Source organism: Streptomyces sp. P9(2023), from assembly GCF_032436795.1.
In the GTDB taxonomy this organism is placed as follows: Bacteria; Actinomycetota; Actinomycetes; order Streptomycetales; family Streptomycetaceae; genus Streptomyces.
Genome location: NZ_JAUPWM010000012.1, coordinates 112,198 through 161,298, shown reverse-complemented (window position 1 = coordinate 161,298; position 49,101 = coordinate 112,198). Strand labels below are relative to the sequence as shown.

Here is a 49,101-nt window from a genome sequence, read left to right as displayed (position 1 = left end):
TCGACCGGAGCCTCCTCGACCACGGCGGGGGTCTCGACGACCTCGGTCTCCACGACCGGCTCTGCGACCGGCTCGGGTGCGGTGGCCTTACGGGTCGCACGGCGACGCGTACGAGCGGGGGCGGCGGGCTCCTCGACCGGAGCCTCCTCGACCACGGCGGGAGTCTCGACGGTCTCGGCGACCGGCTCGGGGGCGGTGGCCTTCCGCGTGGCACGGCGACGCGTGCGGGCGGGGGCGGCCGGCTCCTCCACGGGCTCCGGCGCGGCGGCCGGGGTGGTGGCCGGCGTCTCCACGACGACCTCGGCCACGGTCTCGGTGACCTCCGCCGCGACCGGCGGACCGGCGGGGCGGGAAGCGGCGCGGCGCCTGCGGCGCGGCGGCAGCTTGTCACCAGGTGCGTTGTTGTTCTCGTTGCTTTCTTCGTGCTGCTCGAGCATGCGGGCGGTTCTCCCGTCACGCCCCCGGGCGCCGCGCCTTGGTCCGGTCCGGCGGCACGATCGCGCACGATGCGCGGTGCCGCCGTCCGGGGCGCGGGCGCCGCACGGGAGCTGATGTCTGGCTCGCCGGTTCCGTACGCGTTCTGCGGACGGCCTGGCGAAAGTCTCCTGGTCAGTGCGCGGCCCGACCCAGGTGGCTCCCGAGTGCCAGGGCTGCGCTACAACGACCGCTCCCTACGCGGAACCGGTACCCGGCGCCGTCGCTGAGGCGGTCGCGGCGGCCGTGGGTGAAGCGGCCGTGACTGCCTCGCGGTCGGGCGCGAGCGGGTCGGTCACCGTGCCGGACTCCTCGTCGAAGAGCCCCTGCGCCAGCCTGGTCACCGCTGCGGGGACCGGCGGCGCCAGGTCGGCCACAGCTCGGAGACCGGACAGGACGTCGTCGGGTCGCACGGCAGGTGTCACGTGCCGAACAACCAGCCGCAGTATCGCACAGGCATTGTCCAGGGGCCTATCAGGCTGTGGACGCGCCTGTGGACGGTCGGCGACGAGGTCGGCGACGGCGGAGCGGGCGTCGAAGGTGCGGATGCCGTTCTTGGTCTTGCGCTGTACTTCCACGGTCTCGGCGGCGAGGAAGGCCTCGACGGCCTTCTCGGCGTCCTCGAAGGTGACGCCGTCGAGCCGGAGCTCCCACACGGAGGCGGTGAGCCGGTCGGCGAGTCCCGACGTACGGGCCTCGACGGCGTCGGTGATGTCGAGGCCTGCGGGGAGCGACTCGTCGAGCAGCACCCGCAGAGTCTCCGGGTCCCGCGCCTCGGTGAGGGCGATCTCCAGGTACTCGGCCTCGGAGCCCGTACCCGTGGGGGCGGCGTTGGCGTACGACACCTTGGGGTGCGGGGTGAAGCCGGCCGAGTACGCCATGGGCACCTCGGCGCGGCGCAGCGCGCGCTCGAAGGCGCGCTGGAAGTCACGGTGGCTGGTGAACCGGAGGCGGCCGCGCTTGGTGTAGCGCAGTCGGATGCGCTGCACCGCCGGTGCGGGCGGCGGGCCTTCGGGCTGTCGCTTGCCCAGTGGTTCTTCTCCTCGGTGCGGGGCGGGCGCGGGTGCCGCGCCGCCCTCGAACAGACGGGTGGCCTCTGGGGGGCCCGACCGGCTCACCCCGGCTTTCGCAGGGAGGTCTCGGGGGTGGGCGCCGCGCCGGAGGCGGTTGTTGTACTACCCAGAGTACGCGTAGCGGCCACCACCGGTTCCCGGGGCTCGGGCATCCGGGGTGCGCCGACGAGCGCGCGCCACGCGTCCTTGCGCGTCTGCCGTACGGTCGCGCGCGCCGAGGCGAGCGCCTCCCGCGCGACCCGGCCGGCGCCGACGGCGGCCTTCCTGGCGGGGGCCCAGACCTGGTCACGGACCCAGTGCCCGAGGGGTGTGCAGACGCTTCGGTAGACCCAGGCGGTGGGCCGGCCCACGAGATTCCAGGCGGCCCACTTGAGGGCGCGCCCGACGGCCCGGGAGATGAATCCGGCGACACGCCAGCAGACCCGGAGCGCGTCGAGAACCTCCCGCCCGACCGGCACGAGCACCCGCCGCCAGAGCCACCCGAGGGGCACGACGACCCCGTACCGAACGCCAGGCACGACGACGTACCGCCACACGGCCACCCACGGCCACACGAACACCGCCATCCCAACCCACCGAAGCACCCGCCCAATCCCGGTGAACGCCCAGGCCAGACCGTGGCCGAGGCCGGTGAAGACCCAGGCCAGGCCGTGGCCGAGTGGCGTAAGGACCTGGCGGTACAGCCAGATCGTCGGCAGCGCGACTCCGTACCGGGCCACCGGGACGACGACGTACCGCCACAGCCCCAGAGCCAGGAAGGCGAGTCCCGCGCCGATCGGGGTGAGGATCCACCGGTACATCCAGGCGGCGGGGACACCGATCCCGTACCGCGCGACCGGCACGACGACGTACCGCCACAGCCCCACCCACGGCCACACGAACAACACCATGCCGAGGCCCCAGCCCAGCCGGGTGAGGAACCAGACCAGCGCGTGGCCCAGCGGGGTGAGGAGTTCGCGGTACAGCCAGACGGCGGGCACGGCGAACCCGTACCGGGCCACGGGCACGACCACGTACCGCCACAGCCCCACCCACGGCCACACGAACAACACCATGCCCAGCCGGCGGGCGGTGGTGGCGAGGGCTCGGCCCAGGGGGGTCAGGACGTGGCCGTACAGCCAGACGGCGGGGATCACCAGCCCGTAGTGGACGGCCGGGAGCACCAGCTGACGCCACAGCCAGACCCACGGCCGGACGAAGAGGGCCTTGCCCAGCCAGGTCAGCGCGCGGCCCGTCGGGCGGAGGACCGTTCGGTCGAGGGCGCGGGCGGCGACCACCAGGACGTCCCAGACCATCCGGACGGGGACGACGATCACCAGCACCACGATCCGGATCGGGATCCTGATCGCCACCGTCAGGCAGCCCTCCGGTTCGGGTCGGGGACCGGCTTTCTCCATGTTCATGCTGGGAATGACGCGACGGCCCGGCCGAGGGTTTCCCCTCGCGCCGGGCCGTCGCCGGAGTGTTACGCGGCTACTTGACGACCGTCAGCGGCAGCAGCTTCTTGCCCGTGGGGCCGATCTGGATCTGCGTGTCCATCTGCGGGCACACGCCACAGTCGAAGCACGGCGTCCAGCGGCAGTCCTCGACCTCGGTCTCGTCGAGCGAGTCCTGCCAGTCCTCCCAGAGCCAGTCCTTGTCGAGGCCCGAGTCCAGGTGGTCCCAGGGCAGGACCTCCTCGTAGGTGCGCTCGCGCGTGGTGTACCAGTCGACGTCGACGCCCATGTCCGGCAGCGTCTTCTCGGCGCAGGCCATCCAGCGGTCGTACGAGAAGTGCTCGCGCCAGCCGTCGAAGCGGCCGCCGTCCTCGTACACCGCGCGGATGACCGCGCCGATCCGGCGGTCACCGCGCGAGAGCAGGCCCTCGACGATGCCGGGCTTGCCGTCGTGGTAGCGGAAGCCGATCGAGCGGCCGTACTTCTTGTCGCCGCGGATCTTGTCCCGGAGCTTCTGCAGCCGCGCGTCCGTCTCCTCCGCCGAGAGCTGCGGGGCCCACTGGAACGGGGTGTGGGGCTTCGGGACGAAGCCGCCGATGGAGACGGTGCAGCGGATGTCGTTCTGCCCGGAGACCTCGCGGCCCTTGGCGATCACGTTGACCGCCATGTCGCCGATCTGGAGCACGTCCTCGTCGGTCTCGGTGGGCAGGCCGCACATGAAGTACAGCTTCACCTGGCGCCAGCCGTTGCCGTACGCGGTGGAGACCGTACGGATCAGGTCCTCCTCCGAGACCATCTTGTTGATGACCTTGCGCATGCGCTCGGAGCCGCCCTCGGGGGCGAAGGTGAGACCGGAGCGACGGCCGTTGCGGGTCAGCTCGTTTGCCAGGTCGACGTTGAAGGCGTCGACGCGGGTCGACGGCAGCGACAGGCCGATCTTGTCGTCCGTGTACCGGTCCGCGAGGCCCTTCGCGATGTCACCGATCTCGGTGTGGTCCGCGGAGGAGAGCGAGAGGAGGCCGACCTCCTCGAAGCCGGTCGCCTTGAGGCCCTTCTCGACCATCTCGCCGATGCCGGTGATGCTTCGCTCCCGCACGGGGCGCGTGATCATGCCGGCCTGGCAGAAACGGCAGCCGCGGGTGCAGCCGCGGAAGATTTCGACGGACATGCGCTCGTGGACGGTCTCGGCGAGCGGGACCAGCGGCTGCTTGGGGTACGGCCACTCGTCGAGGTCCATGACGGTGTGCTTGGACACCCGCCACGGCACGCCCGAGCGGTTCGGCACGACGCGGGCGATCCGGCCGTCGGGCAGGTACTCGACGTCGTAGAAGCCCGGGATGTAGACCGAGCCGGTCTTGGCGAGCCGGAGGAGGACCTCCTCGCGCCCGCCCGGGCGGCCCTCGGCCTTCCAGGCGCGGATGATCTCGGTCATGTCGAGGACGGCCTGCTCGCCGTCGCCGATGATCGCCGCGTCGATGAAGTCCGCGATCGGCTCGGGGTTGAAGGCGGCGTGGCCGCCGGCGAGCACGATCGGGTGGTCGACGGTGCGGTCCTTGGACTCCAGCGGGATGCCCGCCAGGTCGAGGGCCGTGAGCATGTTGGTGTAGCCGAGCTCGGTGGAGAAGCTCAGGCCGAAGACGTCGAACGCGCCGACCGGTCGGTGGCTGTCGACGGTGAACTGCGGGACGTCGTGCTCCCGCATCAGCTCTTCGAGGTCCGGCCAGACGCTGTACGTGCGCTCGGCCAGGACGCCCTCGCGCTCGTTCAGTACCTCGTAGAGGATCATGACGCCCTGGTTGGGCAGACCGACCTCGTACGCGTCCGGGTACATGAGTGCCCAGCGGACGTCGGCGGACTCCCACGGCTTGACCGTGGAGTTCAGCTCTCCACCGACGTACTGAATCGGCTTCTGCACGTGCGGGAGCAGAGCTTCGAGCTGCGGGAAGACAGACTCGGCAGCAGACATCTCGAACCTTCGTGAGCTGGCAGGGGGCGACTCTCAAGCGTACCCGTTGCTCAGTGGGTGAGTGGCGCCCTCAGTTTCGGGGCCGAGGCCTTGGCCCAGACCTCGGGGAACTCGCGTTCGCCGGCCGCGCCGGCGGCCTCCTCCTGGCCGTGCAGGAGCCCCCAGGTGAAGGCGGACTCGCCGGCCGCGTGGGCCTGGATGGCGAGGTCGCGCAGGGCGTCGCGGGCGACGACGCTGTCCTGGTGGTCGCCGAGGACGGTCTGGACGGCCTTCATCCGCTTGGCGAAGCGCTTGGCGGGCTTGCCGAGGGCGGGCCGGGCGGCCTCGGCGGCGTAGCGGGCGCGCTTGGCGGCCTTGCGGGCCTCGTGCATCGCGAGGTCGCGGTCGTGGCCCGCGGGCAGGGCGAGGGCGTGGTCGGCCCGGGTGGCGAGGCGGTCGTAGTCCTTGAGTACGGCGCGGGCGAGGACGGACTCGGCGTCGTCGTGGGCGGCCTTGCGGAGCGGCGGGTCGGCGAGGAGCGTGTCGAGGGCGTCGAGGAGTGCGAGGTGGCGGGCGGAGTCGAGGGCGGCGAGGGTCTTGCGGCGGGCGCCGCCGCCGTGGGCGTTGTTCCAGATCCGCAGCCGGGCGCGGACGGGGCCGAGAGCGAGGGTGCGCGGGAGTTCGTCGAGGCGGGCGCGGAGGCGTTCGTTGAGGACCTCCTGGTCGCGGGCGAACCCGAGTTCGCCCGCGAGCCATTTGAGCTCGTCGCCGAGGGGGTCGGTGACGGTGCGGTCCAGGACCTTGCGGTAGCTCTTGAAGGCGCTGCGGAGGCGTCGGCAGGCGACGCGCATCTGGTGCACGGAGTCGGGGAGGTCGCGCCGGACTGCGGGGTCGAGCGCGACGATCGCGTCGACCTGCTCCCGTACGTACGCGAGGACGCGGGCACCTGCGGTGTCGGTCTCCCCCACCACGGGCTCGGCTCGGACTGCCGCCTCCCCCGTCTCCTCCAGCGCCCTTGCCAGCTTCGACGACGACGTCGACGGGCTGATGCCCGCCTTCTTCAGACGTTTTTCGACCGCGTCGAGGATCTCGGGGTCCGCGTCGTCCGCGACTTCGACCTCGATCTCGGTCCAGGAGGTGTCGGGGCCGGCGGGGAGGCGGTCGGCCCGGACCGTGTCGATGGAGACCTCCGCCAGCAGCGTGCCCTCCTCGTCCACGAGGTGACGGACCGCGCGGGAGGAGCGGAGGCGGACGACGGGGACGACGGACTCGGCGCGGGTGCGGGAGCGGATCAGGGCCGCCAGCGACTTGGGGAGGTTCTCCGAGAGCGGGGCCCTGATCTCGTCGCGGATCCCGGACGCGACCGGGAACTTGAGGTGCCAGCCCTCGTCCTCGCCGCCCGTGCGGCGGCGCAGGGTGAGCGAGTCCGCCGCCAGGCGTAGGCCCGGCGTGTCGTAGTACGTCGCGTCGAGCTCCGTGTCGCCCCGGTCCACGACCGAGGCGACCCCCGCCGCCCGCGTCAGGTCGGGCAGCTCCGTCCGGGCCGTGGCTTCGTACTTCCGCTCGATCTCGCGCTTCGTCTCCGCCATGAATCGAATCTAGACGGGAAGTGAACGGAAGGGGAGTCCGCGTCGGTCCCGGATCAGGCGGTCATCGGCCGCTGCACCCTGATGGACTGGAGCAGCCCGATCGCCACCCACACCGCGAACATCGACGAGCCGCCGTACGAGACGAACGGCAGTGGCAGGCCCGCCACCGGCATGATGCCGAGCGCCATGCCGATGTTCTCGAAGGACTGGAAGGCGAACCAGGCGATGATGCCGGCCGCGACGATCGTGCCGTAGAGCTCCGTCGTCTCGCGGGCGATCCGGCAGGCCCGCCAGAGGATGACGCCGAGCAGCACGATGATGAGTCCGCCGCCGAGGAAGCCGAGCTCCTCACCCGCGACGCTGAAGATGAAGTCGGTCTGCTGTTCGGGCACGAACTGGCCGCTGGTCTGGTGGCCGTTGAAGAGCCCGGCGCCGTACAGGCCTCCGGAGCCGATCGCGATGCGCGCCTGGTTGGTGTTGTAGCCGACGCCCGCCGGGTCGAGCTCGGGGTTGGCGAAGGCGGCGAAGCGGTTGATCTGGTACTCGTCGAGCAGACCGAGCGCTGTGACGGCGACCGCGCCGGCGACTCCGGTGCCGATGAGGCCGAGGACCCAGCGGTTGGAGGCGCCGGAGGCGAGCAGCACGCCGAGCACGATCACGGCCATGACCATGACCGAGCCGAGGTCCGGCATCAGCATGACGATCGCCATCGGCAGCGCGGCGAGCAGCAGGGCCTTGGCGACGGTGCGGTGGTCCGGGTGCACCTGGTCACCGGCGTCGACCTTGGCGGCCAGCAGCATCGCCATGCCCAGGATGATCGTGATCTTCACGAACTCGCTGGGCTGGAGCGAGAGGCCGCCGATCACGAGCCAGGCGTGCGCGCCGTTGATGGTCGCGCCGAGCGGGGTGAGGACGGCGAGGATCAGCAGGATCGAGATGCCGTAGAGGATCGGGACCGCGCCGCGCAGGGTGCGGTGGCCGAGCCAGATCGTGCCGATCATCAGGACGAGCCCGATGCCGGTGTTGAGCGAGTGCCGGAACAGGAAGGCGTACGGGTCGCCCGCGTTCAGCTCGGTGCGGCCGCGGGTGGCGGACCAGACGAGCAGCGCGCCGATGAAGGACAGGGTGAGCGCGGAGAGCAGGATCGGCCAGTCGAGCCGGCGCACCACCGAGTCGCGGGCGGTGAGCTTCGCCAGTGTGCCGCGCTCGGGGGCGTACCGGGAGACGGAGAAGCCGTGAGGTGCGGTCATCGGTTCAGTCTCCAGTCCTGGAGGGCGGGCCCGCGAGCGGCTGCTCTCCGTCGGCCTTCTTCTCCGGGTCGACCAGCTGGGACTTGGGGTCGTACGCCTTGACGTCCGGGGCGTCGATGGAGCCGTCGGGCTGGACCTTCGGCAGCGTCGACTGCGGCTTGGGCAGCAGGGCGCGCTTGAGGTCCTGGTTGCCCTCGTCGTCGAGGCCGTAGAGGGCGTCGTAGATGTTGCGCACGGCGGGGCCGGAGGCGCCGGAGCCCGTACCACCCTGGGAGATCGTCATGACGATCGTGAAGTCGTCGGTGTACGTCGCGAACCAGGAGGTCGTCTGCTTGCCGTAGACCTGGGCCGTACCGGTCTTGGCCCGCATCGGGATCTTGTCCTGCGGCCAGCCGCCGAACCGCCAGGCGGCGGTGCCGCCGGGCTCGACGACCGAGCGCAGGCCCTTGTCGAGGTCCCGGATCGTCTGGGCGTCGACCGGCAGCTTGCCGTGGGGCTTGGGCGCGATCTCCTCGATCCGCTTGCCGTCGGGGCTGATCACGGCCTTGCCGATGGTGGGGTTGTTGAGGGTGCCGCCGTTGCTGATGGCGGCGTAGGCGGTGGCCAGCTGGATGGGGGTGATGAGGACGTCGCCCTGACCGATGGCGAAGTTGATGCTGTCGAAGGCCTTCAGCTGGTTGCCTTCGAGGCAGCTCTCGTAGGCGATCTGCTCGACGTACGTGCCCCCCTTCTTGCCCTGCTTGCACCAGGAGTCCTTGTTGGCCTCCCAGAAGCTCTGCTTCCACTGACGGTCCGGGATGCGGCCCTTGACCTCGTTCGGCACGTCGATGCCGGTCTCGGCGCCGAATCCGTAGTCGCGGGCGGTCCGGTAGAACCAGTCCTGGGCGTCCTTGTTCGGCTTGAGGCCGCCGTCGCGCTGCCACTCCTGGTGGCCGAGACGGTAGAAGACGGTGTTGCAGGAGAACTTGAGGGCGTCGCCGAGGGTGATGGGGCCCTGTCCCTTGGACTCGAAGTTCGCGAAGCTCCGGTTGCCCATGCTGTAGGAGCTGCTGCAGAGGTACTTGTCGTTGAAGTCGTAGCCCGCGCGCACGGCCGCGCTCGCCGAGACCACCTTGAAGACGGAGCCGGCGGGCGCCTGGCCCTGGATGGCCCGGTTGAGCAGCGGGTAGTTGGAGTCCTTGCTGGTGAGCTGCGCGTAGTCCTTGCCGGAGATGCCGCCGACCCAGGCGTTGGGGTCGTAGTCGGGCTGGGACGCCATCGCGACGACCCGGCCGGTCTTCGACTCCATGACGACGACGGCGCCGGAATCCGCCTCGTACTTACGGCCGGTGATCTTGTCCGTCTCGCCCCGGACGGTCTTCATCGCCTGGTGGAGCTCGTACTCGGCGACGGACTGGACCCGGGCGTCGATGCTGGTGACGAGGGTGGAGCCGGGCACGCCCGGCTCGGCCTCGGTCTGGCCCATGACCCGGCCGATCTTGTCGACCTCGTAGGACGTGACGCCCGCCTTGCCGCGCAGCTCCTTGTCGTAGGTGCGCTCCAGGCCGGAGCGGCCGACCTGGTCGGAGCGCAGGTGCGGCGAGTCGGTGTCCTTGGCCTTCTGGATCTCCTCGTCGGTGACGGGCGAGAGGTAGCCGAGGACCTGGGCGGTGCGGGCCTGACCGGGCGCGGTGTAGCGGCGTACGGCGGTGAGTTCGGCGGTGATGCCGGGGAAGTCCTCGGTGCTCTCCCGGATCCGCAGGGCCTGCTGCGTGGTGGCCTCGTCGGTGATCGGGATCGGCTGGTAGGGGGAACCGTTCCAGCAGGGCTTCGGGGTCTTGGAGTCGCAGAGCCGGACCTTGTCCATGACCTCCTTGGGCTGCATGCCCAGGACGCCCGCGAGTCGGGTGAGGACGGCCTTGCCGTCGTCCTTCATCTTCATCAGGTCGGTGCGGGACGCGGAGACCACGAGCCGGGTCTCGTTGTCGGCGAGCGGGACGCCCCGGGCGTCGAGGATGGCGCCGCGGACGGCGGGCTGGACGACCTGCTGGATGTTGTTGCTCCTGGCCTCGTCCGCGTACTCCTTGCCGTTGCGGATCTGGAGGTACCAGAGGCGTCCGCCGAGGGTGAGGAGAAGGGAGACGACGAGGATCTGGATGACGATCAGCCGGGTCTGGACCCTCGGGGTCCGCCCGGTCTCCGGGATGTTGCTCATGCTGCCGTTGCCCCCTCGGTCACGGTCGCTCGGTCACAGTCGCTTGACTCCCTTGATGCGTCCGGCCCGTGCGGCTCTGGTCCGGGCGGCCTTGACGCGCAGGCCACCGCGCTGGGTGCCGATCTGCAGGCCGGTGCCCGAGCTGAGCCAGCCGGAGGCGACATCCGTTCCGCCCGAGCTGTCGGCGGCGAGCGGGTCGTTCTCCGCGCGCCGGGCCAGGGCCATGATCAGCGGCACGGTGAAGGGCGCGAGCAGGAGGTCGTAGACGGCCGCGGTGAACAGCAGGAAGCCGAGGCCGACATGGCGGGCGGCGGTGTCACCGACGAGGGCGCCGACACCCGCGTACAGCAGCGTGGAGCCGAGCGCGGCGGCGACGACCACGGCCATCGGGCCGCTGGCGGACTTGAGCTTGCCGTTGTCGGGACGGGCAAGCCCGGCGACGTAACCGATGACGCAGAGGACCAGGGCGTAGCGGCCGGCGGCGTGGTCGGCGGGCGGGGCCAGGTCGGAGAGGAGGCCGGCCCCGAAGCCGATCAGGGAGCCGCTGACCGGGCCGTACACCAGGGCGAGGCCGAGGACGGTCAGCAGGACGAGGTCGGGTACCGCGCCGGGGAGCTGGAGGCGCGCGAGGACGGAGACCTGGACGACCAGGGCGACGACGACGAGCGCGGTGGAGAGCAGGATCCGGTTGAACTTCACGTCTCAGTCCCCCTGCTGCTCGTTCTCGGGCTTCTGCCCCTGCTGTTGCTGCCATCCCGGCGGCTGCTGCTGCCCTGGCTGCTGCTGCCCTGGTTGCTGCTCCCCCTGCACCTGGCCTTGCACCTGGCCCTGCGGCTGCTCGCCCTGCTGCTCACCCTCCGGTGGCGGCGGGGTGACCGTGACGGTGACGGTCGGCGCGGGCTTCGGCTTGGGCGGCAGGACCGTGTCGCGCGGGTTGGTGCGCGGGGCCTGGACCACGACGCCGATGATGTCGAGCTTGGAGAAGCCGACGTACGGGCGTACGTAGACGTTGCGCGTGAGGCCGCCGCCGAGCGGGTCGACGCGGACGACCTCGCCGACCGGGACGCCGGGCACGAAGGGCTTGTTCGCCTGCGAGCCAAACGTGACGAGCCGGTCGCCGTTCTTCACCTTCGCCTTGCCGTTGAGCAGCTGGACCAGGAGCGGTCCGTTGCCCTGGCCGGTGGCGAAGCCGAGTTCGTCCGACTTCTCCATGCGGGTGCCGACGGTGAAGTCGGGGTCGCTGGCGAGGAGCACGGTCGCGGTGGAGGGGCCGACGGTGGTGACGCGGCCGACCAGACCGGAGCCGTTGAGTACGGTCATGTCCCGCTCGATGCCGTCGTCGGCGCCGGCGTCGATGGTGACGGTCCAGGAGAAGCCCTGGGCCGCTCCTATGGCGATGACCTCGGCGCCCTTGATGCCGTACTGGCCGGCGCCGGCCGTCTTGAGCAGCGTGTCGAGCTCGCGCAGGCGGCTGCGGTTACGGTCGTCGCTGCCGAGTTTGGCCTTGAGGGCGGCGTTCTCGCGCTCCAGGGTGGCGATGCGATCGTGCCGCTCGCCCGAGTCACGTACCGCCCCTATGGCATTGCCGATGGGATCGACGGCCGCCGCGACGCCGTTCTCGACAGGTCCGAAGACCGCGGCGGCTGCCTGCCGGGCACCGTCGACCGGTGACTCCGCGCCGCCGCGGATGTCCACCGTGATCAGTGCGAACGCGATGGCGATCAGCAGCACCAGGAGCAGCCGGCTCTCTCGTGTGTCCCTCACGTGCGGCGGCCGTGCCTTTCCTCTGGGTTCGGTTGTTCCGTGCGGTTTGTGGCGCTATATCAACGATCGGCTGTACGGGGGGCCTTGCCACCCGTACAGCCGAATCGAAGTGAAGTGCTGCGCACTTGTTATCGACCTAGCGGCGGGGCTGGGCGTCCAGGACCTGCTGGAGGGCTTCGAACTCCTCCACGCACTTGCCCGAGCCCAGCGCCACCGAGTCCAGCGGGTCCTCGGCGATGTGGATCGGCATCCCGGTCTCGCGGCGCAGCCGCTCGTCCAGGCCGCGCAGCAGTGCGCCGCCACCCGTGAGAACGATGCCGCGGTCCATCACGTCACCGGAGAGCTCGGGCGGGCACTTGTCGAGCGTCGTCTTCACGGCGTCGACGATCGCGTTGACCGGCTCCTCGATGGCCTTGCGGACCTCGGCGGCCGAGATGACCACGGTCTTGGGCAGACCGGAGACGAGGTCACGGCCGCGGATCTCGGTGTGCTCGTCCTTGTCGAGGTCGTAGGCCGAGCCGATGGTGATCTTGATCTGCTCGGCGGTGCGCTCACCGAGGAGGAGCGAGTACTCCTTCTTGATGTGCTGGATGATCGCGTTGTCGAGCTCGTCGCCGGCCACCCGGATGGACTGTGCCGTGACGATTCCGCCGAGCGAGATCACGGCGACCTCGGTGGTGCCGCCGCCGATGTCGACGACCATGTTGCCGGTGGCCTCGTGGACCGGCAGGCCCGAGCCGATGGCCGCGGCCATGGGCTCCTCGATGATGTGCACCTGACGGGCGCCGGCCTGGGTGGAGGCCTCGATGACGGCGCGGCGCTCCACTCCGGTGATGCCGGAGGGCACGCAGACGACGACCCGTGGGCGGGCCAGGTAGCGGCGCTTGTGGATCTTGAGGATGAAGTAGCGGAGCATGCGCTCGGTGATCTCGAAGTCGGCGATCACGCCGTCCTTCAGCGGGCGGACGGCGACGATGTTGCCGGGTGTCCGGCCGATCATCTTCTTCGCCTCGGCGCCCACCGCGAGGATCCCGCCGGTGTTGGTGTTGATCGCGACGACGGACGGCTCGTTCAGGACGATGCCGCGACCCCTGACGTACACCAGCGTGTTGGCAGTACCTAGGTCGATAGCCATGTCACGGCCGATGAACGACATTGAGTTCCCCTTGTTTCCCATGAGGATGCGTCGAGCCTTCCCAATCGGAGCGTTGACGGCTTCTCAGGTAGGCGAGGTGGTAGGTGCTGCGGGGTGGTACGGCGTGGAGTTTTCCATCGTAGTGCCGCCCACTCGGCGCCGCGCGCGGTGGTCCACCTCTGTATAGGTGACGGTAGGACGCGGCGATCCGTTCCCGGAAGTGACGTTCATATGCCTGTGGGCGACCGAAATTCGTTCGGTCGCCCCAGGTGGTGGCGCTGTTCGGCTGACACCGGGTCAGCCGGGTGGGTCAGACGAGACCCGGGAAGAAGATCTTCAGCTCGCGCGCGGCGGACTCCTCGGAGTCCGAGGCGTGGATCAGGTTCTCCCGGACGATGGTGCCGTAGTCGCCACGGATGGAGCCGGGCGTGGCGGCGATCGGGTCGGTCGGGCCGGCGAGGGTCCGCAGACCCTCGATGACGCGCTCGCCGTCGACGACCAGGGCGACGACGGGGCCGGACTGCATGAAGCCCATCAGCGGCTCGTAGAAGGGCTTGCCCTTGTGCTCGCCGTAGTGCTGCTCCAGCGTCTCCTGGCTCAGCTCGCGCAGTTCGAGCGCGGAGATGGTCCAGCCGGCCTTGCGCTCGATACGACCGATGATCTCGCCGATCAGGCCACGGCGGACGGCGTCGGGCTTGAGCAGGACGAGCGTGCGCTGGCTCACGGTGGGGACTCCTTCAAATCCGGTGTGCGGGACTCAGAGGCTACAGGGCCCGGACCGCCGCCGATTACGCAGCGTCAAGCCCTCCGCAGCCGCGGGGCCGGCGTCCGGGCGCCCCGGCTGCCGGGGGGCCGACGTCCGGGCGCCCCGGCCTCCTAGCTCGCTTCCGGCTCGGGTCCCGCGGCGCCCGCGGCCTCCGCGGCCTCCGCCTGGGCGGCCCAGCGCGCCTTCACCTCGTCGATCTTCGCGCCGTAGTGGCAGGAGGCCCACCACAGGACGGCGAAGACCGCGCCGAGGAAGAACATCGTCGGCACGAAGAAACCGCTGGCGACCAGCCCGATCTGCAGCGCCCAGCCCAGCTGGACCCCGCCCGGGCGGGTGAGCATCCCGCACAGCAGCACCGTCAGCAGCATCGCGACGCCGCAGACCCACCAGACCGTGGACGTCGACAGGCTGTCGTCCTTCATGGCGACGAGCCCGGCGAAGCCGATCACGAAGAACTCGCCGATCAGCGTCGAGGCACAGAGCGTACGCATCGGATTCAGCGCCTTCCCAGCAGCAGCCGGGCGTCGCCGACCGTGAAGATCGAACCGGTCACGAGCACACCCGCGCCGGCGTACTCGCCCTCTTCCTCCGCGAGGGTGATCGCGGCCTCGATGGCATCGTCCAGACGGGGCTCGACGACCACCCGGTCCTCGCCGAAGACCTCGACGGCGATGGCCGCGAGCGCGTCCACGTCCGTGGCACGCGGGTTGGAGTTCGCCGTCACCACGACCTCGGCGAAGATCGGCTCGAAGGCTTCGAGCAGGCCCTTGGCGTCCTTGTCGGCGCTGGTGGAGACCACGCCGATGAGCCGGGAGAAGCCGAACGACTCGCTGACGCCGTCGGCCGTGGCGCGCGCGCCGTGCGGGTTGTGCGCGGCATCCAGGACGACCGTCGGGGACTTGCGGACGACCTCAAGGCGGCCCGGGGAGGACACCGAGGCGAAGGCGCGGCGGACGGTGTCGTTGTCCAGGGTGCGGGCGTGCTCCGCGCCGATCCCGAAGAAGGCCTCGACGGCCGCGAGGGCGACCGCCGCGTTGTGCGCCTGGTACGCGCCGTGCAGCGGCAGGAAGACCTCTTCGTACTCGCCGCCGAGCCCGCGCAGGGTGAGCAGCTGGCCGCCGACCGCGATCTCGCGGGCGACGACACCGAACTCCATGCCCTCACGGGCCACCGTCGCGTCGACCTCGACGGCCTTCTTCAGCATGACCTGGGCGGCGTCCACCGGCTGTTGGGCGAGGACGACCGTCGCGCCCTGCTTGATGATCCCCGCCTTCTCGCCCGCGATCTCGCCGGGGGTCCCACCGAGCCGGTCGGTGTGGTCCAGGTCGATCGGGGTGACGACGGCGACCTGCGCGTCGATCACGTTGGTCGCGTCCCAGGTGCCGCCCATGCCGACCTCGACGACCGCCACGTCCACCGGCGCGTCGGCGAAGGCCGCGTACGCCATTCCGGTGAGGACCTCGAAGAAGGAGAGCCGATACTCCTCGCGGGCGTCGACCAGCTCCACGTACGGCTTGGTGTCCTGGTACGTCTCGATGAACCGCTCGGCGGAGATCGGGGCGCCGTCCAGACTGATGCGCTCGGTGATCGTCTGCACATGCGGCGAGGTGTACCGGCCGGTGCGGAGCTCGAACCCGGCCAGCAGCGCCTCGATCATCCGGGCCGTGGACGTCTTGCCGTTCGTCCCGGTGATGTGGATGGAGGGGTACGCGCGCTGGGGCTCGCCGAGGACGTCCATGAGCGCCGCGATACGCGTGACCGAGGGCTCCAGCTTGGTCTCGCCCCAGCGGGTCGACAGCTCGGTCTCGACCTCACGGAGCGCCCTGTCCACCTCCGGGTCGGCGGGCCGGGCGGGCACGGGGTCACCCTGGGGCGAACCGGCCTGCGCGCGCAGGGTGCGGCTGCCGGCCTCGATCACCGCCAGGTCGGGGTCTCGGTCGGTCTCGGAGGCGACGATGTCGTCGAACGGGTCGGACTCGCCGAACTCGTCGGACTTGTCGGACGGCTCGGACTCGTCGAACTGGTCGCGGTGCTCACTCACGGGCCCAGTCTACGGAGGGGTACCGACAGGACCATGGACCCACCCCTTTCGGGACTTTCGCCCCACCGTCCCCTGCGCCGGTCGAAGGCTGCCTAGGTGCGGTCGAAGCCCGCCGGGAGGAGGGCCGTCACCGTGTACGTACCGCCGTGCGGGCCCGCCGAGAGGCTGCCGCCCATGCTGGTGACGCGCTCCCGCATGGAGAACAGGCCCGTGCCCGTCGAGACCGGGGCGCGGTCCGGCGGGGTCTCGGGGAGCGGGTTGCGGACCTCGACGCGCAGGTCGCGGCCGGTCACCGAGATCACGACGGTCACCGGAAGGCCCGGCGCGTGCTTGGCCGCGTTCGTCAGGCACTCCTGGACGACCCGGTGGACGGCCGCCTGGCGCAGCGGCGAGAGCGCCTTGGCCTCGTCGGCGACCGTGAGCTCGACCGGGCTGCCCATCCGCTCGCTCTCCTCCGCGAGCGCGGCGAGCCCTTCGAGGCCCGGGGTCACCGTGCCCCGGTCCGCCCGCCGCACGATCGTCTCGTTCAGCATGTGGTGGGCCCGCCGCGCGGTGTCCGACAGCTCCTCGAAGTCCTTGTGGTGCGTCTCGCCCCGGGCCCGTACGGCGAGCACCTCGGCCCGCACCGAGAGCACGGTCAGCTCGCGCCCCACCAGGTCGTGGACGTCCCGGCCGACCGAGATCCGCTCCTCCTGGACGGCCTGGCGCGCCGCGGCCTCCGCACGCTGGGACTCCAGGGCGCGCACCAGGTCCTGCCGGTACGCGGCGATGCCGACGCCCGCCGCGAGCACGCCGATGGGCACGACGAGGCTGAGGAACTCGCTGACCGTCTCCCCGTGCCGGGCGGGCCAGCCGGGCAGCTGGAACAGCGCGTACGCCACGGCCACGTAGAGAACGGTGGCGACGACGGCGACCCTACGGCCCCGGAACCGGCCCAGCGAGTACAGCGCGAACTGAATCATCGTCAGCTCGTGCAGCCAGCCCATCAGGGCGAGCGCCACCAGGTACGGGATCCACGGCAGCCGGCGCCGCAGCACCAGCGTCGCCGCGCCGGCCGCGAGGACGAGGGTCGCGGTGACCCCGGTCAGCGAGTTGTCGGCGCGCGCGAGCCCGGGCACGTCCAGGACCATCAGGGCGAAGGCGCTGACGGCGGTGACGACGTCGAGGGCGGGCGGCGAGCCGGCCCACCGCTCCACGCGGCGGCGCAGCGCGGGGAAGGCGGGCAGTCGGGACATGCCTTCCATCATCCAAGGTCCTTCGACCCACCGCCCCGGACCTTGTTCCCTTCTCGCGTGAGATCGGGCACTTCGGTCATTCTGCCGTTTGATGCGCGAAGCATGACAACAGCACGGAGGGGCCCGGAACCGTACGGTTCCGGGCCCCTCCGTCACAGACACCTACACCTACACCTACACCTACGCCTGCGGCAGCCGCTCCAGCTGCGCCTGGATGCGGGCGATGTCCTCGTCCGCCTTGGCGAGCCTCGTACGGATCTTGTCGACCACGTTGTCCGGCGCCTTCGCCAGGAACGCCTCGTTGCCGAGCTTCCCGTTCGCCTGCGCCTTCTCCTTCTCGGCGGCTGCCAGGTCCTTCGCGAGCCGCTTGCGCTCCGCGGCCACGTCGATCGTGCCGGACAGGTCGAGCGCGACCGTGGCCCCGGCGACCGGCAGGGAGGCGGTGGCGGAGAAGCCCTCGCCCTCCGGCTGGAGGCGCAGCAGCTGGCGGATGGCCGCCTCGTGCGGGGCGAGCGCGGTACCGGTCAGGTCCAGGCGGGCCGGAACCTTCTGGCCGGGCTGCAGACCCTGGTCCGAACGGAACCGACGAACCTCCGTGACGAGCTGCTGGACCAGCTCGATCTCCTTCTCGGCGGCCTCGTCGCGGAAGCCGCCCGGGGCGTCAGCCCCAGGAACCAGCACAGTGGTGGGCCAGTCGGCGATGACGACGGACTCCTTGCCGGTGAGCGTGGTCCAGAGCGTCTCGGTGACGAACGGGACGACCGGGTGGAGCAGCCGCAGCATGACGTCCAGGACCTCGCCGAGGACCCGGCCGGAGACCTTGGCACCCTCGCCGCCCGCGAAGAACGTGGTCTTCGACAGCTCGACGTACCAGTCGAAGACCTCGTCCCAGGCGAAGTGGTACAGCGCCTCCGACAGCTTCGAGAACTGGTAGTCGTCGTAGAGCGCGTCGACTTCGGCGACCGTCTTGTTGAGACGGGAGAGGACCCAGCGGTCCGTCGCCGACATCTCGGAGGCGTCCGGGAGCGGGCCCTCGACCGTCGCGCCGTTCATCAGCGCGAAGCGGGTCGCGTTCCAGATCTTGTTGGCGAAGTTACGGGACGCCTGGACCCAGTCCTCGCCGATCGGGACGTCGACGCCCGGGTTGGCGCCGCGCGCGAGGGTGAAGCGGACGGCGTCGGAGCCGTAGGTGTCCATCCAGTCCAGCGGGTTGACCGCGTTGCCGAAGGACTTCGACATCTTCTTGCCGAACTGGTCGCGGACCATGCCGTGCAGGGCGATGGTGTGGAACGGCGGGGTGCCGTCCATCGCGTACAGGCCGAACATCATCATCCGGGCGACCCAGAAGAAGAGGATGTCGTAGCCGGTGACGAGGACCGAGTTCGGGTAGAACTTCGCGAGGCTCTCGGTCTGCTCGGGCCAGCCCATCGTCGAGAACGGCCACAGGCCGGACGAGAACCAGGTGTCGAGGACATCCGTGTCCTGGTGCCAGCCTTCGCCGGTCGGCGGCTGCTCGTCGGGTCCGACGCAGACGATCTCGCCGTCGGGGCCGTACCAGACGGGGATGCGGTGACCCCACCACAGCTGGCGCGAGATGCACCAGTCGTGCAGGTTGTCGACCCAGTCGAAGTACCGCTTCTCCATCTCCTGCGGGTGGATCTTGACCTTGCCGTCGCGGACCGCGTCACCGGCGGCCTTGGCGAGCGGGCCGACCTTGACCCACCACTGCATCGACAGGCGCGGCTCGATCGTGGTCTTGCAGCGCGAGCAGTGGCCGACCGAGTGGACGTACGGACGCTTCTCGGCGACGATCCGGCCCTCGGCGCGCAGCGCGGCGACGATGGCGGAACGGGCCTCAAGACGGTCCAGGCCCTGGAAGGGGCCGTGGGCGGTGATGACCGCACGCTCGTCCATGACGGTGAGGTTCGGCAGGTTGTGGCGCTGGCCGATCTCGAAGTCGTTCGGGTCGTGCGCGGGCGTCACCTTGACGGCGCCGGTGCCGAACTCGGGGTCGACGTGCTCGTCGGCGACGACCGGGATCCGGCGGCCGGTCAGCGGCAGCTCGATCTCGGTGCCGACCATGTGCTTGTACCGCTCGTCGTCCGGGTGGACGGCGACGGCGGTGTCACCGAGCATCGTCTCGGCGCGGGTCGTCGCGACGACGATGGACGCGTCACCCTCGCCGTAGCGGATGGAGACGAGCTCGCCGTCGTCGTCCTGGTACTCGACCTCGATGTCCGAGATCGCCGTCAGGCAGCGCGGACACCAGTTGATGATGCGCTCGGCGCGGTAGATCAGCTCGTCGTCGTAGAGCTTCTTGAAGATGGTCTGGACGGACTGCGAGAGACCCTCGTCCATGGTGAAGCGCTCACGGGACCAGGCGACGCCGTCGCCGAGGCGACGCATCTGACCGCTGATCTGGCCGCCGGACTCGCCCTTCCACTGCCAGACGCGCTCGACGAACGCCTCGCGGCCCAGGTCGTGGCGGGACTTGCCCTCCTTGGCGAGCTCACGCTCGACGACGTTCTGGGTGGCGATGCCGGCGTGGTCCATGCCGGGCTGCCACAGCGTCTCGTAGCCCTGCATGCGCTTGCGGCGGGTGAGGGCGTCGATCAGCGTGTGCTCGAAGGCGTGGCCCAGGTGGAGCGAGCCGGTGACGTTCGGCGGCGGGATGACGATGGTGTACGGCGGCTTCTCGCTCTTCGCGTCGGCCTCGAAGTACCCGCGCTCTACCCAGCGCTCGTACAGCGGCCCCTCTACCTCGGCCGGCGCGTACTGGGTCGGCAGTTCGGTGGTGGGCGCTGTCTGCTGCTGAGTGTTCTCGGTCACGGGCTCAGTTTAGGGGTGCGGCGGGGGTGTCCCGAAACCCGATAGTTCCGTAACGGTGTGCCCCCCGCCGCCCATCCGGAGCACGGCTTCCGACAGGATGTTCGCTAGGCATAAACATCCTGTGAGGGGAACCTGTCCATGAGTTACAACCAGCCGGGCCCGTACGGCGGTCAGCCTCAGCAGCCCGGGCCGTACGGCCAGCCGGGCCCGTACGGTCAGCAGCCGGGCCAGTACGGCCAGCAGCCGCAGGCGCCGCAGCCCGGTTACGGCTACCCCCAGCAGGCGCCCCAGGGCGTGCCGCCGCAGCAGCAGCCGTACGGCTACCCGCAGCAGCAGCCCCAGTACGGCCAGCAGCCCCCTTACGGCGCCCCCCAGGGCCCCGGCGGCTACCCGCCGCCCCCGCCGGCCCCGAAGAAGAAGACGGGCCTGATCATCGGCGCGTCCGTCGTGGCGCTCGCGGTGATCGCGGGTGGCGTCTGGTTCTTCACCATGGGCGATGGCGGCTCGTCGGTCGCGAACGACGGCCCGCACAAGCTGATCACCCCGGAGACGGTGCTCACCGAGTACAAGAAGAGCCCTGACAGCGGAGGCGACAAGGGCGCCCTCAAGGAGGCCCAGCAGAACGGCGTCAAGAACGCCACGAACGTCAGCGCCTCATATCAGGTGAAGGACAAGGCCAACCCGCTCGGCACCAAAATCATCTCCTTCAGCGGCCTCTACGGTGAGATCGACGACCCCGAGAAGGTCGTCGACAGCGTCTTCGCCACCATCAAGACGAAGGCCGACGAGGACAAGGCCAAGAACGGGGACAAGGGCGACGCGCCCGAACTGGTCGGCAGCCCACAGGAGTACGAGCCGGCGGAACTCGACGGCGCGATCCTCAAGTGCCAGCAGGCCAAGGGCAAGGCCGATCCCGCCGAAGGAACTCCCGCGTTCACCATGACGGTCTGCGTGTGGGCGGACCACAGCACGGTGGGCTTCGTGACGCCGATGGACATGGCCTCCATCGCCACCGGCAAGCCCGGCAGCGCGGAGGACGCCGCGGCCATCACCGCCAAGTTCCGCAAGGAAGTCCGGGTTGCGGTCAAGTAGCTCGGGTCAAGTCAGCCCGTAGAGACGCCCGGCCAGTTGGACGAACTGGCCGGGCGTCCCCGTCCGCAGACCGTTGACCCCAGATGGGGGAACTCTGGCCCCTCAGGCCAGGCGGCACGCCTGGGTCGCGTGACGGTCCTTGACCCCTATGGACACAAGAGCGGGGTAGCAAAAGCCCCCGTGGGTGAAACTTGCACCCCACTCACAGGCCGTGGTCACCTTCGGGCCGACCTTGTAGCCCACATCATGAAGGTACGTCTGACAGGTGATCACTGACGCCTGCGCAGGAGCGGCGGCCACCACGGGCAGGATGCTCGCAGCGCCAGCCACACACACTGCGGCAAGTATTCGCTGAACCTTCGAACTAGTCATGCACATCTCCCCCAACACGACAGTCGGTCAAATATCTTGGTCGCGTCCAAGCGTTCTACAGAGGCGCTGGATGATCAACTCCTGAGCTCGGGATTGGCTTGATCGTTCTACAAAGGCGTCCCCGCTGGGAAAGCCAACGACGCCCGGCCGGTTCGAAGGAGTCGGCCGGACGCTCCCGTCTTCCCAGGAAGGGAGCGCCCGGCCATGCGTATCGAACGGCGGACACGCCTGGCCGTCGGCGCGCTGGCGATGGCGGTCGTGGGAGGGGCGTGCGGCGTGGTGGGTGACGGGGGCCTTCCGGGTCGACCTCGGCCACGGGCGGTGTGCGGCTGCCCCCTGTTCAGCCGCCGCGAGCCTCCCCCTCCGACGACGGTCCGTACAAGCTCACGGCGCGGACGCTCAACCGAGCCGACCATTCGCGGCGGGGCGAGTTCGCCCCGCCCGAGGAGGCGGCGGGCATCGCCGCACGGTTGCGCAAGGAAGTTCGCCTCAAGGCATGATCCCAGCTGAACGGCAAAGAGGGGCGCCCCATCGGGGGCGCCCCTCCTCACGTGCGACTGGTGCGCGAAGCGCTACGCCGACTTCTCGTGTCGCCCGTCGTTCTTCACGATCCGCGGGACCAGCGTCGGGTTCACGTTGTTGCGGACTACGTCCGCCGTGATGACCACGCGGGCCACGTCCTTGCGGGACGGGACCTCGTACATCACCGACATCAGGACTTCTTCCATGATCGCGCGCAGGCCTCGCGCGCCCGTGCCGCGCAGGATCGCCTGGTCGGCGATGGCCTCCAGGGCCGGGCGGTCGAAGTCCAGCTCCACGCCGTCGAGTTCGAAGAGGCGCTGGTACTGCTTCACCAGCGCGTTGCGCGGCTCCACGAGGATCTTGAGCAGGGCCTCGCGGTCGAGGTTGTGGACCGAGGTGATCACCGGGAGGCGGCCGATGAACTCCGGGATCATCCCGAACTTCACCAGGTCCTCCGGCATGACCTCCTGGAACTGGTCGCTCGCCTCGATCTCGCGCTTCGAGCGGATCGTCGCCCCGAAGCCGATGCCCTTCGCGCCCGCCCGCGACTCGATGAGCTTCTCCAGGCCGGCGAAGGCGCCGCCCACGATGAAGAGCACGTTCGTCGTGTCGATCTGGATGAACTCCTGGTGCGGGTGCTTCCGGCCGCCCTGCGGCGGGACGGAGGCCGTCGTGCCCTCCAGGATCTTGAGCAGGGCCTGCTGCACGCCCTCGCCCGAGACATCGCGCGTGATCGACGGGTTTTCGCTCTTGCGGGCGACCTTGTCGATCTCGTCGATGTAGATGATCCCGGTCTCGGCCTTCTTGACGTCGTAGTCCGCCGCCTGGATCAGCTTGAGCAGGATGTTCTCGACGTCCTCGCCGACATAGCCGGCCTCCGTCAGCGCCGTCGCGTCGGCGATGGCGAACGGGACGTTGAGCATGCGCGCCAGCGTCTGGGCCAGGAGCGTCTTGCCGGAGCCCGTGGGGCCCAGCAGCAGGATGTTGGACTTCGCCAGTTCGATCGCGTCGTCACGGCCCGCCGCGCCGCCGTTCTCGCCGGCCTGGACGCGCTTGTAGTGGTTGTACACCGCTACCGAGAGCGCCTTCTTGGCCGGCTCCTGGCCGACCACGTACCCCTCAAGGAACTCGTAGATCTCGCGGGGCTTCGGGAGTTCCTCCCACCGCACCTCGCTCGTCTCGGCGAGCTCCTCCTCGATGATCTCGTTGCAGAGGTCGATGCACTCATCGCAGATGTACACACCGGGTCCCGCGATGAGCTTCTTCACCTGCTTCTGGCTCTTTCCGCAGAACGAGCACTTGAGCAGATCGCCGCCATCACCGATGCGTGCCACGAGGTGCTTCCCCTTCGCCTGGGAGCGCTTGGTTCAGCGACTCCTGGTGCCTCATATTCGACGGTACCTTGCCGGGCCCCCCGTTCGGGCCCCCCTTGGCACGGTTCACATGGTCGGGATTCGGCCACGCGGACCGTGCCAGGGGAAGGTCGGGCGTCAGGCTGCCGCGGCCGCCGTGGTCTTGCGGGTCGAGACGATCTGGTCGACCAGGCCGTACGCGAGGGCGTCCTCGGCGGTCAGGATCTTGTCGCGCTCGATGTCGTCGCGGATCTTCTCGATCGGCGTCGAGGAGTGCTTGGCCAGCATCTCCTCCAGCTGCGTACGCATACGCAGGATCTCGTTGGCCGCGATCTCCAGGTCGGAGAGCTGCTCACGGCCGGTGCCGCCGGACGGCTGGTGGATCAGCACGCGGGCGTTCGGCAGGGCCATCCGCTTGCCGGGCGTACCGGCGGCGAGCAGCACGGCCGCGGCGGAGGCCGCCTGGCCCATGCAGACCGTCTGGATGTCCGGCTTCACGAACTGCATCGTGTCGTAGATGGCCGTGAGGGCCGTGAACGAGCCGCCCGGGCTGTTGATGTAGATCGAGATGTCACGGTCCGGGTCCATCGACTCCAGGCACAGCAGCTGCGCCATGACGTCGTTGGCGGAGGCGTCGTCGATCTGCACGCCGAGGAAGATCACGCGCTCCTCGAAGAGCTTCGCGTACGGGTCGTACTCGCGGATGCCCTGCGAGGTGCGCTCGACGAAGCGCGGGACGACGTACCGGTTGTCCATCGGCGCGCCGGTGTAGAGGCCGCTCGGGGAGAGGTTGTTCTGCATCTGGATGTTCACCGTCCTGGTGGCGTTCGGCGGGGGCTGGGGCTCTGGCGGGCTGCCGGGCTCAGGCGCCCGTGCCGCCGCCGCCGGGAACGCCCGCGGCGTGCGTGATGATGTCGTCGATGAGGCCGTAGCTCTTGGCCTCCTCCGCCGTGAACCAGCGGTCGCGGTCACCGTCGCGGATGATCGTCTCGACGGTCTGGCCGGAGTGCAGCGCGGTGATCTCGGCCATGCGCTTCTTCGTACGAAGGAGGTACTCGGCCTGGATCTTGATGTCCGAGGCGGTGCCACCGATACCGGCGGAGCCCTGGTGCATCAGGACGTCGGTGTTCGGCAGCGCGAAGCGCTTGCCGGCGGCGCCGCCGGTGAGCAGGAACTGGCCCATCGAGGCCGCCATGCCCATACCGATGGTGACGACGTCGTTCGGGATGTACTGCATGGTGTCGTAGATGGCCATGCCGGCCGTCACCGAGCCACCGGGGCTGTTGATGTACAGGAAGATGTCCTTCTCCGGGTCTGCGGCCAGGAGAAGCATCTGCGCGGTGATCTTGTTGGCGATCTCGTCGTCGACCTGCTGGCCGAGGAAGATGATCCGCTCGCCGAGCAGCCGGTTGTAGACATGGTCGCCGAGGCCACCACCGATGGACGGCTCACCCGCGGCGTAAGGCTTCAGATTCGTCACGTATCCACCTGCTCGTCTCCGACGGCGACGGGCCGTCTCAGCGTCTCGTTCGGAGGGCATTGCCCTCGTATTCATGGACCCTAACGCGCAGGTAGGACAACGCCATCCCGGTTCCCGAACTGTTCGCTGGGAGCGCAAGGTTACGAGCCGTTCCACGGGGCGTGCGTACGGGGTCCGTATACGGGCACGGGCCCGGCGCACAGCAGTGCGTCCGGGCCCGTGGACCAGCGGTTCATCGGTTCAGCGCGAGGCTCAGGCCTCGTTCTTCTCCTCGGCGACCTCGGCCTCGCCGGTGACGGCCTCGACGGCCTCGGCGGCGGTCTCGGTCTCGTCCTCGTCGTCCTCGAGGTCGACGGTCTCACCGTTGGTGTCGACGACCTTGGCGGCCTCGACGACGACCGCGAGGGCCTTGCCGCGGGCGACCTCGCCGACGAGCATCGGCACCTGGCCACCCTCGACGACGGCCTGGGCGAACTGGTCGGGGGACATGCCGGAGGAGGCGGCGCGGCGCATGAGGTGCTCGGTGAGCTCCTCCTGGCTGACGTTCAGCTTCTCCTTGTTGACGAGCTCATCGAGGATGAACTGCGTCTTGATGCCCTTCTCGGCCTGCTCCTTGGTCTCCGCCAGGAACTCTTCCTCGGTCTTGCCCTGGATCTCCAGGTACTTCGCGAGGTCGATGCCCATCTGGCCGAGCTGGTGGTGCTCCAGGTTGTGCTTGCGGGTGTTGATCTCGTCCTCGAGGAGCTTCTCGGGGATCGGGACCTCCGCCAGCTTCAGCAGCTCGTCGAGGACGCGCTCCTGGGCCTGGGTGGCCTGGTCGAACTGCTTCATGTTCTCGAGGCGCTTGCGGCTGTCGGCCTTGAGCTCGTCGAGGGTGTCGAACTCCGACGCGAGCTGCGCGAAGTCGTCGTCGAGCTCGGGGAGCTCACGGGCGGCGACGGCGGCGACCTTGACGGTGACCTCCGCGTCCTTGCCCTCGGCGGAGCCGCCCTTCAGCTGCGAGGTGAAGGTGGCCTCGCCGCCGGCCTCCAGGCCGGTGACGGCCTCGTCGATGCCGTCGAGGAGCTCGCCGGAACCGATGGTGTACGAGACGCCCTGGGCGACACCGTCCGGGAGGACCTCGCCGTCGACCTTGGCCTCGAGGTCGATGGTGACGACGTCACCGTCGGCCGCGGCGCGCTCGACCGGGTTCGTGGAGGCGAAGCGCTCGCGCAGCTGCTCCACGGACTTCTCGATGTCCTCGTCGGTGACCTCGACCGCGTCGACGGTGACCTCGATGCCGGAGTAGTCCGGGATCTCGATCGTCGGGCGGATGTCGACCTCGGCGGTGAAGGCCAGCAGCTCGCCGTCCTTCAGCTCGGTGATGTCGACCTCGGGCTGACCCAGCGGGTTGACCTCGGCCTCGTTGACGGCCTCGGTGTAGAACTTCGGGAGGGCGTCGTTGACGGCCTCCTCCAGCACCGCACCACGGCCGAACCGCTGGTCGATCACACGAGCCGGGATCTTGCCCTTACGGAAGCCCTTGACCGTGACCTGCTGGTTGATCTTCTTGTACGCCGCGTCGAGGCTGTCCTTGAGCTCCTCGAAGGGCACCTCGACAGTGAGCCGAACCCGAGTCGGGTTCAGGGTCTCCACGGCGCTCTTCACGGTTCGGTCTCCTTGGTGGCTGATTCTTGGATTCTGCCGATGCCGCTTGGTGGGCGGTTCCGGCCGATCGGCCCGGTCAGAGAGACACACGGGCACGCAGCTTGCATAGTAACCGCAAGCGGGATGAGGCCCACAACGCGATCTTGTGACGCGTGATCTCGTGATGTGTGATCTCGATGGTCGGGGTGGCGGGATTTGAACCCACGGCCTTCCGCTCCCAAAGCGGACGCGCTACCAAGCTGCGCCACACCCCGTCGGTGCGACACGTAGGGTACATGCACGGAGACAGTGCGACGCCCCCTCTTTATGGGGCGTGCGGGGACCGCCCGGGACCCGCTACGATGCTGTCCGTGCCGCGGCCCTCGTGACCTGCGGCGCGTCACTTGCGGGCGTAGCTCAATGGTAGAGCCCTAGTCTTCCAAACTAGCTACGCGGGTTCGATTCCCGTCGCCCGCTCTTCCGGCCTCGGGGCCGGGCCGGAGGTTCACTCCTCCGGCCCGGCCCCGAGGCGTTTTCCGTGGTGCGGCCAGAGAATGGGCACTGTCCCCTGTTTCTGCCGCATCGGAGGCAGTCGTGAAGGATCTCAAGTTCGAGCAGAGCCACCCGATGACAGTGATCGAGGCGGCGGAAGTGCTGGAGGAGCTCGCGAAGGCGATGAGGAGCGGCGGTGTGGCGGAGCTGTCGCTCATCACCGGAGTGCTGACCCTGCGGATCCCCGACGAACTCTGGGCCGAGGTGGAGTGGGAGGTCGGCGACGGGAAGATCGAGCTGGAGATCGAGTTCTCCTGGCCGGCGGGGACGTCCCGGGAGGCGTCGGCCCCGGCGGCCGCGAGCCCGGAGAAGCCCGCGAAGCCCGCGCGTGCGGAGAAGTCCGCGCGGAGCCGGAAGGCCGCGCCCGCCAAGCGCGCGCGGAGCGGCGCCGGCGGAGGCGCGAAGGCGAAGCGGACCGCCGCGAAGAAGGCCCCGGCGAAGAAGGTCTGAGTCGCGGCGGGGCCCGGCGCGCGGGACCGGCGCGGGCCTCAGAACTTGATGGAGCCCACCGTCGACGTTATCGAGTCCAGGAAGCGCTGGATGTCGTCGGCCATGCCCGTGGAGGCAAGGAAGAAGCCGAAGAGGACCGCGACGACGGCCGGGCCGGCCTTCAGGTTCCCGCCGCGGATCAGCACCACCAGGATGACCGCCAACAGCAGCACCACGGATAGCGAAATGGCCACAACTGATCACACCCTCGGTCGGTCCCACCTTGCCGCCCGGGAGCGCACGTCACAGAACACCCCCGCTGCATCCATCGTGCCACCAACTTCTTGCCCACTGACGCCGGGTGACGAATCGTCGACGTACGAATCGAGCCAACCCGAGCGATTTTCGTCTTGATCGTTTCGGGCCGGCCGCCCGGCGTCAGTCGGCGGACAGCCCGAGCAGCCCGCGTACGGTCGCGTACTTGGCGGTCAGCCGGGTCCGCGTCGGTTCGTCGAGAACCGCGAGGCGGGCCGGGTCGGCGTTGTGCGCGAGGTCGGCCTCCTTGACGAGGAGGGCGCCGGGGACGGCCAGGATCCGGCGGGTGTACGACTCCAGTTCCTCGCCCGTCCGCTTCGTGAGGGCGAGCACCATGTCCTTGACCGCGCACGGGAGTTCGGCCGAATCCAGCCACTCGGCGGAGAGGGCGTCGTCCTCGACGGCGTCGTGCAGCCAGGCCGCCGCGATCTGCTCCTCGCTCCCGCCCCGCGCCCGCACCCCCTCGGCGACCGCCCGCAGATGCTCGGCGTACGGGCGGCCCGCTTTGTCGGTCTGGCCCTCGTGGGCGGCGACGGCGAGGGACTCGACCTGGGCGAGGGTGAGGCGCGGCATGCGCCGACTCTACGGCGCCGGGTGGCGGCGCGGGCGGTCAGGTGGGTGGACAGGAGGCGGCCTTCGGGCGGTCAGGCCTTGCGGCTGATGAGGAGCAGGGCGCGGTCGTCGTTGACGTCCTTCGCGCAGGCCTCGATGAGATGCCAGGCCGCGCCCTCGAAGCCGGCGGCGACGTAGCGGTCGGCCTCGCCGGTCAGCCGGTCGATGCCCTCGGCGATGTCCCGCTCGGCGGACTCGACCAGGCCGTCGGTGAAGAGCATCAGGACGTCCCCTGGGCGCAGGGAGCCCTTGACCGGGTGGAACTCGGCGCCGTCGTAGACACCGAGCAGCGGGCCCTCGCCGGACTTCTCCTCCCAGCGTCCCGTGCCCGCGTGGAGCTGGAGCGCGGGCAGGTGCCCGGCGGAGAGGAGTTCGTAGTCCCCGGACTCCAGGTCGAGGACGAGGTGGATGGAGGTGGCGAAGCCCTCGTCCCAGTCCTGGCGGAGCAGGTAGCCGTTGGCGGCGGGCAGGAAGGCGTGCGGCGGCAGCGAGCCGAGCAGCCCGCCGAAGGCCCCGGAGAGCAGCAGGGAGCGCGACGCGGCGTCCATGCCCTTCCCGGAGACGTCCGTGAGCAGGACCTCCAGGGTCCGGCCGCCGTGGGTGCGGGCCGCGACGACGAAGTCTCCGGAAAAGGACTGGCCGCCGGCCGGGCGGAGCGCCATCTCACGGTGCCAGCCCTTCGGAAGCCGGGGCAGGGCGCTCTGGGCCCTGATCCGCTCGCGCAGGTCGAAGAGCATGGTGCCGCCGCGCCGCCACGGCACGCCGACGCGGGCCCGGAACTGGGCGATGAGCAGTCCGAAGAGCCCGCAGGCGGCGACGACCAGGACCGTTCCGGGGGTGACCCGGGCGGGGCCCTGCGTGTACGGGCCGAGCACGAGGGACTCGACGATCAGGGCGCCGGCGGCGGCCGCGTACAGACCGAGCAGGCTCGCGGGGCGCAGCAGCAGCCCCCCGGCGACGATCGGCAGGACGAGGGTGGCGGGGGCGCACCACACCGGGTCGGCCAGGGTTCCCCAGGTGATGGCCGGGATGGTGAGCAGCAGCGCGGCGAAGGCGACCCAGTCGGAGCCCTCACCGCGGAAGTAGTCGACGCCGGATCTGCGCAGCGCGACGCGGACCCGGTGGGCGCTCCTGCGCATCCGGGCCGGGTACGTGGCGACACCCGCTCGATTTCCCATTGGCCTGGACCCTATCCACCCGGTCGGACCTCGTGCAGGGGGACCCCTGAGACATTGCGCGCGAAATCGGGTCGCCCCGGGCTGCCGGGCGCTGGTATCGATGGCATATGACGACTGAACTGCGCGTACTCGAGTCTGCCGAGTGGGACGAGTGGTACGGGATGCTGGAGCTCGCCTTCGGCGGTGTACCGGAAGCTCCCGAGGAGCGCGCGCTCTGGCAGGAGCTGACCGAGTACGACCGCTCGATCGGCGTCTGGGACGGCGAGCGCTGCGTGGGTTCGGCGGGGGCGTTCTCGTTCCGGCTGTCCGTGCCGGGCGGGGCGGTCGTGCCGGCGGCGGGCGTCACGATGGTGGGCGTGGCCGCGACGCACCGGCGGCGCGGGATCCTGACCTCGATGATGCGGCGCCAGCTCGACGACGTACGGGCGGGGGGCGAGCCGCTGGCGGTGTTGACGGCCTCGGAGCCGGCGATCTACGGGCGGTTCGGTTACGGCGTCGCCACGTACACGGCGCGGGCGACGATCGACACGAACCGGGTGCGGCTGACCGTGCCCGACGGCACGGACGGTGTGACCCTGCGGCAGGCCGACCTGACGAAGTCGGCGGCGGCGTGCGAGGCGGTGTACGCGCGGCGGGTCGCGGGCCGGCCGGGGATGCTGGCGCGCCGGCCCGGGTGGGAGAAGGTGCCGCTGCTCGACCCGGAGAGCCAGCGGGGCGGTGCCTCGCCGCGGCTGTGCGTGCTCGCGGAGCGCGACGGGGAGGTCGTCGGGTACGCGCGGTACGCCATCAAGTCGGAGTGGTCGCACGCCGGGGCGGAGGGCGTGGTGCTCGTGAAGGACCTGGAGGCGCTGGATCCGGCGGCGGAGGGGGCGTTGTGGCGCTTCCTCTGCTCGATCGACCTGACGTCGACGGTACGGATCCACAGCCGGCCGGTGGACGACGCGTGGCAGCACCTGGTGTCGGACGTACGGCGATGCGAGCCGACGCTGCGGGACGCGCTGCATCTGCGGCTGGTGGAGGTGGGGGCGGCGTTGGAGGCGCGGACGTATCAGGCGCCGGTGGATGTGGTGTTGGAGGTCTCGGACGCGTTCTGTCCTTGGAATGAGGGGCGGTGGCGGCTTACGGGGGACGCGAAGGGGGCGATCTGTACGCGTACCGACGAGGCCGCTGATCTTTCCTTGTCCGTACGGGAGTTGGGTGCTGCTTACCTCGGCGGTAACTCGCTGGTTTCGCTGGCCGCGGCCGGGCGGGTGCGGGAGCTTCGGGGCGGGGCGCTGGTGGAGGCGTCCGTGGCGTTCGGGTCGCCTGTCGCGCCGTGGTTGCCGCACGGGTTCTAGCGCGGTGGGCTCGTGGTGGGGGGCACGGGGCGGAGGCGCCCGCTCGGGCGCCGTCCCTTGTGCCCACCCGTCCCGCCCTGCGGGACGATTACCCACAAGGGGTCGCGCGTCAGCGCTGCTGGCAGCCCGGGCACCAGAAGAGGTTGCGGGCGGCGAGGTCGGCGGTGCGGATCTCGCCGCCACAGATGTGACAGGCCTGGCGGGCCCGGCGGTAGACGTAGACCTCGCCGCCGTGGTCGTCGACGCGCGGCGGGCGGCCCATCGCCTCGGGGGTGTGCTCGGGGCGGACGGTGTCGATGCGGTTGTTGCGGACGCCCTCGCGCATCAGGCCGACCAGGTCCGTCCACATCGCGGCCCACTCCTCGCGCGTGACGTCCTTGCCCGCGCGGTACGGGTCCACGCCGTGGCGGAACAGGACCTCCGCCCGGTACACGTTCCCTACGCCCGCGATGACCTTCTGGTCCATCAGTAGCGCAGCGATCGTCGTCCTCGATCGGGAAATGCGGTGCCAGGACTTCTCCGGGTCGTCGCCGTTCCGGAGCGGGTCGGGCCCGAGGCGGTCGTGTATCGCCCGCTTCTCGGGTTCGGTGATCAGCGTGCAGGTGGTCGGGCCGCGCAGGTCCGCGTAGTGGTCGTCGTTGAGGAGACGCAACCGGACGGTGTCCGTCGGCGGCGGCGCCGGCGTCGTACCGAAGCCGAGCTTGCCGAAGAGTCCGAGGTGGACGTGGACCCATCCGGTGTCCTCGAAGCCGAGGAAGAGGTGCTTTCCGTGGGCGTCGACGCCGTCCAGGATCCGCCCGTCGAGGAGAGCCGCGCTGTCGGAGAACTTCCCCTGCGGGCTGCTCACGCGGACGGGCCACCCTGCGAAGCGGTCGAGGTGATCCTCGGCCAGGCGGTGGATCGTATGCCCCTCGGGCACTGCTGTTCTCCTGGACGTGCGGGACGGCGTGGCCGTGCCGCCGGACCGGTCCGGCGGCACGGACTCGGGCGGGTCAGCCCTGCTGCGGGTGGTGGGCCGGGATCGGGGGAAGCTCGCCGGTGGTCTCGTACGCGGTGAGCATGTCGATTCGGCGGGTGTGACGCTCCTCACCGGAGTACGGGGTCTTGAGGAAGACCTCGACGAAGGTGGTGGCCTCGTCCTGGGTGTGCATCCGGCCGCCGATGGAGACGACGTTGGCGTTGTTGTGCTCGCGGCCCAGGGCGGCGGTCTGCACGCTCCACGCGAGGGCGGCGCGCACCCCCTTCACCTTGTTCGCGGCGATCTGCTCGCCGTTGCCCGAGCCGCCGATGACGATGCCCAGGCTGTCCGGGTCCGCGGCCGTCTTCTCGGCGGCACGCAGGCAGAACGGCGGGTAGTCGTCCAGGGCGTCGTAGATGTGGGGACCACAGTCGACGGGCTCGTGGCCATGGGCCTTCAGCCACTCGACGAGGTGGTTCTTGAGTTCGAGGCCGGCATGGTCGGAGCCGAGGTACACGCGCATGGTTCCGAGTGTGGCACGCGAGGGGCGGGGTAGCGGTCAGCGGGGTCGGGCCCTTGGTCCGGATCGGTCGAGGCCTTCGTCCGGACCGGTGCGGACCTTTGGCCCTTACGCAACGATCCGGAGTCGGCCCTTCCGATCGCCCCGGACTCCGGTGTTGAATGCTCGGGCTCGTGACCCGAGTGCCCCACAGATGTAAGGAAGCGTTCATGAACACGCAGCCGACCCTTGCGAAGGAAGGCGAGACCACCGGAAACACCGGTGATTCGCAGCCCTCCGACGGACTCAAGGCCGGTCTCAAGAACCGTCACCTCTCGATGATCGCCATCGGTGGTGTGATCGGTGCCGGCCTGTTCGTCGGCTCCGGCTCCGGCATCGCCGCGGCCGGTCCCGCCATCCTTCTCTCGTACGCGCTCGTCGGCACGATGGTCGTCTTCGTGATGCGGATGCTCGGCGAGATGGCCGCCGCCCGGCCGTCGTCCGGTTCGTTCTCCGCCTACGCCGACCAGGCGCTGGGCCGCTGGGCCGGCTTCACGATCGGCTGGCTGTACTGGTTCTTCTGGGTCGTCGTGCTCGCCGTCGAGGCGACCGCCGGCGCCGTGATCCTGGAGAGCTGGATCCCGGCCGTGCCGCAGTGGGCCTGGGCGCTCATCGTCATGGTGGTGCTGACCGCGACCAACCTCGCCTCCGTCTCCTCGTACGGCGAGTTCGAGTTCTGGTTCGCCGGCATCAAGGTCGTCGCGATCGCCGCCTTCGTGGTGGTCGGCCTCCTCGCCGTCTTCGGCGTGCTGCCGGGCTCGGACAACCCGGGCGCGGGCTTCGCGCATCTCTCCGACGCCGGGGGCTTCCTCCCGATGGGCGCGGGCGCGATCCTCACCGGTGTGCTGATGGTCGTCTTCTCCTTCATGGGCAGCGAGATCGTCACCCTCGCCGCCGGTGAGTCCGAGGACCCGCAGAAGGCCGTCACCAAGGCCACCAACAGCGTGATCTGGCGGATCGGCGTCTTCTACCTGGGCTCGATCTTCGTGGTCCTGACGCTGCTGCCGTGGAACGACAAGTCGATCGTCGAGAAGGGCTCGTACGTCGCCGCCCTCGACTCGATCGGCATCCCGCACGCCGGCCAGGTCATGAACGTGATCGTCCTGACGGCCGTGCTGTCCTGCCTGAACTCGGGTCTGTACACCGCTTCCCGGATGGCCTTCTCGCTCGGCCGGCGCGGCGACGCGCCGAAGGCGTTCGCGAAGACCAACAAGCGGGGCGTGCCGACGGCCGCGATCCTCTCGTCCGTCGTCTTCGGCTTCGTCGCGGTCTTCTTCAACTACCAGTGGCCCGACACCGTCTTCGCGTTCCTGCTGAACTCGTCCGGCGCGGTCGCGCTCTTCGTCTGGCTGGTCATCTGCGTGACGCAGTTGCGGATGCGCGGGATCATCCTGCGGGAGTCGCCGGAGAAGCTCGTCGTGAAGATGTGGCTCTTCCCGTACCTGACGTGGGCGACGATCGCGATGATCGTCTTCGTCCTCGGCTACATGCTTTACGACGGTGGTAGCGCGCGGGAGCAGGTCGTGCTTTCGCTGCTCGTGGCGGCGTTGGTGTTGGTGATCGCGCTGGTCAAGGACCGGTTCGCGAAGGGTTCGCAGCTCACGGACAAGTAGCTTCCCCGGTAACCGGAAGGCTCTCCGTACACCGACGACGTCGGTTGCACGGAGAGCCTTCTTGTATCTGGCGGCGCCTGCGAGTGCGGGCCGGTGGGTGGGGGGCGCCTGCGGCGGGCTCCTTCCCCACCCCGCCCCTTCCCGAACTGGGGCTCCGCCCCAGACCCCGCGCCTCAATCGCCGGCGGGGCTGAATTTCAGGCCTTGCGGCCCAGGAGCTTCCAGGTGGCCGGCAGGGCGCCCATCGCGAGGGCGGCCTTGAGAGCGTCACCGATCAGGAACGGGGTGAGGCCCGCGGCGATCGCCTGCGGGAGGGTCATGCCGGTGGCGAAGGCCAGGTACGGGACGCCGACCGCGTAGATGACCGCGGAGCCGAGCACCATCGCGCCCGCCGTGCGGAGCACGGAGCGGTCGGCGCCGCGCCGCGCGAGCGCGCCGACGACCGTGGCGGCGAGCAGCATGCCGAGGATGTAGCCGAAGGACGGCATCGCGAAGCCGGACTTGGCCTCGGCGAACCACGGCACGCCCGCCATGCCCACGACCGCGTACAGGGCGAGGGAGAGGAAGCCGCGGCGGGCGCCGAGCGCCGTGCCGACGAGCAGGGCCGCGAAGGTCTGGCCGGACACCGGGACCGGCGAGCCGGGGACCGGGACGGCTATCTGCGCGGCGATGCCGGTGAGCGCGGCGCCGCCCACGACGAGGGCGATGTCCCTGGCACGGGAGGACGGCAGCAGGTCGGCGAGGACCGTTCCCGAGCGGAGGGAGCCGAGGGAACGGACGGGGGCGGCGGCGGTGCTCATCGGTACTCCGCAGGGGTGAGGGAGGTCAGGACAGCTTGACCGTAGTCGAGGAGTGAACGCTCGATCACCATCAGTCGCCCACAAAGGGGAGGTTGAACGCTTCGTGGAGATCACACAAAGAACGGGATCCATGCCTCGCACCACGTGACGCTTGTCACGGCGGGGAGCTGGCGTGGGGGCCATTTTGCGCCAGATGGCCATCAGTAGAGAGACTGTGGGGTCTCCATAAACGCTCCCCCACCGCTCCCGTATCGCTTCCGAAGGCACGAACCCCCTCATGTACGACGCACCGCCTGCCGCCTCGGCCCCCCTGGCCCCCGAACCGGAGCCGCTCTCCCACGGACTGAAGCAGCGTCACCTGACCATGCTGGGGCTCGGCGGGGTGATCGGGGCCGGGCTCTTCGTCGGTTCCGGCGCGGGCATCGCGGTCGCGGAGCCCGGCATCGTCCTCTCGTATCTGATCGCGGGCGCGCTCGCGATGCTGGTCATGCGGATGCTCGGCGAGATGTCGGCGGCGATGCCCGCCTCGGGCGCCTTCTCCGTCCACGCCGAGCGCGCGCTCGGCCGCTGGGCGGGCTTCTCGGTGGGCTGGCTGTACTGGTTCCTGCTTGTGGTGGTGCTCGCCGTCGAGGCGACCGGCGCGGCGCAGATCGCGCACGGCTGGGTGCCCGGCGTCCCGCAGTGGAGCTGGGTGCTGATCTTCATGGTGGTGTTCACCGGGGCGAACCTCGCCGCCGTGAAGAACTTCGGCGAGTTCGAGTTCTGGTTCGCGGCGCTCAAGGTCGGCGCGATCGTGCTCTTCCTGATCCTGGGCACGCTCGCGATCGCCGGCCGGCTTCCCGACACCGATCCGGTGGGCATGGCGAATCTGACCGGCCAGGGCGGCTTCCTGCCCAACGGCTGGGGCGGCGTCGTCTCCGGTGTCCTCGCCGTCGTCTTCGCCTTCGGCGGTCTGGAGGTCGTCACGATCGCCGCCGCCGAGTCGGACGACCCGGCGCGCAACGTGGCCCGTGCGGTGCGCAGCGCCGTGTGGCGGATCCTCCTCTTCTACGTCGGCTCGATGCTGGTCATCGTCACCCTGCTGCCCTGGACCTCGATGAAGCCGGGCGAGTCGCCGTACGTGGCCGTGCTCGACTCGATCGGCGTCCCGGCGGCCGGCCAGATCATGAACGTCGTGGTCTTCGTGGCGCTGCTCTCGGCGCTCAACGCCAACCTGTACGGCTCCTCGCGGATGGTCTTCTCGCTCGCCGAACGCGGCGAGGCGCCGAAGGGCCTGCTGAGGGTGTCGGTCGGCGGAGTGCCGCGCCGGGCGGTGCTCGCGTCGGTGGCCTTCGGCTTCGTCTCCGTACTGCTCAATCTGAAGTGGCCGGATTCCGTCTTCCTCTACATGCTCAACGCGGTCGGCGCGGTGCTCCTCTTCGTCTGGGGTCTGATCGCGGTCTCGCAGCTGCGGCTGCGCCGCCGGATCGAGCGCGAGGCACCGGAGACGCTGACGCTGAAGATGTGGGGCTTCCCCTGGCTGACCTGGACGGCGCTGGCCGGGATGGCGGCCGTCCTGGTGCTGATGCTGACCGACGACGGGGCCCGGCCGCAGGTGCTGTGGTCGGGTGCGGCGACCGGGGCCGTACTCCTGGTGGCGTGGGTGCGAGAATTGCGCACGAAGCGGAAGTAGTCCTTCACCATGTGTGAAGCTCGTGCCCGTATAGCGGACATCTGTTCCCTGTAAGCGGTGCGCGCACTCAGACTGTGGGCCGTTCCCCCGTCTCAGCCAATGAACAGGGCTGCCCATGTCACGGACCACCGCGCCCGAGCCCGTCGACCGCAAGGTCGAAGGGACGCCCCCCGCACAGGGACTCACGCACGGCCTCAAGCAGCGCCATCTGTCGATGATCGCCCTCGGTGGTGTCATCGGCGCCGGACTCTTCGTCGGCTCCGGTGCCGGTATCGCCGCCGCCGGTCCCTCGATCGTGGTCGCGTACGCCATCTCCGGGCTGCTCGTCATGCTCGTGATGCGCATGCTCGGCGAGATGTCGGCGGCCAACCCGGCCTCCGGCTCCTTCTCCGTCCACGCCGAGCGCGCGATCGGCCCCTGGGCCGGGTTCACGGCGGGCTGGGCCTTCTGGTTCCTGCTCTGCGTGGCCGTCGGCCTGGAGGGCATCGGCGCGGCGAAGATCATGACCGGCTGGTTCCCGGGCAGCCCGGAGTGGGCCTGGGTCGCCCTCTTCATGCTGGTGTTCTGCGCGACCAACCTGGCGGCGGTGAAGAACTTCGGCGAGTTCGAGTTCTGGTTCGCGGCCCTGAAGGTCGGCGCGATCGTCCTCTTCCTCGGCATCGGCGTGCTGGCCATCGTCGGCGTCCTGCCCGGCGCGGACGCCCCCGGCACCACGAACCTCACCGGCGACGGCGGCTTCTTCCCGAACGGCTCCGAGGGGTTGATCGTCGGCCTGCTCGCCTCGGTCTTCGCGTACGGCGGTCTGGAGACCGTCACCATCGCCGCCGCCGAGTCCGAGCACCCCGTGCAGGGCGTCGCCAAGGCGGTCCGTACGGCGATGTGGCGCATCGCGCTCTTCTACATCGGCTCGATGGCCGTCATCGTGACCCTGGTCCCGTGGGGCGACAAGGCGGTCGTCGAGAAGGGCCCGTACGTCGCGACCCTCGACCACCTGGGCATCCCGGCCGCCGGCCAGATCATGAACGTCGTCGTGCTGATCGCCCTGCTGTCGGCCATGAACGCCAACATCTACGGCGCCTCCCGGATGGCCACCTCGCTGGTCGCCCGCGGCCAGGGCCCGAAGGCGCTCGGCCGGACCTTCGGCGGCGTCCCACGCCCCGCGGTGCTCGTCTCCTCGGTCTTCGGCTTCCTCTGCGTGCTGCTCAGCTACTGGCGGCCCGAGGACATCTTCATCTGGCTCCTGAACACCATCGGCGCGATCATCCTCGTCGTCTGGTTCTTCATCGCCGTCTCGCAGCTGCTGCTGCGCCGCCGCACCGAGCGCGAGGCCCCGGAGAAGCTCGTCGTGAAGATGTGGGCCTTCCCGGTGCTGACCTGGGTGGCGCTGGCCGGCATGGCGGCGATCTTCTACCTGATGGCCCGCGAGGAGGGCACCCGCGTCCAGCTGTACTGGACGGGCGCCCTCACGGTGCTGCTCGCGGCGGGCGGCTTCGCGCTCCAGAAGAAGCGCGGGCAGCGGGAGCCCCAGGACGCCTGACGCACGCTTGTCGAAAGGGAACCCCCGGACCGGTCCTCGGTCCGGGGGTTCCCCGTTTTCCGCCACGAGTCCTAGGCCCAAGGACTGATCAACTCGGGGGCACTGCTGCTGTTAGCCTGCACCTGCATATAGATTGCAATAAGCGACAGCAGCAGCGAGAGGCTCGGCACATGGCGATCTACACCCTTCCGGAACTGCCGTACGACTACGCGGCGCTGGAGCCGGTGATCAACCCGCAGATCATCGAGCTGCACCACGACAAGCACCACGCCGCGTACGTCAAGGGCGCCAACGACACCCTTGAGCAGCTGGAAGAGGCGCGCGACAAGGAGCAGTGGGGCGCGATCAACGGCCTGGAGAAGAACCTCGCGTTCCACCTCTCCGGCCACATCCTGCACAGCATCTACTGGAACAACATGGACAGCCCGAAGGACGGCGGCGGCGGCGAGCCGCTGGCGGCCGACGGCGTCGGTGACCTCGCCGACGCGATCACCGAGTCCTTCGGCTCCTTCGCCAAGTTCAAGTCCCAGCTGACCAAGGCCTCCGCGACCACCCAGGGCTCCGGCTGGGGTGTCCTCGCGTACGAGCCGATCAGCGGCCGGCTGATCGTCGAGCAGGTCTACGACCACCAGGGCAACGTCGGCCAGGGCTCGATCCCGGTCCTCGTCTTCGACGCCTGGGAGCACGCCTTCTACCTGCAGTACAAGAACCAGAAGGTCGACTTCATCGAGGCCATGTGGCAGGTCGTCAACTGGCAGGACGTGAGCAGGCGCTACCAGGCGGCGAAGGCGTCGGTGCCGCTGATCTCCATCTGAAGAACGTCCTGCTCGTGATCGTCTTCTCAACCTTCACTTGCAGGCGGATGAAAGAACGACCCCCGCGAGGACAGGACTCGCGGGGGTCGTTCCGTACACGGGGGTTCTACTCGAAGCTCGGCGCCGCCGTGCGCGTGCGCTTGATCTCGTAGAAGCCGGGCGTCGCGGCCACCAGCAGCGTGCCGTCCCAGAGCCGGGCCGCCGCCTCGCCGCGCGGGGTCGGGGTGACGACCGGGCCGAAGAAGGCGACCTCGTCGCCGTCCGCGCCCGGCACGGCGATGACCGGCGTGCCGACGTCCTGGCCGACCTTCTCGATGCCCTCCTTGTGGGAGACGCGCAGCTCGGTGTCGTACGTGTCCTTGTCCGCGTAGTCCGCGAGCTCGGCCGGCAGGCCGACGTCCGCCAGGGCGCCGATGATCGCCTCGCGCGTCGGGCCCTCGCCGTTGTTGTGGAAGCGGGTGCCGAGCGCGGTGTAGAGCGGGCCGACGACCTCGTCGCCGTGCAGCTGCTGGGCGGCGACCACCACCCGGACCGGGCCCCAGGCCTGGGTCTCCATCATCTTCCGGTAGTCGTCCGGGAGCTCGTCCAGCTTGTCCTCGTTGAGGACGGCCAGGCTCATCACGTTCCACCGGACGTCGACCGGGCGGAGCTTCTCCACCTCCACCATCCAGCGGGAGGTCATCCAGGCCCACGGGCACAGCGGGTCGAACCAGAAGTCGGCGGTGATCCTGCTCTCGGACATGTTTCTCCTCATGGATGGATGCGTGCGCCGCAAGGAGCAACGCCACGCCCCGACCGGGGCATTCCCGGCGTGCCGCGTGTCAGGCCCACATGGGAGGATCGGTGCTGTTTCGAACGAGCCACGAAGGAGTGACCGTGCCCGGTGAGAATCTGTCCCGCGACGAGGCCCGCGAGCGGGCCGAGCTGCTGTCCGTCGACGGGTACGAGGTCGCTCTGGACCTTCGCTCGGCCGTCGGCGAGTCGAGCGAGGGAGTCCGCACGTTCCGCTCCGTGACGACCCTCCGCTTCCGCCGCACGGGGACCGGCACCACGACCTTCGTGGATCTGATCGCGCCCGCCGTCACGTCGGTGGAGCTGAACGGCCGCGCGCTCGACCCGGCCACCGTCTTCGACGGCTCGCGGATCGCCCTGGACGGCCTGGCCGACGACAACGTGCTGGTCGTGGACGCCCAGTGCGCGTACAGCCGGACCGGCGAGGGCATGCACCGCTTCGTCGACCCGGAGGACGGCGAGGTCTACCTCTACACGCAGTACGAGCCGGCCGACGCCCGCCGCGTGTACGCCACGTTCGAGCAGCCCGACCTGAAGGCCCCGCACCGCTTCTCGGTGACCGCGCCCGAGGGCTGGACGGTGTGGAGCAACGGCGCGGGCGAGCAGGACGCCGAGGGCGTGTGGCGGTTCGCGGAGACGGCGCCGATCTCGACGTACATCACGTGTGTCGTCGCCGGGCCGTACCACTACGTGACGGACACGTACCGGCGCGGCGATCTCGAGATCCCGCTGGGCGCGATGTGCCGCAAGGGGCTCGCCAAGCACTTCGACGCGGACGACGTCTTCCTGGTCACCAAGCAGGGCTTCGACTTCTTCCACGACAACTTCGACTACCCGTATCCCTTCGGGAAGTACGACCAGGCCTTCGTCCCCGAGTACAACCTCGGCGCGATGGAGAACCCGGGGATGGTGACCTTCCGCGAGGAGTACGTCTACCGGGGCAAGGTCACGCAGGCGGCTTACGAGCGCCGGGCGAACGTGATCCTGCACGAGATGGCGCACATGTGGTTCGGCGACCTGGTCACCATGGTCTGGTGGGACGACCTGTGGCTGAAGGAGTCCTTCGCGGACTTCATGGGCTCGTTCTCGCTGGCCGAGGCGACCCGCTTCACCAACAGCTGGGTGACCTTCGCGAACAACCGCAAGGCGTGGGCGTACCGGGCCGACCAGCTGCCGTCCACGCACCCGATCACGGCCGACATCCGTGACCTGGAGGACGCCAAGCTGAACTTCGACGGCATCACGTACGCCAAGGGCGCGTCGGTCCTGAAGCAGCTGGTGGCGTACGCGGGGCGGGACGCCTTCCTGGAGGGCTCGCGGCGCTACTTCAAGCGCCACGCCTACGGGAACACGCGCCTGACCGACCTGCTCACCGTCCTGGAGGAGACCTCCGGGCGCGACATGAAGGCCTGGTCGCAGTCCTGGCTGCAGACCTCGGGCGTCAACACGCTGACGCCGGAGGTGACGTACGACGCGGAGGGCCGGATCACCGAGCTGGCCGTGGTCCAGGCCGGGGACGAGCTGCGCCCGCACCGGGCGGCCGTCGGCCTGTACAAGCTGTCGGTGGACGGCGAGCTGGTGCGGTACGCGCGGGCCGAGGCGGACGTGGTCGGCGCGCGGACGGTGGTCGCCGAGCTGGCGGGGTCGGCGCGGCCGGACCTGGTGCTGATGAACGACGACGACCTGACGTACTGCAAGGTCCGTTTCGACGAGGGCTCGCTGGCGACGCTGCGGGCGCACCTGGGCGACATCACGGACCCGCTGGCGCGGGCGCTGTGCTGGTCGGCGCTGTGGAACCTGACGCGGGACGCGCTCATGCCCGCGCGGGACTTCGTGGCGGTCGCGCTGGAGTTCGCGGGGCGCGAGACGGACATCGGCGTGCTGCAGATGGTGCACGCCTGGGCGCGGGCGGCGGTCACGCACTACGCGGCGCCGGCGTGGCGCGCGGAGGGCGGCCGGCTGCTGGCGGAGGGCGGGCTGCGGGAGCTGCGGCTCGCGTCGCCCGGGAGTGAGCACCAGCTGACGTGGGCGCGGTTCTTCGCGGCGGCGGCCTGCTCGGACGCGGACTTCCAGCTCCTCGAGGGGCTGCTCGACGGTACGGCGAAGATCGACGGCCTGGACGTCGACCAGGAGCTGCGCTGGGCGTTCCTGGAGCCGCTGGCCGCGCACGGCCGGGCGGACGAGGCGCGGATCGGCCAGGAGCTGGCCCGCGACGACACGGCGACCGGCAAGCGCCACCAGGTCCGCTGCCTGGCCGCGCGGCCGTCGGCGGCGGTCAAGGCGCAGGCGTGGGCGCAGGTCGTGGAGTCGGACGCGCTGTCGAACGCGCTGGTGGAGGCGACGATCGCGGGCTTCGCGCAGCCGTCTCAGCGGGAGTTGCTCGCGCCGTACGCGTCGAAGTACTTCGCTGCGATCGAGCGGGTGTGGGCGGACCGGTCGATCCAGATCGGCATGGATGTCGTCCGGGGTCTGTTCCCCGGCCTCCAGGACGACGAGTCGACGCTGACGGCTACGGACGCGTGGCTCTCGGGGCACGGGTCGGCTGCGCCGGCGCTGCGACGCCTGGTCTTGGAGTCGCGCGACGACTTGGCCCGAGCGCTCCGCGCGCAGGCGCGCGACGGGGCCGCTTAGCTTTACGTGGCCGCCCGCCCGGGGGCCCGGCGGGCGGGGGCCTCCCGCACCCCCGCCCCGTGTGGGCAATCGTCCCGCTGGGGCGGGACGGGTGGGCACACGGGGCGGCGCCCTATGCGGGCGCCTTCCGCACATGCGCCCCCCCTGTACCCCGGGGCCGTTGCACGTTCAAGGCCCTTGGGGGTGGGCGAGGGGAACGGGGCGGACGCGCCCGCCAAGGGCGCCGTTCCGTTGTGCCCACCCGTTCCGCCCCAGCGGAACGATTGCCCACAACGGGGGGGGCGGGGAGAGCCCCAGCGGAACCGCTGCCCACAACGCGCGTGGCGCCAGCCCGACCGCCCACAACGGGGTGGCGGGGGGCGCCGGCCCAGCCGAGCGAAGGCCCACGGGCCAGGGGCTCGCGGGGTACCGCTCATCGGCAGTCGAACGGGCGTACTTTAGGGCTGAGTTGTCCCGGTTCGGCGACGTGCTTGTAACAGCGGTTAGTGACGGGGCCAAGCGCGGAAGACCCCCCGCATGAACCACAACACCCCCATCACCCCCCGCCCCCTCCCCCTCACCTCCGACCGGCTGCGGGCCGCGCTGGACCACACCCGGGACTCCGAGGCGATGATCACCGGGCTCGCCGCGCTCGCCCTGCACCGCTTCTCGTCCGTTCCCCCGCTGCCGGCCCTGGACCGGATCGACGTCCTCGTCGCCCGTACCCGCCGGCCGCGTTCCACCGCCGAGGTGCGGGTGGTGCGCGCACAGGAGCTGCCCGTACCGCTGGACCTCGCCGGGGTGCCCGTCGCGCCGGTCGCGCGGGCCCTCGCCGATGCCGTGTCCGGGCTGACCGACGCGGCCACGGTGCGCCGGCTGCTCACCGAGGCGGTACGCGCCGGACACTGCGAACCCGGCGCGGTCGTACGGGAGTTGAACCGCGCACGGCTGCTCAACCGGCCGCACGTCGTGGACGCCGTCGACTCGCTCCTCGCGGAGGGCCGGAGCATTGCCGAGGAGCGGCTGTACGAGATGGTGCGGGAGTTCGCCCTCCCGGACCCGATGTGGAACGTGGACCTTCGGCTCCCCGGCGGCCCGCACCTCGGCGGGCTCGACGCCTACTGGCCCGACCAGGCGGTCGCGGTCGAGCTGGACACCCGGGCACCCCGGCAGGACGACGACGCGCTGTGGTCGGAGTACACCCGTAAACGCGAGCACCTGGAGCGGCTCGGCATCACGGTCGTCCACATCACCCCGCGCAAGCTGCGCGAGGCCATGGACCAGCAGGCCACCGTGGTCCGTACGGCCCTGATGGCCGCGTCGGACCGGCAGCCTGCCGCGTACATCGTCGTCCTGCCCCGGTGACCCGGGGACGCGTCAGCTCCCGCAGAACTCCGCCTCGATCACCTTCTGGCTGTCGCCCGTCCAGTCCGCGTTGAAGTTCATCGCGAGCGAGTGCTCGCCGTCCCGGGTGGTGACGGCCTGCGAGGACGAGCCGTGGATGCCCCCGCCGTGGCCCCAGACCTCCTTTCCGCAGCTCAGCTTCGTCTGCTGGAGACCGAGGCCGTAGAAGAACTCCGGGTTCTCGGCGCTGACCGGCACGGTTGCCGTCATCTCGCGCAGCTCGGCCCTCGGCAGCAACTTCCCCTTGAACAGGGCCCGGTAGAACGTCTGCAGATCGTTGGAGTCGGAGATCATCTCGCCCGCCGCGTGGGCGAGGGACGGGTTCAGCTCGGTGACGTCGTGAATCGTCGTCGCGTTCTCGTCGATCGAGAGCTTCGAGTACGCCCGTGAACTCGGCTGCGGCATCGTCGCCTTCGTACCGGGGACACTGGTGGCGCGCAGCTTCAGCGGCTTGAGGATCCGCCGCTCGACCTCCTTGCCGTACGGACGGCCGGTCGCCTTCTCGATCACCATCCCCGCCAGGACGTAGTTGGTGTTGGAGTAGGTCCAGGCGGTCCCGGGAGCGAAGTCCGGCTCGTGGGTCATCGCGACGGCGACGAGCTGCTCCGGGGTCCAGGTGTCGTAGCGGTTCTTCAGGAACTCCGGGCCGAAGACCTTCTGCTGGAAGCCGGGGTCGGACGTGACGTTGTAGATGCCGCTGGTGTGGTTGAGGAGCTGGCGGACGGTGACCTTCCGGCCGTCGTGGCCGTTGCCGCGGACCACGCCCGGCAGCCACTTCTCCACCGGGTCGTCGAGGTCGAGGCGGCCCTCGGCCTGGAGCTGGAGGAGGACCGTGGCCACGAAGGTCTTGGTGATCGAGCCGACCCGGTAGCGGTCCTGGCCGCCGCGCTCGCCGGCCGTCCCGGTCCAGGCGCGGCCGTGGCCGGTCCGTGCCTGGGCGACGGCGCCCGGCACGCCCTCCTCGACCGCCGCGTCCAGGGCCCGCTGGGTGGCGGTGTGGTCCGGCTTCTTCGGCGTGCTCGCGGCGACGGCGGGCGCGGCGAGCGCCCCGGCGGTGAGCGCCGCCACGGCGGTGGCGGCGAGGACGGTGCGGGTGGTGCGGGTGGTGCGGGCGTTTCGTGTGGTGCGGGCGGTGCGTGCCGTTGTCATGCGGGTTCCCCTCGTATTCGTGTGCGCGGTCGCGGGAGGGGACCCGGGGGTGGGCGTGGAGGTTGAGCCGGGCTGCTCCGGTTGAGCCGGATTCAGCCGTTCGCCGGATCGGCCAGGCGGGAGCGGCCGACGGGCGGGCGCTCGCGCCACAGCTGCAGGCCGATGTCGACGAGTTCGACGCGGGTGAGGTCCGGGACGGAGGCGAGCGGATGCCAGGCGGCCAGGTCGGTCGAGCCGCCGGTCTCGTTGCGCAGGGAACCGCCGGCGATCCGGGATTCGTAGATGATCCGCAGGCCCTGGAAGTCTCCGGGAGCGGCGAGCTTGCGGAGCCAGCCGCGGCGGATGGAGTCGATGCCGAGCAGGGCAACCGGCTCGGTCAGATAGCCGGTCTCCTCCTCGACCTCGCGGACCACGGTGTTCACCGGCTCCTCGCCGTGGTCCATCCCGCCGCCGGGCAGGGTCCACCGCTTGGCCCCGGCGCGGTCCACCCAGCGGGCCAGCAGGATCTCGTCGTCACGGACACACACGGCGTAGGCCGCCACCCTCAACTCCTGTTTCATGGAGTGAGGTTAGAACGTCAGAACCAGTACGTGGGGTACGTCCGCCCCGTCGCCCGGGCGCCCGCGAGGCCGACGGCGACGAGCAGGACGCTCGCGAGCGCGAGCAGCGCGAGGAAGGTCCAGAACGGCGGATTCTGGAGGGCGACGATCACGGCCGTGGCGGCGGCGGGCGAGTGCGGGGTGCGGGCCGCCATCATCACGCCGAGCGCGAGGCCGCCGGCGAGGGCGGCGCCCCAGAGGCCGGGGCCGGTGACGAGGAGGACGGCGAAGCCGGTGAGCGCGGAGAGCAGCTGACCGCCGACGACCGAGCGTGGCTGGGCGAGCGGCAGGTCGGGGGCGCCCGCCACCAGCGCCATGCTGGCCGCCAGGGGTGGGATGAGCAGCGGCTGGTGGAGGACGGTGCCGACGGCCACCAGGGCGAGCAGGGCGGTGACGCTCACGGTGGTCGCCAGGGCCACGGCCCGGGGGTGCGGGCGGGCGGGGGCGGCTGTCGTCATGCGGGGTCCTGGGGCGGGTCGACGGGTGGGTTGGCAGGCGAGAATTCCGGGTCCGACCAGCGCAGGGGGCTCGCCGACGGGGTCTCGACGATTCGTTCCACGGCGAGGCGGGTGGTGCGGATGCCGTCCTCGCCGTACGTGGTGCGGGCCGTGCCCGACAGTTGGAGCGTGGTGCCGGTCCGCCAGTCGAGGAAGAGGGGGCCCGCGCGGTCGTCGGTCTCCAGGTTGCCCAGGGTCAGGAACATCGCGTTGCCGGGATAGTCCTGCCAGCTCAGCTCGGTGGGGCTCACGACGCGCACGAAGCCGGGGAAGCCGCCTCGGTGGCTCGCGTCCGTGCCGTCGGAGGCCGTGGTCGCGATGAAGAAGGTGTCGGCGGCCCGGACGAACCCTTCCTGGGCGGGGGTGAGCGCGGTGCCGTGACGCGGGGCACCGGGCGGGGTGGTGAGGTCGGGCGCGTACAGCTCGCGCTTCTGGATGTACTTCGGGCAGTTGGAGAAGACCTGCTCCGCCTCGACGGTGAAGCCGCGGGCGCTGGGGCGGGCGATGCCGTTGAGGCGCATGCGGCGGCGGGTGCGGGGGTCCAGGGCGATCGTCCCGACGGGGGCGGGGCCGGGGGCGGGGGGTGGGGCCGCCACCGAGATCGTGTGCGGGCCGGTCGCCCGGGCGAAGCCGGGGGTGCCGGTGAGGAGGGTGCTCCAGACGTGGCCGTTCTCGTCCGCGGCGGCGAGGACGAGCATGGGCTGGAGCTCCAGGAAGGCGGCGGCGACGGGGCGGATGCCGGTGGTGATGGAGGGGGCGATGTGTGCGGCCAGGTCGCGGACGCCGACCATGTCCTGAACGGCGCGAGAGCCTGGGTTGTAGGGGTCCATGTCCTTCGGGTCCTTCGTGTGCGGGGCCGCCCGGGCCGGGGCCGGGGGGCGGGCCCTCGGCGCGGGCAGCGCGTTCGTGGGGTGTGCCCACCCGTTCCGCCCTGCGGAACGATTGCCCACACCTAGGTCAGGCTTAGAAGAAGCCGCAGGTCGGGGCGCCCTCCGTCGGGGCTTCCGTGTTCTCCGCGCCCGTGGGGGCGAAGATCTCCAGGCGGGTGCCGTCGGGATCGTGGAAGAAGATGCCGCCTGAGGCGCCGCCCTCGGAGTGGGGGACCACGCCGTCGTACGCGAACTCCGTGCCGCGCGCCTTCAGGGCGTCCTCCGCCGCCTTCACCCGCTCGATCGACCCGGCCTCCCACGCCAGGTGGTGCAGGCCCGCGCGACCGGAGTCGTACGCGCCCTCCGCCTGCTGCCAGAGCGTGAGGACCAGCGTGCCGTCCTGACCCAGGAACGCGTACCGCCGACCCTCCTCCTTGCCCTCGCCGAGCACCTCGAAGCCCAGCACATCCCCGTAGAACCCGAGCGAGCGCTCCAGGTCCGTGACATTGAGTCCGACGTGGTTGGTCTTCAGCGTTCCGATCGCCGCCATGGCGACTCCCCTCTCGTCGACCGATCAACCGGTCGCTAACCAGTGACTACGACGTTAGGGGTTAGAGAATGGTTGTGCAACCTGTCACGTAACCTTGAGGGGTTAGTTCCACGAGGAAGGTGCTCGCCATGACCGTTTCCGACCCACGGCCCCTGGTCGGCGAGCCCGTCTCCCTCGACCTGCTCAACACCCGCTGGATGCTGGACGGCGTACGCCAGGACCTGCTCACGGACGCCGACGGCCTCGCCGTCTGGCTCACCGCCAACGGGCTCGACGCGCGCTTCGCCGCCGACGCGTCCACCCTCCGCCACACCCTCACCGCCCGGGACGCCCTCAACGGACTGGCCGACCGGCCCGGCGACCCCGCCGCCGTCGCCCGCGTCGACGCCGTCCTCGACCACGGCCGCATCCGCGCCACGCTCACAGCCGAGGGCCCGGGCGAGCTCCCCGAGTTCGCGGACCCCGCGTGGGGCCCCGGCTGGACCGCCGCCCGCGACTACCTCGACCTGCTGCGCACCGCGCCCGACCGCATCCGGTCCTGCGCCCACGAGGCGTGCATCCTGCACTTCTTCGACACCTCGCGGAACGGCACCCGCCGCTGGTGCTCGATGGCGATCTGCGGCAACCGGGCCAAGGCCTCCCGCCACTACGCCCGTACAAAGGACAACTAACCGGCGGTAAGCAGGAGTCGGATCGTCACGTTCCACGGCGTTACGTCCCCGATGGCGCAGCGCGCCCTGTGGCGGATGTGTGCCATGGCCACATCCCGCCGATTCCAACCCTCCACAAACCCCTGTCACTTGCGAAAGGCTGAGCGGTCATCCGGTACCGGAATCCGGACCCTCTTCTTTCACAATCAGGGATGTAAATGACCACCCCCGAAACTCAGAGCTCCATATCCGGGCGCTCGACCCCCGGGCACAGACGCGCCGCCCGGATCGCCGCCGCCGCGGGACTCGTGACCGCGCTCATCGCGGGCGGCGCCGCCCCGGTCCTGGCCGCCGACGATCCGGCGACCACTCCCCCGGTCAAGTCCGCCGAATCCGCCGACAAGCTCGGCCCGACCGACGCCCAGCGCCTCACCGAGGCCGAGGCGACCGGCGAGAAGAACGTCACGATCCTCGTGGCCACCGCGCCCGGCGCCACCGAGCAGGTCGCCGGCCAGCTCGACGCCGTCGCGGGCGCCTCGGTCGGCCGGCAGGACGACAAGCTCGGCTACGTCCGCGCCACGATCCCGACCGCCAAGGCGGAGGCCGCCATCAAGGCGGCCACCGGGCTCTCCTCCGTCCAGTCGATCGACCTCCAGGCCGAGATCCCACTGGACGACCCGACCCCCGACGCCGGCACCGCCGGGGCCGTCGAGGGAACGACCGTCTCGCAGACGTACCCGGCGCCGGGCAGGAACACCCCGGCGAAGAACCCGTACAACCCGTCCCACGAGACGGGTGCGGTCGAGTTCGTCGAGGACAACCCGCGGGCCGACGGCCGCGGCGTGACCATCGGCATCCTCGACTCCGGTGTGGACCTCGGCCACCCGGCGCTGCAGAAGACCACCACCGGCGAGCGCAAGATCGTCGACTGGGTCACCGCCACCGACCCGCTGACCGAGCAGGACGGCACCTGGCGCGCCCAGATCACCCCCGTCGCCGGTCCGGTCTTCACGGCCTCCTCGCAGTCCTGGAAGGCGCCCGAGGGCTCCTACCAGTTCAGCCGCTTCAACGAGGCGATCACCGCGGGCGGCGACCCGGCCGGTGACATCAACCGCGACGGCGACAAGGCCGACCTCTTCGGCATGCTGTACGACGCGGCCGCCGGCACCGTCCGCGTGGACACCGACCAGAACAACGACTTCACGGACAACGCGCCGATGAAGCCGTACAAGGACGGGTACCAGATCGGCTACTTCGGTACCGACAACCCGGCCACCGAGGTCGTCGAGAAGATCCCGTTCGTCGTCGAGATCCGCAAGGACGTCGCGATGGACCCGCTCGGCGGGACCTGGGTCGGCAAGAAGGCCGACTTCGTCAACATCGGCGTCGTCGAGTCCGCCCACGGCACGCACGTCGCCGGCATCACCGCC

General features: G+C 70.3%; 41 protein-coding genes, 2 tRNA genes and 1 pseudogene (1 of these 44 only partly in view). 12 read left to right on the top strand and 32 right to left on the bottom strand.

The window, feature by feature from the left end; genetic code table 11:
- From Q5762_RS18900 to Q5762_RS18830, 15 genes and pseudogenes are all read right to left on the bottom strand, one after another.
- Positions 1-437 (bottom strand): annotated as a pseudogene (locus tag Q5762_RS18900) (ribonuclease E/G); the annotation flags it as partial.
- 234 nt (positions 438-671) lie between these two features.
- Positions 672-1,463, bottom strand: coding sequence for a TIGR03936 family radical SAM-associated protein (locus Q5762_RS18895; protein ID WP_315893315.1), 792 nt, complete (start codon positions 1,461-1,463; stop codon positions 672-674).
- A gap of 125 nt (positions 1,464-1,588) precedes the next feature.
- Positions 1,589-2,950: a hypothetical protein gene (locus tag Q5762_RS18890; protein ID WP_315893314.1), complete on the bottom strand. Its 1,362-nt coding sequence runs from the start codon at positions 2,948-2,950 to the stop codon at positions 1,589-1,591.
- A gap of 70 nt (positions 2,951-3,020) precedes the next feature.
- Entirely contained in the window at positions 3,021-4,949 is a 1,929-nt protein-coding gene (locus Q5762_RS18885) for a TIGR03960 family B12-binding radical SAM protein (RefSeq protein WP_315893313.1), read from the bottom strand.
- A 50-nt stretch (positions 4,950-4,999) separates the two neighbouring features.
- Positions 5,000-6,517 (bottom strand): CYTH and CHAD domain-containing protein, encoded by a 1,518-nt coding sequence (locus Q5762_RS18880; protein WP_315893312.1) that lies wholly within the window; start codon positions 6,515-6,517, stop codon positions 5,000-5,002.
- 53 nt (positions 6,518-6,570) lie between these two features.
- Positions 6,571-7,767 (bottom strand): rod shape-determining protein RodA, encoded by a 1,197-nt coding sequence (gene rodA, locus Q5762_RS18875; protein WP_315893311.1) that lies wholly within the window; start codon positions 7,765-7,767, stop codon positions 6,571-6,573.
- Positions 7,768-7,771: 4 nt separating this feature from the next.
- A complete protein-coding gene (mrdA, locus tag Q5762_RS18870; RefSeq protein WP_315893310.1) occupies positions 7,772-9,961 on the bottom strand; it encodes a penicillin-binding protein 2 in 2,190 nt (729 codons plus the stop codon).
- A gap of 33 nt (positions 9,962-9,994) precedes the next feature.
- Positions 9,995-10,660 carry a rod shape-determining protein MreD gene (mreD, locus tag Q5762_RS18865; protein WP_315893309.1) on the bottom strand — a complete coding sequence of 222 codons (666 nt, stop codon included), beginning with the start codon at positions 10,658-10,660 and terminating at the stop codon, positions 9,995-9,997.
- Between the two features lie 3 nt (positions 10,661-10,663).
- Positions 10,664-11,725 carry a rod shape-determining protein MreC gene (gene mreC / locus Q5762_RS18860; protein WP_315893308.1) on the bottom strand — a complete coding sequence of 354 codons (1,062 nt, stop codon included), beginning with the start codon at positions 11,723-11,725 and terminating at the stop codon, positions 10,664-10,666.
- A gap of 136 nt (positions 11,726-11,861) precedes the next feature.
- Entirely contained in the window at positions 11,862-12,881 is a 1,020-nt protein-coding gene (locus tag Q5762_RS18855; RefSeq protein ID WP_030317599.1) for a rod shape-determining protein, read from the bottom strand.
- A gap of 289 nt (positions 12,882-13,170) precedes the next feature.
- Complete coding sequence (gene ndk, locus Q5762_RS18850; protein WP_315893307.1) at positions 13,171-13,584, bottom strand: nucleoside-diphosphate kinase; 414 nt, start codon at positions 13,582-13,584, stop codon at positions 13,171-13,173.
- 152 nt (positions 13,585-13,736) lie between these two features.
- A complete protein-coding gene (locus Q5762_RS18845) occupies positions 13,737-14,117 on the bottom strand; it encodes a DUF4233 domain-containing protein (protein WP_315893306.1) in 381 nt (126 codons plus the stop codon).
- Between the two features lie 5 nt (positions 14,118-14,122).
- Positions 14,123-15,667 carry a bifunctional folylpolyglutamate synthase/dihydrofolate synthase gene (locus tag Q5762_RS18840; protein WP_399495202.1) on the bottom strand — a complete coding sequence of 515 codons (1,545 nt, stop codon included), beginning with the start codon at positions 15,665-15,667 and terminating at the stop codon, positions 14,123-14,125.
- A gap of 92 nt (positions 15,668-15,759) precedes the next feature.
- Positions 15,760-16,902 (bottom strand): ATP-binding protein, encoded by a 1,143-nt coding sequence (locus Q5762_RS18835; protein WP_315893305.1) that lies wholly within the window; start codon positions 16,900-16,902, stop codon positions 15,760-15,762.
- Positions 16,903-17,082: 180 nt separating this feature from the next.
- On the bottom strand, positions 17,083-19,731 hold the full coding sequence (locus Q5762_RS18830) for a valine--tRNA ligase (protein ID WP_315893304.1): 2,649 nt from the start codon (positions 19,729-19,731) through the stop codon (positions 17,083-17,085).
- A 138-nt stretch (positions 19,732-19,869) separates the two neighbouring features.
- On the opposite strand from Q5762_RS18830, the gene Q5762_RS18825 reads away from it, so the two are divergent.
- Positions 19,870-20,823, top strand: a complete 954-nt coding sequence (locus tag Q5762_RS18825) for a hypothetical protein (RefSeq protein WP_315893303.1) — start codon at positions 19,870-19,872, stop codon at positions 20,821-20,823.
- A gap of 944 nt (positions 20,824-21,767) precedes the next feature.
- Here the strand turns inward: Q5762_RS18825 and clpX are convergent.
- The 5 genes from clpX to Q5762_RS18800 all read right to left on the bottom strand — a co-directional run bounded on the left by clpX (position 21,768) and on the right by Q5762_RS18800 (position 26,450).
- On the bottom strand, positions 21,768-23,051 hold the full coding sequence (clpX, locus tag Q5762_RS18820) for an ATP-dependent Clp protease ATP-binding subunit ClpX (protein WP_315893302.1): 1,284 nt from the start codon (positions 23,049-23,051) through the stop codon (positions 21,768-21,770).
- Positions 23,052-23,207: 156 nt separating this feature from the next.
- The gene (locus Q5762_RS18815) at positions 23,208-23,870 is read right to left on the bottom strand and encodes an ATP-dependent Clp protease proteolytic subunit (RefSeq protein WP_315893324.1); all 663 of its coding nucleotides are present in this window, start codon (positions 23,868-23,870) and stop codon (positions 23,208-23,210) included.
- Between the two features lie 61 nt (positions 23,871-23,931).
- Complete coding sequence (locus Q5762_RS18810) at positions 23,932-24,549, bottom strand: ATP-dependent Clp protease proteolytic subunit (protein WP_315893301.1); 618 nt, start codon at positions 24,547-24,549, stop codon at positions 23,932-23,934.
- A gap of 252 nt (positions 24,550-24,801) precedes the next feature.
- A complete protein-coding gene (gene tig / locus Q5762_RS18805) occupies positions 24,802-26,196 on the bottom strand; it encodes a trigger factor (protein ID WP_315893300.1) in 1,395 nt (464 codons plus the stop codon).
- Positions 26,197-26,373: 177 nt separating this feature from the next.
- Positions 26,374-26,450, bottom strand: a tRNA-Pro gene (locus Q5762_RS18800).
- A gap of 131 nt (positions 26,451-26,581) precedes the next feature.
- On the opposite strand from Q5762_RS18800, the gene Q5762_RS18795 reads away from it, so the two are divergent.
- Together Q5762_RS18795 and Q5762_RS18790 are read left to right on the top strand one after the other, a co-directional pair.
- Positions 26,582-26,652 (top strand) — tRNA-Gly (locus tag Q5762_RS18795).
- 117 nt (positions 26,653-26,769) lie between these two features.
- A complete protein-coding gene (locus Q5762_RS18790; RefSeq protein ID WP_315893299.1) occupies positions 26,770-27,177 on the top strand; it encodes an amphi-Trp domain-containing protein in 408 nt (135 codons plus the stop codon).
- Positions 27,178-27,215: 38 nt separating this feature from the next.
- Here Q5762_RS18790 and Q5762_RS18785 read toward each other — a convergent pair whose 3' ends face one another.
- The 3 genes from Q5762_RS18785 to Q5762_RS18775 form a co-directional block, all read right to left on the bottom strand.
- Positions 27,216-27,410: a hypothetical protein gene (locus tag Q5762_RS18785; protein ID WP_315893298.1), complete on the bottom strand. Its 195-nt coding sequence runs from the start codon at positions 27,408-27,410 to the stop codon at positions 27,216-27,218.
- 184 nt (positions 27,411-27,594) lie between these two features.
- Entirely contained in the window at positions 27,595-28,044 is a 450-nt protein-coding gene (locus Q5762_RS18780) for an HD domain-containing protein (RefSeq protein WP_315893297.1), read from the bottom strand.
- A gap of 71 nt (positions 28,045-28,115) precedes the next feature.
- Entirely contained in the window at positions 28,116-29,261 is a 1,146-nt protein-coding gene (locus Q5762_RS18775) for a PP2C family protein-serine/threonine phosphatase (protein ID WP_315893296.1), read from the bottom strand.
- 107 nt (positions 29,262-29,368) lie between these two features.
- Here Q5762_RS18775 and Q5762_RS18770 point away from each other — a divergent pair, with 107 nt between their 5' ends.
- Positions 29,369-30,598 (top strand): GNAT family N-acetyltransferase, encoded by a 1,230-nt coding sequence (locus tag Q5762_RS18770; RefSeq protein WP_315893295.1) that lies wholly within the window; start codon positions 29,369-29,371, stop codon positions 30,596-30,598.
- A gap of 109 nt (positions 30,599-30,707) precedes the next feature.
- On the opposite strand, the gene Q5762_RS18765 is transcribed toward Q5762_RS18770, so the two are convergent.
- Together Q5762_RS18765 and Q5762_RS18760 are read right to left on the bottom strand one after the other, a co-directional pair.
- Entirely contained in the window at positions 30,708-31,517 is an 810-nt protein-coding gene (locus Q5762_RS18765) for a DNA-formamidopyrimidine glycosylase family protein (protein WP_315893294.1), read from the bottom strand.
- A 73-nt stretch (positions 31,518-31,590) separates the two neighbouring features.
- Positions 31,591-32,079: a ribose-5-phosphate isomerase gene (locus Q5762_RS18760; RefSeq protein ID WP_315893293.1), complete on the bottom strand. Its 489-nt coding sequence runs from the start codon at positions 32,077-32,079 to the stop codon at positions 31,591-31,593.
- Between the two features lie 206 nt (positions 32,080-32,285).
- Here Q5762_RS18760 and Q5762_RS18755 point away from each other — a divergent pair, with 206 nt between their 5' ends.
- On the top strand, positions 32,286-33,728 hold the full coding sequence (locus Q5762_RS18755) for an amino acid permease (protein ID WP_315893292.1): 1,443 nt from the start codon (positions 32,286-32,288) through the stop codon (positions 33,726-33,728).
- Between the two features lie 196 nt (positions 33,729-33,924).
- Here the strand turns inward: Q5762_RS18755 and Q5762_RS18750 are convergent, their stop codons facing one another.
- Complete coding sequence (locus Q5762_RS18750) at positions 33,925-34,527, bottom strand: biotin transporter BioY (RefSeq protein WP_315893291.1); 603 nt, start codon at positions 34,525-34,527, stop codon at positions 33,925-33,927.
- A 277-nt stretch (positions 34,528-34,804) separates the two neighbouring features.
- Between Q5762_RS18750 and Q5762_RS18745 the strand changes: the two genes are divergently transcribed.
- The 3 genes from Q5762_RS18745 to Q5762_RS18735 all read left to right on the top strand — a co-directional run bounded on the left by Q5762_RS18745 (position 34,805) and on the right by Q5762_RS18735 (position 38,551).
- Positions 34,805-36,199 carry an amino acid permease gene (locus Q5762_RS18745; protein WP_315893290.1) on the top strand — a complete coding sequence of 465 codons (1,395 nt, stop codon included), beginning with the start codon at positions 34,805-34,807 and terminating at the stop codon, positions 36,197-36,199.
- A gap of 115 nt (positions 36,200-36,314) precedes the next feature.
- Positions 36,315-37,736, top strand: a complete 1,422-nt coding sequence (locus Q5762_RS18740; RefSeq protein ID WP_315893289.1) for an amino acid permease — start codon at positions 36,315-36,317, stop codon at positions 37,734-37,736.
- Between the two features lie 170 nt (positions 37,737-37,906).
- Positions 37,907-38,551: a superoxide dismutase gene (locus tag Q5762_RS18735; protein ID WP_315893288.1), complete on the top strand. Its 645-nt coding sequence runs from the start codon at positions 37,907-37,909 to the stop codon at positions 38,549-38,551.
- Between the two features lie 106 nt (positions 38,552-38,657).
- Here the strand turns inward: Q5762_RS18735 and Q5762_RS18730 are convergent, their stop codons facing one another.
- Positions 38,658-39,293: a disulfide bond formation protein DsbA gene (locus Q5762_RS18730; protein ID WP_315893287.1), complete on the bottom strand. Its 636-nt coding sequence runs from the start codon at positions 39,291-39,293 to the stop codon at positions 38,658-38,660.
- Positions 39,294-39,427: 134 nt separating this feature from the next.
- Between Q5762_RS18730 and pepN the strand changes: the two genes are divergently transcribed.
- On the top strand, positions 39,428-41,974 hold the full coding sequence (gene pepN / locus Q5762_RS18725) for an aminopeptidase N (protein WP_315893286.1): 2,547 nt from the start codon (positions 39,428-39,430) through the stop codon (positions 41,972-41,974).
- Positions 41,975-42,490: 516 nt separating this feature from the next.
- Positions 42,491-43,318 carry a hypothetical protein gene (locus Q5762_RS18720; RefSeq protein ID WP_315893285.1) on the top strand — a complete coding sequence of 276 codons (828 nt, stop codon included), beginning with the start codon at positions 42,491-42,493 and terminating at the stop codon, positions 43,316-43,318.
- A 12-nt stretch (positions 43,319-43,330) separates the two neighbouring features.
- On the opposite strand, the gene Q5762_RS18715 is transcribed toward Q5762_RS18720, so the two are convergent.
- The 5 genes from Q5762_RS18715 to Q5762_RS18695 form a co-directional block, all read right to left on the bottom strand.
- A complete protein-coding gene (locus Q5762_RS18715) occupies positions 43,331-44,506 on the bottom strand; it encodes a serine hydrolase domain-containing protein (protein WP_315893284.1) in 1,176 nt (391 codons plus the stop codon).
- Positions 44,507-44,598: 92 nt separating this feature from the next.
- Entirely contained in the window at positions 44,599-45,066 is a 468-nt protein-coding gene (locus Q5762_RS18710; protein WP_315893283.1) for an NUDIX hydrolase, read from the bottom strand.
- Between the two features lie 17 nt (positions 45,067-45,083).
- Positions 45,084-45,563: an HPP family protein gene (locus Q5762_RS18705; protein WP_315893282.1), complete on the bottom strand. Its 480-nt coding sequence runs from the start codon at positions 45,561-45,563 to the stop codon at positions 45,084-45,086.
- Complete coding sequence (locus tag Q5762_RS18700; protein WP_315893281.1) at positions 45,560-46,432, bottom strand: pyridoxamine 5'-phosphate oxidase family protein; 873 nt, start codon at positions 46,430-46,432, stop codon at positions 45,560-45,562. The genes Q5762_RS18705 and Q5762_RS18700 overlap by 4 nt, the downstream gene beginning before the upstream one ends.
- Positions 46,433-46,565: 133 nt before the next feature.
- The gene (locus Q5762_RS18695) at positions 46,566-47,021 is read right to left on the bottom strand and encodes a VOC family protein (RefSeq protein ID WP_315893280.1); all 456 of its coding nucleotides are present in this window, start codon (positions 47,019-47,021) and stop codon (positions 46,566-46,568) included.
- Positions 47,022-47,149: 128 nt separating this feature from the next.
- Between Q5762_RS18695 and Q5762_RS18690 the strand changes: the two genes are divergently transcribed.
- Together Q5762_RS18690 and Q5762_RS18685 are read left to right on the top strand one after the other, a co-directional pair.
- Positions 47,150-47,692 carry a CGNR zinc finger domain-containing protein gene (locus Q5762_RS18690; protein WP_315893279.1) on the top strand — a complete coding sequence of 181 codons (543 nt, stop codon included), beginning with the start codon at positions 47,150-47,152 and terminating at the stop codon, positions 47,690-47,692.
- Positions 47,693-47,889: 197 nt separating this feature from the next.
- Positions 47,890-49,101, top strand: partial view of a S8 family serine peptidase gene (locus Q5762_RS18685; RefSeq protein ID WP_315893278.1) — the start only. 2,106 nt of this gene lie beyond the right edge of the window; only the first 1,212 of its 3,318 coding nucleotides appear in the window; the start codon lies at positions 47,890-47,892; its stop codon lies off the right edge, out of view.

What these genes read in the sequence shown, in the direction of transcription:
- Q5762_RS18890 (WP_315893314.1), bottom strand. Translation starts at nt 2,950, where the DNA reads ATGAACATGGAGAAAGCCGGTCCCCGACCCGAACCGGAGGGCTGCCTG.
- Q5762_RS18885 (WP_315893313.1), bottom strand. Translation starts at nt 4,949, where the DNA reads ATGTCTGCTGCCGAGTCTGTCTTCCCGCAGCTCGAAGCTCTGCTCCCG.
- Q5762_RS18880 (WP_315893312.1), bottom strand. Translation starts at nt 6,517, where the DNA reads ATGGCGGAGACGAAGCGCGAGATCGAGCGGAAGTACGAAGCCACGGCC.
- rodA (WP_315893311.1), bottom strand. Translation starts at nt 7,767, where the DNA reads ATGACCGCACCTCACGGCTTCTCCGTCTCCCGGTACGCCCCCGAGCGC.
- mrdA (WP_315893310.1), bottom strand. Translation starts at nt 9,961, where the DNA reads ATGAGCAACATCCCGGAGACCGGGCGGACCCCGAGGGTCCAGACCCGG.
- Q5762_RS18855 (WP_030317599.1), bottom strand. Translation starts at nt 12,881, where the DNA reads ATGTCGTTCATCGGCCGTGACATGGCTATCGACCTAGGTACTGCCAAC.
- Q5762_RS18845 (WP_315893306.1), bottom strand. Translation starts at nt 14,117, where the DNA reads ATGCGTACGCTCTGTGCCTCGACGCTGATCGGCGAGTTCTTCGTGATC.
- Q5762_RS18835 (WP_315893305.1), bottom strand. Translation starts at nt 16,902, where the DNA reads ATGTCCCGACTGCCCGCCTTCCCCGCGCTGCGCCGCCGCGTGGAGCGG.
- Q5762_RS18825 (WP_315893303.1), top strand. Translation starts at nt 19,870, where the DNA reads ATGAGTTACAACCAGCCGGGCCCGTACGGCGGTCAGCCTCAGCAGCCC.
- Q5762_RS18815 (WP_315893324.1), bottom strand. Translation starts at nt 23,870, where the DNA reads ATGCAGAACAACCTCTCCCCGAGCGGCCTCTACACCGGCGCGCCGATG.
- Q5762_RS18780 (WP_315893297.1), bottom strand. Translation starts at nt 28,044, where the DNA reads ATGCCGCGCCTCACCCTCGCCCAGGTCGAGTCCCTCGCCGTCGCCGCC.
- Q5762_RS18775 (WP_315893296.1), bottom strand. Translation starts at nt 29,261, where the DNA reads ATGGGAAATCGAGCGGGTGTCGCCACGTACCCGGCCCGGATGCGCAGG.
- Q5762_RS18770 (WP_315893295.1), top strand. Translation starts at nt 29,369, where the DNA reads ATGACGACTGAACTGCGCGTACTCGAGTCTGCCGAGTGGGACGAGTGG.
- Q5762_RS18760 (WP_315893293.1), bottom strand. Translation starts at nt 32,079, where the DNA reads ATGCGCGTGTACCTCGGCTCCGACCATGCCGGCCTCGAACTCAAGAAC.
- Q5762_RS18755 (WP_315893292.1), top strand. Translation starts at nt 32,286, where the DNA reads ATGAACACGCAGCCGACCCTTGCGAAGGAAGGCGAGACCACCGGAAAC.
- Q5762_RS18750 (WP_315893291.1), bottom strand. Translation starts at nt 34,527, where the DNA reads ATGAGCACCGCCGCCGCCCCCGTCCGTTCCCTCGGCTCCCTCCGCTCG.
- Q5762_RS18745 (WP_315893290.1), top strand. Translation starts at nt 34,805, where the DNA reads ATGTACGACGCACCGCCTGCCGCCTCGGCCCCCCTGGCCCCCGAACCG.
- Q5762_RS18740 (WP_315893289.1), top strand. Translation starts at nt 36,315, where the DNA reads ATGTCACGGACCACCGCGCCCGAGCCCGTCGACCGCAAGGTCGAAGGG.
- Q5762_RS18735 (WP_315893288.1), top strand. Translation starts at nt 37,907, where the DNA reads ATGGCGATCTACACCCTTCCGGAACTGCCGTACGACTACGCGGCGCTG.
- Q5762_RS18730 (WP_315893287.1), bottom strand. Translation starts at nt 39,293, where the DNA reads ATGTCCGAGAGCAGGATCACCGCCGACTTCTGGTTCGACCCGCTGTGC.
- Q5762_RS18720 (WP_315893285.1), top strand. Translation starts at nt 42,491, where the DNA reads ATGAACCACAACACCCCCATCACCCCCCGCCCCCTCCCCCTCACCTCC.
- Q5762_RS18715 (WP_315893284.1), bottom strand. Translation starts at nt 44,506, where the DNA reads ATGACAACGGCACGCACCGCCCGCACCACACGAAACGCCCGCACCACC.
- Q5762_RS18710 (WP_315893283.1), bottom strand. Translation starts at nt 45,066, where the DNA reads ATGAAACAGGAGTTGAGGGTGGCGGCCTACGCCGTGTGTGTCCGTGAC.
- Q5762_RS18705 (WP_315893282.1), bottom strand. Translation starts at nt 45,563, where the DNA reads ATGACGACAGCCGCCCCCGCCCGCCCGCACCCCCGGGCCGTGGCCCTG.
- Q5762_RS18700 (WP_315893281.1), bottom strand. Translation starts at nt 46,432, where the DNA reads ATGGACCCCTACAACCCAGGCTCTCGCGCCGTTCAGGACATGGTCGGC.
- Q5762_RS18695 (WP_315893280.1), bottom strand. Translation starts at nt 47,021, where the DNA reads ATGGCGGCGATCGGAACGCTGAAGACCAACCACGTCGGACTCAATGTC.
- Q5762_RS18690 (WP_315893279.1), top strand. Translation starts at nt 47,150, where the DNA reads ATGACCGTTTCCGACCCACGGCCCCTGGTCGGCGAGCCCGTCTCCCTC.